Below are 55,769 nucleotides of genomic sequence, written 5' to 3' on the forward strand. Positions count from 1 at the left end.
CCGGGTCCTGTGGTACGTACGACACGTACCCGAGCTCGAGCCGAGAGCCGTGGTGTGCCCCCGCTCGCGCGGCCGCGCGGCCGGGGGCCATCGATGCCGGAGACGGCGGATAGGTCAAGTGTGTTGTGCATGAACGGAGTTGGGGGCATTGGTGACCTCTCCTGACGGTCCCGGGGACACCCCCCGCGAAGGCTATTACCCCGACCCGTCCATTCCCGGCTACATCCGCTACTGGAGCGGCACGGCCTGGGTGCCCGGCACCAGCCGTCCCGCGCCCGCCGAGGGCGAGCCCATGCCCGCGCCGCCCGCCTCGGTCGCCGCCGCGCCGGGGCCCGTGCTCGCCCCGCCCGTACCGCCGACGCCGCGCCCGGCCACCGGCGGCGGCCGGCCCCCGGCGGGCGGGCAGCTGCCGGACGAGACCGGGCCGGTGTTCCTGGACGAGGACCCCGGGCTTGCGGAGGCCCGCGGCGAGGCGGCCCGCGCCTGGCAGGCGGACACCGCGCACCAGGACGGCTTCGGCGGGGAGAAGGATCGCCGCGTCTCCTGGGGCGGCAGTGCGGGCGGCAGCGGAGGCGGCAGTGCAGGCGGCAGCGACGGCGAAGGCGGCGGCTCCGCCGCCCCGGCGCTGCCCAAGGCCCGCGACCCGCGCCTGCCCGCGCCGCCCGCCGAGGAGGCCGTCACGCCCCCGGCGGGGCAGACCGGCGTCCCCGGCCAGGGCACCCTCAACCTCCGCCCCAAGCCCCACGGCGCCGCCCCGGGCGGCCCGCCCGCCCCCCTGCCGCTGTCCGGGCCGCGCCCGGCCCCGGCCGCGCAGCCGGCCCCCAAGGCGTGGCCCGGCCCGCGCGACCGGGAGGCGCCGGCCGAGCCCGAGGCCGCCTCCCTGCCGGCCCGGCGCCCGGAGTCCGCGCCCGTCCCCGCGGACCGGCCCCAGCCCGTGGGCTGGGCCCAGCAGGTACAGCAACTCGCCCAGCAGCAGCCGCCCGGCGGGGGCGAGGGCGTCATGCCCTGGAAGCCGCCCAAGGACGACCCCTTCCTGCTGGCTGCCCAGGCGCAGGGCCGCCCCGCCCCGCTCGGCCGGCGGCTCGCGGCCCGGCTGCTGGACACCGTCGTGCTCGGCGGTGCCGTGGGCGCCGCCGCCGCACCGCTGTGGGGCAAGTCGGTCGAGCACATCGACGCGAAGGTGGAGCAGGCCCGGCAGTCCGGCGAGACCGTGCGCGTCTGGCTGCTCGACGGCACGACGGGCACCTACCTGGCGATCGTGCTCGCGGTGCTCCTGGTCGGCGGTCTGCTCTACGAAGCGCTGCCCACGGCCAAGTGGGGGCGCACGCTGGGCAAGAAGCTGTTCGGGGTGCGCGTGCTGGACATCGAGTCGCACGACACGGTCCCGTTCGGGTCGGCGGTGCGCAGGTGGCTGGTCTACGGCCTGCTGGGGGTGCTCGCCGTGGGAGTGCTCAACGTCCTGTGGTGCCTGTTCGACCGGCCGTGGCGGCAGTGCTGGCACGACAAGGCGGCCCGTACGTTCGTGGCGTCGGCGAAGAGCTGACTCGAACGGCATGCGGCCGGATGCGGGAATCGCGGGCCTGCGTTCCACTGGGGCCATGAGCACCGACCAGCCGCAGGGCGACGACCCCTTCAAGAAGCGGCCCCCGGATCCGGAGCCCTCCCCGCCGCCGCCCTATCCGGGCTCCGGGGCCGGTGGCGGTACGACCGGTGGCCCCTACGGCGGCGGGGGAGGCGGCCCGCAGGGCGGTGGTCCGTACGGAGCCGGTGGCGGGGGTCCGTACGGCGGTGGTGGCCCGGGCAGCCCCTACGGCGACCAGTACGGCGCCGCCGACCCGCTGGCGGGGATGCCGCCGCTGGCGAGCCGCTTCCGGCGGCTGATCGCGCGGATCGTCGACGGGCTGATCATCAGCATCCCGGTGAGCACGGTCTTCTCGCTGGCGAACTCGTACGACCCGTGGAAGGACCAGGGCAAGTCCACCGGCCTGTCCATCATCATCGCGCTCGTCTACTTCCTCTACGAGGGCCTGATGCTGACCACGCGCGGTCAGACGCTCGGCAAGATGCTGCTGAAGATCCGGGTCGCGATGCTCGACAACGGCGCGATCCCGGAGGGCAGGCCGGGCTGGACGCGCGCGGCCGTCTACTCCCTGCCCCAGATCGTGACGTGCTGCGGCTTCGTCTTCTGGCTGGTGAACGTGTTGTGGTGCACCTGGGACGAGCCGTACCACCAGTGCATTCACGACAAGGCGGCCAAGACCGTGGTGGTGTCAACCGTGCAGTGAGCGATCCCCCGCGCCCGCGCCCGCGGTGGCCTGACCCGCGTGCGCGGGCGTGCGCCTTTCGGGCAACGGGGCCGCCCCGGCCGTGCGGTGACGCGGCGTCCGGACGGTCAGGGAGACGGCCAGGCCGAGCGCGAGGGCGGCCAGTGCAATGACCGCGACGCCGATCCCGGAACTCGCCTGCGACAGCAGCAGCAGGGCGAAGGCCGAGAGGGCCGTGGTGGCCGATCCGTAAGCGAGCTGTGCAGGAGTCGGACGCGGCATGGCGGGATCCGTCCTCAGGGCAAGGGCAACGGTATGGGGGAGTGCGGAGCCGACTGGTACGTACCGTTGGTACATACCGCTATCGACTCTACGATGCTCTCTGCCCGAGGGGAACTGGCGGTAAGCGTGACCTAACCCACGGTACTGGGAGCATAAGGGGCGCACGGGGTCGAACAGCACGCCGGGAGTGAGACGGGCGCACTTGTGCCGGTCAGGCGGCCAGCGCCGTCATGACGGTGTCGACCACGTGCCAGAACAGGCGCTCGCCCAGGCGCGCGCTCGCTCCCGAAGTCGAGGAGAGCACCCCCTGGTTGGACATCAGGTCCACATCGACCGGGTGCCGGTACACGCCCGCCTGCGGCGGGGTGTCGTGATCCGGACGCCCGGCGCGCACCGACTCCGGCCGCAGATACAGCATCAGAGAGGTCTCGGTCAGCCCGGCGTGCTCGGCGTGCCAGCCGGGGAAGGCCGGCACGTGCTCGCCCAGCCAGTCCTCCCGCACCATGCTCCACCAGCTGAAGGCGGTGATCTCCGTATCGGGGAAGGTCCTGGCCGGCTCACAGCCGTCGATGGCCTCGAAGAGCAGGGCCTCGTTCTCGTAATGGCCGTTGATGACCACCAGCCTGGCCGGGCGCAGAGCGGAGAGCGCGGTCAGACAGTGGGTCAGATAGCCGATGAACGCGGCGCCGCCGATGTGGACGGTGCCGGGGAAGTGCAGGCCGCCGCCGCTCTGCGGCAGCGACCGGGCGGAGAACGGCTGGCCGGGCAGCAGGAAGCCGTCCGTCTCCCTCACCACCTGCCGCGCCAGTGCGTCGGGAATGTCGAAGTCCACCGACAGCGGCAGATGCGGACCGTGCTGCTCCAGCCCGCCGACCGGCCAGACCAGTGTGGCGCCCCGCATCGCGGCCAGGACCTCGGTGCTGGTCAGGTCCCCGTAGGAGCGCACCGAGGTGTGGCGCCGCCGTTCACCCGTCATCGCCCCACGCTCCGTCCCACCAGAGCCGACGTCGTGGTCCCGTGGCCGCGCAGCCAGCCGTCGAAGCCGTCGCGGATGCGGGCGAAGGTCTCGTGCATGGTGGTGTGCAGGGCGGTGTACACCTGGACGACGTCGGCCCCCACGCTGAGGTACTCCACCACGTCGGCGGCCTCCTGCACGCCGCCGCTGCCCAGCACCGCCACTTCGAGGCCCTGCCGGCGCAGGGCGAAGATCTCGGCGAGGACCAGCGGCTTGATGCCGGGGCCCGAGTAGCCGAAGGAACCCCCCAGGCGGACCTCGCCGGTGACGGCGTCCACGCAGAGCCCGGGGACGGTGTCGCTCAGGGTGACCGCGTCCGCCCCGGCCGCCACGGCGGCCGCGACCCGCTCGCCCACCCCTTCCCCGGCCGCCAGCTTGACGCTGAAGGGCACCGGGACGCTTTCGCGCACGGCACGGGTGTAGGCGGCGACGCGCTCCGGGGTGTCCTGAAGGCCGCCCTCCTCGTTCAGGCAGGAGATGCCCAGTTCGAGGGCGCGGCTGCCGGCGGCCACCACGCGCCCGGCCAGCCCGGCGAGTTCAGCGGGCGTGTCCGCGTGCAGCGAGGCGATCACGGGCAGCCCGTCGCGGGCGAAGCCGCGCAGCATCGCGCACCAGTCGTCGACGCTCCGCCGCGAGTACGTGGTGCTGTTGAGCATGCCCGTGGGCAGCCGCAGCAGCCGCTCGTCGCCGGAGCGGGGCGGGGACGGATGGATGGTCTTGGTGACCACCGCGCCCGCCCCGGCGGAGAGCAGCCTGCGGATGTTGCGCTCCTGGTCGGTCAGCAGCCCGGAGCCGACCAGGACGGGCGAGGACAGCGACAGGCCGAGCACCGTGGCCGCGGCGGGGTTGTACGTACCGGTGGTCACTCCGACATCACAACCCCCCGGGTGACCGAGGTGAGCAGCCGCAGCAACCCGGCGGGGCTCCGGTGCACCGAGGCCAGGTCGAAGACCGACACCCTGGCCACCGAGGGCAGTCCGCGCAGCAGATGGCTGGCGTTGGGCGCCATCGGCGTCGGGGTCACCAGCACGATCGGCTTGTCCAGCGCGGACGCCCACCCCAGCTCGATGTGGGTGCCGTCGGTGCGCATCAGGTCGCCGTGCTCGTACACCGGCAGCACGGGCACGAACACGTCGCAGCGCCGCATCCAGTCGAAGTCCCGCACGCTGACCTGCTCGGGCGAGAACAGGGCGGTGTCCACCCCGAACTTCTCGGCGACGTGCGCGGAGAAGACGGTGCCGTTCACGGCGGAGACCGCCTCGATGACGTCGTGTATGGCGTGCCGCAGCGGCCCGTGGAAGCTGTCCTCCTCGATGGCGTGCTGGATCGGCCCTCCGACGAAGACGTTGACCCCGGACAGGTCGACAGGTTCGAGGCTGTCGAGCGAGATGTCACTCATGGCTTCTTCTGATCTCCTTCGTGACGCGCAATGTGTTCGATCTTCATCTGGGTGTATTCGAGGAGCCCCCAGTAGCCGTACTCGACCCCGAGCCCGGACTGCCCGTGCCCGCCGAACGGCACGTCGTGGCGCAGGTCGCCGTGGGTGTTGATCCACACCGTTCCGCAGTCCACGGACCGGGCCAGCTCCCGGGCCGCGGACTCCTCCCCCCACACCGAGCAGCCCAGGGCGTAGGGGGAGGAGCCGACCCGTTCGACGGCCTCGGCCGGCTCGTCGTAGGCGATGACCGGAATGACCGGGCCGAACTGCTCGTCGAGCTCCAGCCCCGTGCCGGGAGGCAGATCGGTGACCACCGTGGGCCGGTAGAAGTGCCCCGGCCCGTCCGGGGCGCCGCCGCCGGCGACGATCCGCGCGCCGGCCCGCACCGCCCCGTCCACCAGGACGGTGACCCGGTCGAGCTGGGCCCGGCTGATCAGCGGCCCGAGGTCGGTGGCGGGGTCCATGCCGTCGCCCAGGGTGACGGACAGCGCCAGCTCGCCGAGGACCTCCGTCAGCCGGCGGTGCTGCCGGCGCGGTACGTAGACGCGCTTGACGGCGGCGCAGAACTGGCCGCTGTTGACCAGCGCCCTGCGGAACAGCTCCCGCGCCACCGTCTCCGTATCCGCACCGGGCAGGACGATCGCGGCGTCGTTGCCGCCGAGTTCGAGCACCACGCGCTTGAAGTCGCCGGCCGCCGTGCGGGCGATGGTGCGGCCGGTCGCGACGGACCCCGTGAAGGAGATCAGCCGGACGGCGGGGTGGCCGGTCAGCGCCGCACCCAGCGCGGCGTCACCGGCGACCACGGTGAGCACGCCCGGCGGCAGGGCGTCACGGAGTGCTTCGCCCATCAGCAGGCTGGACAGCGGGGTGTCGGGTGACGGCTTGAGGACCACCGTGTTGCCCGCGAGCAGCGCCGGAGCGATCTTGCAGACCGCCAGGACGAGGGGAAAGTTGGACGGCGCGATGGCCGCGACCACACCGTGCGGCACCCGGTTCAAGGTGATGTGCGCGGCGGCGTCGTCCACCAGGCGGTCGGCGCCCGGGCACAGCCGCGCCGTGTGCCCGAACCAGTCGCAGGCGAGCCGCACTTCCGCACGGGCGTCCCGCAGTGGCTTGCCCTGCTCCCTGGTCAGCAGTTCGGCCACCTCCTCCGCCCGGGCTGCCAGCGCGCTGCCGCACTCCCGCAGGTGCGCGGCCCGGCGCCGGACCGGCAGGGCCGACCAGGCGGGACGGGCGAGGGACGCCTCCCGCAGCACCGTGTCGAGCCGCTGAGGGGAACAGGCGGGAGCGTGGGCGAACACCTCGCCGTGCGCGGGGTTCTCCACCGCGATGGCGTGCTGCCGCTCCGTGGCCGGGTGGGTGATCACGTCCTGCCTCCCGTCGTCGCCGTCGCCGGATGTGCGGCCGCCCGGCCGTCCCGGGCCAGCGCGTCGTCGACCGCCCGGTGGGCGGTCTCCGCGATGAGCTCCGCCTCCTCGGCCGTCGTGGCCAGCACGACGATCCCGAAGGAGGGCCGGGGCCGGCCGAGGTTGCGCACGGTGGACGGGTAGGCGCGCACGCCGCGCCGCCACAGCTCCTCGAAGACCGGCCGGACGTGGCGTTCGTAGGAGGGCGCCGTGCCGATCCGCAACGGCAGCATGTCGTGGGAGTACCCGGCCAGGTCCTTGCCGGGCGCGTCGTCCAGCAGGGCGATCGCGTGCATGGCCCCGGTGCGCCGCGCGTTGACCTCGGTGACGTACAGCTCGCCGTCCGTGCCGGCGATGCAGTCGACACCGAGCCAGCCCCTGAAGCCCAGCTCCTGCGCGACGGCTGCGATGTGCCGGCCGGTCGTCAGCAGGCGCCGCTCCGTCCCGGCATCCAGTACGCCGGGGCCCACCCGCAGGCTGCGGTAGCGCAGGCCGTCCACGGCCAGCACGCTGGCCACCGCCCGCTCGACGCCCCGGTCACCGATGAGCATGTCCACCGCAGGGCAGCCGCCCTCGTGCTCGATGTACTCCTGCACGCACACCGGGAACGTGCCGAAGAACGGCTCCCTGCTCACCGCCTGCCAGAACTTCGCCGCACCGCCGTGCTCGGACCGCACCACGGTGGAGCCGTCGCCGCCGACGCCGTACATGCTCTTGACCACCGCACGGCCGTGGGACCTCAGCACGGCCGACAGCGCGCCCTGCAACTGGGGCCAGTTGGTGACGGTCAGGCCGCGCGGCACCCGCAGCCCGGGCACCCGCGCCGCGAGGTCGACGCAGCTGAGCTTGGCCTCCAGGTAGTGGCTGGACCAGTAGTCCTCCTGCTCGGCGACGTCCAGCCGTACGGCGGCGCCCCAGCTGCGTACCGCGGCGGCCAGCGCGTACACCTCCGGTGCCGCGCCCCAGGTCAGCAGGCGCACCTCGCGGCCGGCGAGCGCGCCGCGCAGGGCGGCCAGGGCCCGCTCGTCGTGCAGCAGATCGCTGATCAGCCGGCCGGTGCGGGCGGCCGGGCGGACGACGGGCGGGGTGTCCTGCCCGAGCCCGCGGTGCACATCGTCCAGCCAGGGCTCGCTGTATCCGGCGGGCAGGACCAGCACCCGGTCCGCGGAGCTCCAGAAGACGCACTGGTCGGCCAGCGCCGTGCCGTACTCCACGAACGCCTTCTCCGTGCCCGGATCGAACGTCAGGAGCGGGTACTTCACGTTGAACTCGACATTGTTGGGGACGATGAGGTCAAGGGGTCCGGGCATCTGCTCCCGCCAGCGAGGGTGTCGGGGAAGGGGGACGACCGAGCGGGGGAAGGAGCCGCGCCAGCGCTCCGGCCAGGGCCAAGGTGGTGCGGTCGGCCAGGTAGGGGCCGCAGACGGCGATGCCGACCGGCAGGCCGCGGCTGTCGCGGCACACCGGGACCACGGTCGTCGGCAGATAGCTCACACCGGTCAGCCCGGCCCAGACGATCTGGTCCCAGTAGGGCCGCTCCTCGCCGCCCACGACGATGCGGCGCTCGGGGAACGGGCGGTGGTCGTGCGGTATGGCCGTGGTGGGGGCCACCGGCAGCAGGATCGCGTCGTGGCCGGCGAAGAACGACTGCCACAACAGTCGCATCCGCGCCCGCTGTTCACCGGCCTCCGCCCACGCCCGGTGGCTCTGCGCCACATGCCCGGCCCCCAGCTCCGAGCCCGCCTGCCCGGAGCCGTCCGCGATGTCCTCGATCCGGCGGGCGGAGTAGTCCCCGTAGGCGACGGGAGCCAGCAGCCGGCGGAAGACCCGGTCGCTCGCCTCCAGCCGGATGCCCGGCGGAGCGGCCTCCTCCACGAGGACACCGCTGTCCGACAGCAGCCCGGCCGCGTACCGCAGGGCACGCTGGACCTCCGCGTCCACCGGGCAGTACGGGTCGTCGAACCAGGCCGCGACCCGCCGGACCGGCCGCGCGGGCGGCAGGGTCAGCCGCCAGGCCGCACTGTCCCAGGAGTGCGGCCCCGCCACCGCCTCCAGCAACTGCTCCAGGTCCGCGACGCTCCGCGCGAACGGGCCCACCGCCGTGATGTCGGAGGTGGTGTGCGCGAAGGGCAGGGGCGGCACGTGGCCGTAGGCCGGCACCACGCCGAAGCTCGGCTTGTGGGCGAAGACCCCGCAGTGCGCCGCGGGGATCCGGATGGAACCGGCGACGTCGGACCCCAGCTCCAGTGGCGAGAAACCCGCCGCGACCGCGCCGGCCGCCCCTCCGGACGACCCGCCGGGCGAGAACTCCGGCCGCCACGGGTTCCGGGCCACCCCGAACAGGTCGTTGTAGGCCTGCACGTCGGTGGAGTTGCGCGGCAGGTTGGTCTTGCCGAACACGATGCAGCCGGCCCGGCGCGCCGCGGCCACCACGTCCGCGTCCTGCCGCGGTACGTAGGAGGCCAGCGCTTCGGCGCCCCCGGTGGTCCGCAGCCCGGCCGTGGCGAAACAGTCCTTGACCGTCATGGAGACGCCGTGGAAGGGCCCGAGCGGACCACCGCGCACCGTCGCCTCGTCGGCCTCCGCGGCGCGGGAGAGGGCACGTTCGTCGAGGGTGACGACGAGACCGAGCGCCTTGTCGTGCCGTTCGATGCGGTCGAGCAGCACGGCGAGATATTCCCGTGCGGAAATCTCACGGCCCTTAATCGCCCGGGCCACCGAACGGGCGGGCCACCAGCACAATTCCTCTTCCGGTGACACGGTTTCCGGTGACACGGTGCCGCACCCCCTGAATGTTTTCCGTTTCCGAAACACGTTCGATCCGAGCCCGAAACAGTCTCCATGGGCGCCGGGTGCGGGCGCACCCCCTCTTTGGGCTATGACCGTCCGGCTACACCGATCGCCCGCCTGTTCGCATCTGCTGAATCCGGCGGTCGCCGTGGACCATCAGCCGGGTGTGGACGCACATCGACGCCATCGCCGCCTACTCGCCGCAGCAGAGCGTGCCCGTGGTGCCCTATCTGCGCCGCCTGGGAGTCGGCCCGCAGGAGGCGCTGCGCTACGAACGCTTCTACGGGTTCTCCCGGGTGCGGCTGGACCCGCGGGGCACCCTGACCGGCCTGCTGCTGGCGGCCGCCGGCCGGCTGGGGACGCTGCGCGGCCGCGAGGACCGCGTCCGGTACGTCCTCCACGCGCGCACGGTTCCCGTGGCGTCGCCCTACCCGGCCAACCCCGTGCACGAGGTCCGCGACGCCCTTGGACTGCGGCACGCCACGGCGCTGACCGTGTCCCAGCACGCGTGCGCCTCCGGGCTGCTCGCGGTGCGGCTGGCGGGCCGGCTCCTGGCCGGCCACGGCGACCCGGACGGCCTGGTCCTGCTCCTGACCGGCGAGAAGGCGTTCACCCCCGCCGCCCGGCTGATCGCCGACACCGCCGTCATGGGGGAGTCCGCCGCGGCCGTCCTCATCGGCCGCGGCGGCCCGCACGACCGGCTCCTGGGCTCCGCCACCCGGCTGCGCGGCGACTTCCACCAGAGCCCGCTGCTGCCCCCCACCGCCGACCCGCGCATCCAGCAGGGCTACACCGGCCAACTGGCCGGGGTGATCCTCGACGCGGTCGGCCGGGCCGGGCTCGCCCCCGCGGACATCCGCCTCGTCCTGCCGCACAACGTCAACCGCATGTCGTGGCCGCGCGTCCTCAGAAAGACCGGCATCCACGGTATGGCCCGGCTGTTCCTCGACAATCTCCCGGAGACCGGGCACTGTTTCTGCGCCGATACCTTCCTCAATCACCACGCTGCCTGCGCGCTCGGCCGGCTCCACCCCGGAGACCATTACGTGATGACATCGGTCGGGCTCGGGGCGGCATTCTCCGCAATGGTTTTCCGGCGCTGATCACCGACCGAAAAGCGAGGAGACAAGGTGGCGCACCACCCGCTCCGGATCGACCGGATCGCCTACCGGGCCTTCTCCGGCGGGCAGGCGTACTCCGCCGCCGACAAGGCCTATTTCACCGACCTCGCCGACCACCACGGCCTGGCGCCGCACGATGACGTACTGGCCGCCGGGCACACCTCGTTCACGGCCATGACCGATGCCCTGCTCGGGCAGCTGCCGCCGCCCACCGCCCCCTACGACCTGCTGCTGCTCGCCCACGCCGCACCGGACTCCGAAGCCGGCTGGCCGGTGTGCCGGGCCTGCGCCGTGGTCCCCGTCGACGGCCCGGCCTTCTCCCTGTCCGACCAGGGCGTGGCCGTCCCGTTCACCGCGCTGCGCGTCGTGGCCGACCACGCCGCCCGGCGCGCGCTCCTGCTGGTCATGGACCAGGGGACGCGGCCGGTCGGGCCGCCCGTGCCCGCCGGGGAGCGCGGCGCCACCGGGGTGGCGCTGGTCCTCACGGACGACGGAGCGCTGGGCGGCGTCCGTGTGGACCAGCACGCCGGCGTCGGCCCCGCGCAGGTCCCGGGCCTGATGGAGAGCGCGCTGGCCACGGCCGGGGACTGCTCCGTGATCCTGGGTGCCGCTCTCACCCCGCACTGGCCCGCGGCGGGCCGGTGCGGACCGGCGGGCGGGCGCACCCTGTACCGGGCCCATGCCGGACGGCCGTGCACGGGTCTGTGGACACGGCTCGCCGACGAACTGCCGTCCCTCTCACGGCACGGCGGACGGCTGCTGCTCGCCGACTACGACCCGGCCCTCGGCTACCTCGGCCTGTGCACCGTCGACGTCAGCCCGGAGACCGGCCCGGCCTCCTCGGGCCGCAGCTCCCGGACGGCGAACTCCACGAGCAGCCGCTCGACGCCCAGCAGGAACGCCTGAACCTCCTCCGGCGGCAGCACGGCGGTGTCCGCGCACAGCACCATCCGCAGCCGGCCGGGCACTTCGTCGTCGACGACGAGGAAGAAGTCCTCCGCCTCCTCGAAGGCGTCCGGGACCACGGTGGTGGCGGCCATGGCCGCCCGCACGGCAGCGGCGTCGACGGGCCCGGCAGGCCCCGGGGCGTCCCGCCCCTCACGGACGTCGTTGAAGCAGCACGACAGGGACAGGCGGGTGCCCCGCTCCCGGCCGGCGCGGTGGATCAGCTCCTCGACCCGGTCCGGGTCGTACAGGCCGTTGCCGTAGGCGGTCATGGACGCGGCGAGCGCACCGCGCACGACGTCGGTGACGGTCGGCCCCCTCAGGTCCACGGTGGTCAGGATCTCCTGGTGCAGATTGGCGACCGCGCCGCGCAGCCCGGCGGCGAAACGGTTGGCGACCAGCAGCCGGACCGCACAGGTGGGCAGCCCGGCCCGATGGCCGAGCAGCAGCGAGACCGCACCGAGCAGCACCGCGGAGGTAGTGGCCCGGCAGCGGTCCGCGAGCGACGGCAGGACCATGGCCACGGCCCGTGAGTCCATGGCCGCGCTGGAGAACCGGCGCGGCCCGCAACCGGCGGCGCGGTGGGGGAACATCGTGACCGGCGCGCGCTCGAGCTGCCGCCGCCAGTACCGGTGCGACCTCTCCAGCACCTGCCGCCCCTCCGCCGAGGCCTCGTACAGCGCCTGCTCGACGGGCTGGCGGGAGGCCGGGGGCGGCGGGGACGGCCGCCCGGCGGCCCGTGCGGCCAGCAGCCGGGTCAGCTCACCGGCGAGCACGCGCAGGGACATCAGGTCGGCGGCGATGTGCGAGACGCACAACGCGGCCAGCACCGGCACCCCGCCGGCCAGCACGACCATCGCCCGCAGCAGCGGAGCCGTCCCCGGGTCGAACCCGCTGCCCCGCATCCGCCGCTGCCAGGCGTCGGCCAGGACCTGCGGGTCCTCCCCGGGCGCCGCCGACCACAGCTCGGCCTCGAACGAGCCGTCCCGCACCACCTGTTGGACCAGCGTTCCGCACCCGGCGGTGCGGAAGGCGGTGCGCAGCGACTCGTAGCGGCCCACCAGCTCCGCGAGCACGGCGAGCACGTCGTCCGCCCGCGCCCCCGGCGGCAGCCCGACGCGGTAGACCTGGTTGTAGAACGCCGGGTCCGGCAGGGCGCGCTGGATGAGCCGCCACATGTGCCGCTGCGCGCAGGTCGCCGGCGCGGTGACGGAACGCTGCCCGGACACGGGGACCCGGCGCCGTACGACTTCTGCCACGGATCGCTTCCTCTCGTGCGCGGCGGGAACGGCACCGGCCGCGCACGCGGGCGGCCGGCCCTGCCCGGGGCTGTCAGTAGCTGGAGTGGACGCCCGGGACGAGCAGATGCTTCTCCGGGCCCCGCAGCGCGGGAGTGAAGACGCACATGAGCGTCATGCCGCTGGAGGAGCGCAGCACATGAGGCTCGCCCTTGCCCGGCGAATAGAGCATGCCCGGCCTGATCTCGAACAGCCCGTCCTCGGATTCCACCGAGCCCGCGCCGTGGACGCAGTAGCAGACCTCCACATGGTTGTCGTAGCGCAGATAGGACTCGGTGCCCGGCCGCACATAGGTCTCGGTCAGGCTGAACCCGAGATCGTCGGCATCGACGAGCAGCCGGCGGCTCGTGCCGTTGCCCCATTCCACGTCATGTGTGGTGCCCACAATTTCATTGACGGACCTGATTAACACCCTTCACCGTCCCATTTTTTCGGTGATCGCTTCGGATGCCGTCAACGTACCGAAATTTGTCGACAGGAGTCACCCGCACCTGTGGACATAGCCGATCGGCTACCCCAACAGCGCGGCCACTGTGGCCTTTCCGGACGGCCGGTGGCCGCCGAGTATTGCTGCGACGAGTTTTTTGCGGGCTCCAGCGGGGAGAAGCTCTTGCGTGCGATCATTTTGACGGGGGGCAAGGGAAAACGGCTGCGGCCGTATACGGAACACCGGCCCAAGGCCCTGGTCGAACTCAGCCATTACCCCATCCTCGAGGTCATCATCCGAAGGCTGCGCGGCGCCGGATACGACCGGATCACCCTGTGCGTCTCCCATCTCGCGGGAATGATCAGACGGGAGTTCGGCGACGGCGGCTCGCTCGGGGTGCGCATCGACTACAGCGTGGACGAACGGCCGCTGGGCACCGCGGCCCCGCTCGCCGGCGTGCCGGACTGGGACTCGCCGGCACTGGTCATGAACGGCGACGTGCTGACCACCCTGGACTTCGCGGACCTCCACCGCGCCCACGTGCTCAGCGGCAGCCCGCTGACCGTCGCCTCCTACCGCAGTCCGCTGCCCATCGGCTACGGCGTCCTGGACGTGCTCGACGGGCGGGTGAAGGGAATCTGGGAGAAACCCGTCCTCGGCCTGGAGATCTCCTCCGGAATTTATGTCGCCGACCCTTCCGTGTGCGAGGTCATCACGCCCGGGGAACCGGTGGACATGCCCGACCTGATGCTTTCCCTCCTGCGTCGCGGCAGCCCGGTCAATGCCTATTCATTTTCCGACCGATGGCATGACATCGGCACACCGGAGCGCTATGAGGAGGCCCAGCAGTACTTTGCCGAGAATCCGGAACTCTATCTGCACAACCACACATCCGATGCGGCCGGGGAACAGCAGGAGACGGCCTCGGCAATACCGTTCAAGCGCCTGTACGGCGGCGATCCCACGGGATCCGGAAAGGACCACGGGCCAGCCATGAACCAAGCACCGGACGACCTCGCCTCAGCCATAGCGCAGGAGATGGGAGACATCCTCGTCAGCCGTCCCCTGGAGCCGATGGACGACTTCTTCCTCGCCGGTGGTGACTCCTCGCGCGCCATCGAGCTGATCTCACGGCTGATCGAACGCTGCGCCCCCGCCGACGCCGAGGCCGCCGACCGGCTGCACGCCGCGCTGATGCTCGCCGTCTTCGACGACGCCAGCCCCGCCGCCCTCGCCGAGGTGGTCCAGCAGCACACCACAGAGCAGCAGCACACCACAGAACGGCAGCACACCACAGAGCAGCAGCGCCCCCCGGCGCAGCACACCACAGGGCAGCACGCCACCGGAGAGAACCCCCGCCGATGACGGGCACCGCATCGCCTCCCACCGTGGCGGGCCTGCTGCGGGCGCACGCCATGCGCGCCGGCGACCGGGTCGCCGTGCGCACCCGCTCCACCGCCACCTGGTCCACGACGACCTGGGCCGAACTGCGCCGCGCGGCCCTGTCCGTGGCGGCGCACCTCGGCGGCGCGGCCCGGCCGCGCGGCCCCGCGATCGTCCTGGTCGACAACACTCCCGCGAGCGTGGCGAGCGTGCTCGGGCTCGCCCTGGCCGGCGTCGACATGCTCCTGGTGGAGCGGGAGAACTCCTACCTGTCCGACGAGCGGTCGGTGGTCAACCGCCTCCCCGCGACCGCGATCGTCTGCCCGGCCGACGTGCAACTGCCCGCACTGCCGGGCCTGGTCCAGCACACCTTCGACGAACTGACCGCCGGCCCCCCGGCCGACGACACCTGCCTGCCGGAGAACCCGCGATCGGCGGTCCTCCAGCTCACCTCCGGCTCCACCGGCGAGCCGAAGATCGCCCGGCAGACCCTGGGCAACACCCTCACCGGCGGCGCCCTGTACCGGGACCTGCACAAGGTCACCGAGGCCGACACCCTGTTCGCCATGGTGCCGCTGGCCCACTCCTTCGGCCTGGTGGGGGCGCTGGCCACCGCCCTGGTCACCGGCGCCGGCCTGATGACGATGAGCCGCTTCACCCCGGGGGCCGTCCTGGAGGGCCTCCGCGGCGGCGCCACCGTACTGCTGGGCACCCCGCTGGTCTACGAACTGATCGCACCGGTACTGCCCCGGGACGCCACCGGCACCCGCGTCAGGACCGCCCTGTCGTCCGGCGGGCCGCTCACGCCCCGCCTCGGCGGCGCCGTCACCGAACGCCTCGGCGTGCCCGTTCACCAGATCTACGGCAGCACCGAGACCGGCCTCATCGCCTGCCAGTACGACCGGCCTGAGCCGTGGCCCGGCAACTGCGCCGGCGTGATGGCCCCCGGGGTCCAGTGGCGGCTGCGCACCGGCGAGTCCTCCTGGGCCGTACACGGCCGGGGCCGGCTGTTCGTCCGTACCGCCACCATGTTCCTCGGGCACCAGGGCAGCACCACGTCCCCCCTCCTCGACGACGGGTTCCTCGAATCGGGGGACCTGGTCGAGGTCGACGAGGGCGGCCACGTCACCGTCCTGGCCCGCAAGGACACCTTCGTCAACGTCGGCGGCAGAAAGGTCAACCCCCGGCGCGTGGAGCGCGTGGTCGCCGGACACCCGGCGGTCCGCGAGGCGTTCGTCTACGGCCGGGCCGCCGCACGCGACGGCGAGGAGGAGATCCACGCCGCCCTGGTGCTGCACCCGGGCGCCGACACCGGCGAGATCGCGCGCTTCTGCCGGTCCCGCCTGATGCCCTACGAGGTCCCGCACCACATCCACGTCATTCCCGCCGTGCCCCGTACGGGCATGGGCAAGGTCGACCGCAGCAAGCTACTGGACGCCGTGCGAGCGGCAGAGGAGAGAGTCAATGGGTGAAGTCAACGACCCCCGGGGCGGCTATGTCGCCGTGGTCGGACTCGGCTACGTGGGGCTGCCGCTCGCCGTCTCCCTGGCCGCCGCCGGAGTGGACGTCGTCGGCGTCGACGTGTCCGCGAAGGTCCGAGAGAGCCTGCGCGAGGGGGAAGTCCCCTTCTACGAACCGGGAATGACGCAGGCGCTGCGGGCGCTGCCCGAGGGCCGCCTCACGGTCGTGGAGCAACTGCCCGCCGCACCGCCGCACGCCGTGGTGATCTGCGTGGGCACCGCCGTGTCACCGGAGACCGGCCGGCCCGCCCTCGGCCACCTGGAGGCGGCCGCCGACGCGGTGGCCGCCGTCGCCGGCGAGGACACCCTGGTCGTCGTGCGCAGCACGGTACCGGTGGGCACCTGCCGCGAGACCGTGCTGCCCCGGCTGCGCGAGCGCGTGGCCGAGCCGCTCCTGGCCTTCTGCCCCGAGCGGCTCATCCAGGGCAGGGCGCTCGCCGAGGTCACCACGCTGCCGCAGATCATCGGCGCCCTCGACGACCGCTCCCGCGAACGGGCCCGTGAGCTGCACGCGCACGTCACCCCGGACCATGTGGCGGTCTCCTCGCTGGAGGCTGCCGAAATGATCAAACTGATCTGCAACGCCCACACCGACCTCATCTACGGCTTCGGCAACGAAGTCGCCATGATGGCCGCCCCCTTCGGGCTCGACGCGGACGAGCTGATCAGCAGCGCCAACCTGCGCTACCCCCGGCCCGACCTGTCCCGGCCCGGCTTCGTCGGCGGCAGCTGCCTGACCAAGGACCCCTACCTGCTCACCTACGGCACGAGCCAGGGGGGCTACGACGCCCCGCTGGTGACCGCCGCACGCAAGGTCAACGAGAGCGTGCCCCGCTTCGCGGTGGACCGTCTGCTGAGGGCCCTCGAAGCGGGCGGCGGCCGGCCGGCCGCCGACGCCAAGGTCCTGGTCTGCGGCATCGCCTACAAGGGCCGGCCCGAGACCGACGACGTCCGGGGCGCGGCCTCCGTCGACGTCGCCCGGATCCTCGGGGACACCGTGCGGACCCTGGCCGGGCACGACTTCCTGGTGCCCCAGCACCGGATCAAGGAACTCGGCTACCAGCCGGCCGGCCTGGAGGAGGGCATGCAGGACGCCGACGGCCTGATCCTGCTCACCGACCACCCCGGGTACGCCGGGATCACCGCCGACGCCGTCCGCTCCCGGCTGCGCGGCCCCCGCGTCGTCTTCGACATGTGGGGCGTGGCCGAGGACGAGCTGGGCCACGCGGACGGCATCACCTACCTGAGGCTGGGCCGTGGCTGACCGGGCGCTCATCACCGGCGGAGCCGGCTTCATCGGCCTGCACCTCGCCCGCAGGCTGCTCGCGGACGGCACCGACGTCATCCTGCTCGACGACTTCTCCCGGGGCAGGACCGACGAGGAGTTCGCCCACCTGCGCGCGGACGTCACCGTCGTCGAGCACGACCTGCGGCTGCCCCTGCCCCCCGACAAGATCGCACCGGTCGACGACGTCTACCACCTGGCCGCGGTCGTCGGCGTGCGGCGCAGCAACGAGATGCCGGCCCGGGTGCTGACCACCAACATCCTCGCGACCGTGCACCTGCTGGACTGGTGCACCCGCACCTCGCCCCGGTCGGTCTTCCTCAGCTCCACCAGCGAGATCGCCGACGGCGCGGTCGGGCTCGGCCTGGCCACGCTGCCCGCCGGCGAACAGGTCCCGTACGTGCTGCCGGACACCCGGCTGCCACGGGCGTCCTACTCGCTGAGCAAGGTCGTCTCCGAGACGCTGATGTGGCAGGGCGGCCACGACTTCCGCGTACGCATCGGCCGGTACCACAACGTCTACGGCCCGCGCATGGGCTACTCCCACGTCATTCCGCAGTTCATCGAGCGGCTGCTGGCCGAGGAGAACCCGTTCCGCATCCACGGCGCCCACCAGACCAGGGCGTTCTGCCACGTGGACGACGCGGTGGCCGCCACGGTCGCGCTGACCGGGCTGCCCGGGGCCGGGCCGTTGCTGGCCAACATCGGCAACGACCGCGAGGAGACCGACGCCCGCGACCTCGCCGAGCGGCTCTTCGCGGTGGCCGACCGCAAACCGGACGTCGAGGTCCTCCCGCCCCCGCCGGGCTCCCCCGACCGCCGGCTGCCCGACCTCACCGCCCTGCGCGGCCTGGCCGGCTACGAACCCCGCATCGACCTCGACACCGGCCTGCGCCGCACGTACGAGTGGTACGCGGCCAACCGGCGGGAGCCCCGGTGAGCGAGGTCCTCGTGGAGTTCGGCGGCTACGGGCTGGCCCAGCACGCCGGCGCGGAACGCATGGGCTGGCGCACCACCGAGCGGCTGGCCGCGCGCGGCCACCGCGTGGTGGTCCGCACCGACTCCGCACCACCACCGGGCCTGGACCGGGAGGCGGTACGGGTGGTGGCCCCGGGCCGGCCGGTGACGGACGGCCGGCTCCGGCTGGTCCACGCCTACGACCTGGGCCGGCCCGCGAACGTCGCGGCGGCCATGGAGACGGCACGCGCACACCGGGTGCCGTTCGTGCTCACCCCCGCGACGACCGTGGACCTGTGGCCCGACCGGGAGCTGGGCCGCAGGGCCTGCCGGCAGGCCGCCGTCGTCTACGCACTGCCCGGAGCCGAGCGCGCCCGGCTGCGCTCGGCCGGGGTGAAGGACGAACGGATATGGCCCATCCCACAGGCCCCCGACCTCACCGGCAGGCCCGACCCGCCGGCGTTCCGGGCGCGGCACGCCATCGACGGCCCCGTCGTGCTCTTCGTGGGACGCCGCGTCACCGGGAAGGGCTACGCCGCCCTGCTCGACAGCGCGCCCCTGGTCTGGGCACACGTCCCCGACGCCGCCTTCGTCTTCGCCGGCCCGGCCGCCGAGCCGGGCGTCGAGGAGCGCTTCCGCGCCGCCGCCGACCCCAGGATCCACGACCTCGGGGCGATCGGGGAGCAGGACAAGCACGACGCCCTCGCCGCCTGCGACGTCCTGGCCCTGCCGACCACCGCCGATGTGTTCCCGCTGGTCTTCACCGAGGCCTGGGCCTGCGGCAAACCCGTGGTCAGCGGCCGCTTCCCGGGTGTGGAGGACGTCGTACGGCACGGGCAGGACGGGCTGATCACCGGCTCGGACGTCACCGAACTCGCCGCCGCCCTGGTGCGCCTGCTCCGCGACGGCGGGGCCCGGCGGGCCATGGGCGCGGCCGGACTCGCCAGGGCCCGCCGGGAGTTCGGCTGGGAGGCCGTCGCGGCCTGCGTGGAAGCGGGCTACCGCCTGGCCACCGAGGACACGCTCGCACCGGAGGGGAAGCCGTGAACAACGATCCGCAGTGGAAGGTGACGGTCGCCGACGCCGCCGTCGGCGCCGAGGAGGCGGCGGCGGTCACCGCCGTGCTGGAGTCGCGCTGGCTCTCGGTGGGGGCGGTGACCCGCGCCTTCGAGGAGGAGTTCGCCGAGCGGCTGGGCGCGGCCGACGCGGTGGCGGTCAGCAGCGGCACCGCCGCCCTGCACCTGGCCGCCCTCGCCCTCGGCATCGGCGCCGGCGACGAGGTGATCACCCCGTCGCTCAACTTCGTGGCCTCCGCCGAGGTCTGCGCCCTGCACGGGGCCCGCCCCGTCTTCGCCGACGTCCGCTCCGAACAGGACCCGGTCATCGACCCCGAAGAGGTCCGGCGGCTGCTCACCGGCCGCACCAGGGCCGTCTTCGCCATGCACTACGCCGGCTACCCCGCCGACCTCGCCGCCCTGCGGGCCCTCTGCGACGAACACGGCGTCGCGCTCATCGAGGACGCCGCGCACGCGCCGCTGGTCTCCGTGGGCGGGGCGATGGCCGGAACCGTCGGCGACATCGGCTGCTTCAGCTTCTTCGCCACCAAGAACCTGACCACCGGCGAGGGCGGCATGGTCGTGGCACGCGACCCCGGACTCCTGGGAAGGATCCGCTCGATGCGCTCGCACTTCCTCACCAGCACCACGATGGAGCGCATGCGCACCGGCGGGATCTCCTACGACGTCCCCGCCATCGGGCTGAACTACCGGCCGACGGAGATCTCCTCCGCCATCGGACGGGTCCAGCTCCGCAGGCTCACCGCGGACCGCGAGCGCCGCCGCGCCCTGAGCACCCTCTACCGGCAGCGCCTGCGCGGGGTGGGCATCCCGTTCGCCGGCCGCACCGGGGACAGCGCCCACCACCTGGCCACCGTCATCCTCCCGCCCGGCGCCGACCGCGAAGAGGTCCGGGCGGCGCTGCGCGCGGCAGGCGTGCAGACCTCGGTGCACTACCCGCCGACCCACCAGTTCTCCTACTACCGCGACCACCACCACTCCACCGCACGCCCCCTGCCGGTGACCGAGTCCATCGCGCCGCGCCTGCTGACCCTGCCCCTGCACGCGCGCATGTCCGACGCGGACGCCGGGCTGGTCGCCGACACGCTGGGCGGCGTCCTGCACCGGCCGGCGAAGGCCTGACGGCATGGACTTCGCCGTACGCGAGGGCCGGCTGCTGGCGGACGGCGAACCGTTCACGGCCCTGGGCGTCAACTACCACCCCTCCGCCGCGGGCTGCCGCATCTGGTCCGACTGGGACCCCGGCGCACTCCGCAGGGACATGGGCGACATCGCCGCCGCCGGCCTCAACACCGTCCGCCTCTTCGTGTTCTGGCGGGACTTCGAACCCACCGAGGGGCACGTGGACGCCGACGTGCTGGACCGGCTGTCCGGGGCCGTCGCGGCGGCCCGGGACCACGGGCTGTGCTGCGTGCTGTCACTGTTCACCCTCTTCATGAACGGCCGGCTGCTCGACCTCGGCTGGCGCGCCGGCCGCAGCCTGTGGCGGGACGCCGCCCTGCTGGAGAGGGAGGAGGACTTCGCCCGGCAGGTCGCCCGGGCGGTGCGGGGCCACGGCAACGTCCTCGCCTTCGACCTGGGGGACGAGATCACCGCCGTCGACCCCGGTGACGCGGACGGCCTGACACCCGCCGACGTCACCCGCTGGTACGCGCGCATGGCGGGCGCCCTCCACAAGGAGGCACCGGGAACCCTCGTCCTGCAGGCCAACAACGCCTCCTCCGTGTTCGGCCACTCGCCGTTCGGGCCGGAGACCGCCGGCCGGGCGCTGGACCTGACCGGCATCCACGGCTTTCCGTACTGGAGCCCCGGTGCGATCGAGTCGACCTCGTCGTACAAGGCGACCAGCCTGAACGCCTTCCTCGTCCGGTACGCCGCCGCCCACGGCACACCCCTGGTGGACGAGCTCGGCAGCTACGGCACCGACGAGGCCACCGCGGCCGGCTACCTGCGCGCCTCGGCGGCCTCGGCCCTCGCGAACGGGGCCCGCGGCGTCCTGGCGTGGTGCTGGCAGGACATCGCCTCCACCGAGGAGCCCTACCGCAGCCGCCCCGCCGAACGCTCCGCGGGCCTGCGCCGCCTCGACGGCTCCGCCAAGCCCGCGCTGGGCGAACTGACACGGCTGGCCGGCGCGGCGCACACCCTCGCGCCGCGCCGCCCCGCCGCCCGGACCGCCCTGTACCTGGGCGAGGAGGTGCGCAGCGCGCCCGGCTCGTACCTGGACCACGGCGCGGGCACGCTCGTCGCCTTCTTCTCCCATCTGCTGCTCACCCGCGCCCACTTGGACTTCGACGTCGTCGCGGGTGACGTCGACGGCCACGGCCTGGTGATCTGCCCCTGCCTGCCGCAGCTGACGCTGCGGGACCTGGAGCGCGTGGAGGCGGCGGCCGCCGCGGGCGCCACGGTGTACCTGTCCCTGGGCGACCACCTGCACGGCTTTCCCGGCGAACACCTGGCCGGAGTGCGGCTGGTGGACTACTCGCTGGACACCGCGGGACGCACGTCGCTGCGCTGGCGCGGCCACGAGTGGCCGGTCGGCTGGGGTGCGGCGACGGGCCGGCCCGCGATCGTACGGGCGACCACCGCCAGGGTCCTCGCCTCCTTCGCGGACGGCACCCCGGCGCTGACCGAGAACCGGGTCGGCGCCGGACGTGTGGTCTTCACCCCGGTGCCCGTCGAACAACTGCCGGCCGCCCCCGGCGCCCTGGAGCGCGAGCCCTGGCACCTGTTCTACCGCGAGGTGGCCGCGATCGCGGGGGTGGCACCGGTCGCCGAGGACGCCCACCCCGACGTGGAGATCGTCACCGGCGACGGCACAGCGGTCCTGATCAATCACGGCACCGTCCCCCGCAGCGCCCTCGGCGTCACCGTGGACGCCAAGGACTGGAGCGTCGTCGACCTGGGAGGAGACGAAGGATGAAGGGAGTGGTCTACCGCGGGCCCGGGAAGGTCGAGGTCTGCGCGCACCTGCCGCGGCCGCGGGCCGGCGGCCCCCGCGACGCGCTGGTGCGCGTGACCGCCAGCGCCATCTGCGGCACCGATCTGCACCCCTACCGGGGCGAGATCCCCGCCTTCGCGCCGGGGACCGTGCTGGGGCACGAGTTCACGGGCGTGGTCGTGGAGGCGGGCGCCGAGGTGCCCTTCGCCCCCGGCGAGCGCGTGGTGGCCTCGGACATCGTGGCCTGCGGCCGCTGCGAGCGGTGCGCCCGCGGCTGGCACTACCAGTGCCCGCAGGTCACGCTGTTCGGCTACTCCACGGTGGTGGGCCGCCCGCTCGACGGAGGCCAGGCCGAGTACGTCCTCGTGCCGTTCGCCGACGTGGTCCTCACCCGCTGCCCCGAGGATCTGACCGACGAGCAGGCCCTGTTCGTCGGCGACGTCCTGACCACCGGCTACACCGCGGCGCACGCCGCCGCGATCACCCCGGGCGACGTGGTCGGGGTGGTGGGCGCGGGCCCGGTCGGCCTGCTGTCGGCGCAGTGCGCCGCGGCGTTCGGCGCGGCGCACGTCGTGGTCAGCGACCCCGATCCCCGGCGCAGGAGCAAGGCCGGGGAGATGGGGTTCACGGCGGTGGCCCCGGACGGCTTCACGGGAGCGCTGCGAGGCGCCTCGGCCGGCCCGGGTGCCGCTGCCGTGATCGAGGCCGTCGGGACCGCCGGGGCCCTCGCGTGCGCCATGGACGGCGCCGGCCACCGCGCCACGGTGGTGGCCGTCGGCTCGCCCAGCTCGCAGGCGGCGCCGATCGCCGCCCAGGCGGCGTTCGCCCGCGAACTGACCCTGCGCTTCGCCGTCGGGGACCCCATACGGTGGCGCGAGCAGGTGCTCTCCCTCCTACGGGCCGGGCGCCTGGATCCGACGCCCGTCATCTCGCACCGGCTGCCGTTGTCCGAGGCGGTGCGCGGCTATGAGCTGTTCGACAGCAGGGAGGCGCTGAAGGTGGTGCTCCTCCCGGACGCCGCCTAGCACTTGATCAGGCCCGCCTGGATGGCGTGCACCACCGCCGCCGTCCGGTTGGGCGCGCCCAGCTTCAGCAGGAGGCTGGCCACGATGCGCTTCGCCCCGTGGCTGGAAATCTGCAGGCGCCTGGCGATCTGTTTATTGCTGAGCCCCTCGGAGAGCAGCAGCAGCACCTCGTTTTCACGTTCGGTAAGGGACATGTCGCGCCGCTGCCCGAATTGCCGCGCCCCGTGTGCGCGCTGCAGCAGCTCACGCGCGAGCTGCCCGGGCATGGGGACGTGGCCCTGGGCGGTTTTGTGCAACGCCTCCTCGACCGCGGTGGCGGTGAGCTCGCCCTGCACCAGGAAACCGTCGGCGGACGGCGAGCCGGACAGTATGCGGTCTTCCGCGCCGCTGCCGAGCAGCAGCAGGACTTTAGGGCGGACGCCCCGGGTATCAACCGGAACAATGTGTTCCGGACCGAAGTCGGACTCGTGCAGAAAGAGGACGTCGGTAGGCCCGGCCCGTAAGGACTGCTGTACTTCGTGCCAGCTCCTGCAATGCCTCACATCGCTGACGACGGATGACGTCGACAATACGGCGCTCAGCCCCAGCTGCAGGATGTGGTCACGAACGAATGTCACGACGGCAAGTTGTCCGCTCAGAATGGGTTTTTCGCACTCCAATTTACGTACCTCGCTCCCGTCAGGGCGCCAGGCGCCTGCCCCGCGGCAGCGCGTGGCTACGATCGGCCGGTTGAGCAATCCGGTGGGTCACTACCCTTTTGATTCTTGTTGCAACCAATGCGCAACAGAGAAATCAGGACAAGTGATCCCGGCTAGGCAAGCGGCATATGCGGGCATCGGGGTGATGGGTAACATAAGGCCACATAGTCGGGCAAGTTGCTTGTGGTGCCCGGTCCTATTTTCGCGGAACGGGGCCTTCCTGCCGCCCGCCCGAGCGGCTTTCGTTTTCGGCCGAAAACCAGTAGCGTCCGTTCCTGTGACGCCCTTACAACCTATTTCTTCCGACCGGCCGCTGGTGCATGCGCGCGGCCTGACAAAGAATTTCGGCGACTTCACCGCGGTCAAGGGAATCGATTTCGAAATCCTTCCCGGAGAAACCTTCGGCATGCTGGGCCCCAATGGTGCCGGGAAATCCACGACCCTGCGTATGGTGAGCTGTATCAGTAGCCCCGGCAAGGGCACGCTGAAAGTTCTCGGCATGGATCCCGTCCGCGACGGGACCAAAATCCGCGCGCGGCTGGGAATCTGCCCGCAAGCGGACAACCTCGACCAGGACCTCACGGTCACCGAGAACCTGATGACGTATGCCAGGTATTACGGGATGTCCCGTGCGCAGGCCCGGCGGCGGGCGGCGGAAATGCTGGACTTCGCCCAGCTCACGGACCGGGCCGGGGACCGCGTGCATTCCCTCTCGGGCGGCATGAAACGCAGGCTCACCATCGCCCGGGCCATGGTCAACGAACCGGAGATCGTGCTGCTGGACGAGCCGACCACCGGGCTGGACCCGCAGGCCCGCCACCTGCTGTGGGAGAGGCTGTTCCGGCTCAAGCAGCGCGGGACCACCCTGGTGCTCAGCACGCACTACATGGACGAGGCGGAGCATCTCTGCGACCGCCTGGTGATCATGGACGAGGGAAGGATCGCGGCGCAGGGCCCGCCCCGCTCGCTCATCGAGGAGCACTCCAGTGCCGAGGTCGTCGAGCTGCGGTTCGGCACCGATTCCGTCGGTGACTACCTCGGCAAGCTGGAGGGCGTCGGCGACCGGCTCGACCCGCTCGCCGACCGGCTCCTGGTCTACGCCCCCGACGGCGACGCCGTGGTGGGCGAGGTCCACCGGCGGGGGCTGGAACCCTCCAGCGTGCTGGTGCGGCGCTCCACGCTGGAGGACGTCTTCCTCCGCCTCACCGGCCGGGCCCTGGTGGAGTAGACGATGGCGCATCCGGCAGTGGCCGTCCTCGAACGCCACCTCTACCTGTACCGCAGGCTGTGGAAGGCGTCGGTCTTCTCCTTCTTCATCCTGCCCTTCCTCTTCCTCGTCAGCATCGGGCTGGGCGTGGGGGGTTACGTCGGCGACATCGACGGGGTCTCCTACCTCGGGTGGATCGCGCCCGGCGTACTGGCCTCGACGGCCTTCCAGATCGCGGTGAACGAGTCCACCTACGGCGTGCTCAGCGACTTCGAGTGGGTCGGCGGCCTGCACACCATGCGGACCACCCGCGTATCGGTCAAGGACATGGTCGCGGGCTGGCTGATGTACGTGCTCTTCGTGCTGACCATCGCCGTCCTCGCCTTCCTCGTCGTCACCCTGCTGTTCGGCGCCGTCCACTCGCCCTGGGCGGTCCTCGCCCCCCTGGTGTGCTGCCTGGTCGCGGTCAGCGCGGCGGCACCGACCACGGCGTTCTCCGCGAGCATCCGCAACGACGGCTACTTCGAACTGCTGACCCGCTTCGGCGTCATTCCCGCGACGCTGTTCGCCGGGGTGTTCTTCCCGGTGGGCGACCTCCCGGACGGCTTCCGCCAGCTCGCCTACGCCTCGCCGCTGTGGCACGGCGTGGAGCTGAGCCGGGCGTCCTTCCTGGGCACCGCACCCGCCTGGCCGCCCCTCGCGCACGCCGGATACCTGCTGCTGTGGGCGGCGGCCGGCTGGATCTGGGCAGCCAGGGCGTTCCGCCGCCGGCTCGGAAACTGAAAACGGGGGACACATGGTCACGATGACACTCGCCGCGCGCTTCTCCCCGACCCGGTCGGCCGCGGTGGTCCGGCGCAACGCCCGGGCCATGCAGACCGGCCCCTCGTACTGGCTCCTGCTGCTGTCCGGGCTGATCGAGCCCCTGCTGTACCTGCTGTCCATCGGCGTGGGGGTCGGCGAGCTGATCGAGGGCTCCATCTCCTACCGGGGCCACGCGCTGGAGTACGTCACCTTCGTCGCCCCGGCGATGCTGGCGGTGGCCGCCATGTCGGCGGCGTTCTCGACCACCACCTTCAGCTTCTTCGCCAAGCTGAAGGAGCAGCGCATCTACGAGGCGATCCTCGCCACCCCGGTCCGCCCGTTCGAGATCGCCACCGCCGAGGTGGTGTGGGCCACCGTGCGCGGCGCGGTCTACGGCGGCATGTTCCTGGCCGTCATGGTGGCCCTGGGCACCACCGGTGCGCGGTGGGCCCTGATCGCCTTCCCGGCCACCGTCCTGGTCGTGATCGCCTTCGCCGCCATCGGCATGGCGGCGAGCACCCTGATGCGCGGCTGGCACGACTTCGACACGCTCACCACGGCCCAGATGGCGCTGTTCCTGTTCTCCGGAACGTTCTCCCCGGCTCAGGAGTATCCCGCCGCCGCCCAGGTCGTCGTCGAGTTCACCCCGCTCTACCACGGGGTGGAACTCCTGCGCCGGATCTGCCTGGGCGACGTGTTCATCTGGGTGAATCTCTGGCATATGGGTTATCTGCTGATAGTGACTGCGGGCTGCCTGTGGTTCGCCACCCGCCGCATCACCACGCTGCTCCGCGACTGACGCCCCGTCGGCCCGCTTGAGAGGAGCTTCCGGAGAGGAACTTCCGGAGAGGAGCTTCCGGTTCCGGGACCGGAAGCTCCTTTGCTGGATATCCCAGAGGATCATCTCAGTCAAGGTCTGTCTTTTCTTGCGTCCCTCCGGTCAAATACCTCCACAGTTCTTACTGGGGAGGACATTCACAAGTGAAGATCAGACAACGGAGGGTCGTCCGATCCGCCGCGGTGGCCGTCATGGCCGCGGCCCTCGGCACGGGCACCCTTTCGGCAGGGATCGCGCAGGCGGCGGGCTTGACCGCCCCGTCCGGCGCGGACCAGGGCCCCGCCTCCGTCCAGCGCCAGGACCCGGCGCAGGTCAAGCGAGGTGCGGAGCACGACCTCAAGGGCCCGTTCAGCAAGAAGCAGGAAGAGCAGCGCAAGGCGGCGCTGGAGCAGGTCGTATCGGGGGACGCCAAGGCGGAGCAGCGCGGCGCCTCCAAGGTCGTCCAGCTCGGCAAGGGGAAGTACGTCGAGCTCGGCCGCGAGAAGACCGACAAGATCTTTACGATCCTGGCCGACTTCGGCGACAAGGTCGACGACACCACCATGTACGACCCCGACGGCCCGGACGGCCCGAAGCCGGCCGTCAAGAAGTACGGCGGCGCCCCCGGCCCCGCGAACAACCGGATAGTCCAGCCGGACCGTGCGAAGGACAACAGCACGGCCTGGCAGAAGGACTACAACCGCCAGTACTTCCAGGACCTGTACTTCTCGCACGACGAGAACAAGGAGTCCCTGGCCAAGTACTACGAGAAGCAGTCCTCGGGACGCTACTCGGTCGACGGCAAGGTCACCGACTGGGTGAAGGTCCAGTGGAACGAGGCCCGTTACGGGTCCAACTACTGCGGCTCCACCAACTGCCCCAGCGCCTGGGACCTCGTGCGCGACGGCGTCAACCAGTGGGTCAAGGACCAGCAGGCCGCCGGCCGCAGCGACGCGGACATCAAGGCGGAGCTGGCCACCTACGACCAGTGGGACCGCAACGACTTCGACGGCGACGGCAACTTCAACGAGCCCGACGGCTACATCGACCACTTCCAGATCGTGCACGCCGGCGAGGACGAGTCCGCGGGCGGCGGCGCCCAGGGCAAGGACGCCATCTGGGCTCACCGCTGGTACGCCTACGGCTCCGACGCGGGCAAGACCGGCCCCGCGAACAACAAGGCGGGCGGCACCCAGATCGGCGACACCGGCATCTGGGTCGGCGACTACACCATGCAGCCCGAGAACGGCGGCCTGGGCGTCTTCGCCCACGAGTACGGCCACGACCTGGGCCTGCCCGACGAGTACGACACCACCGGCACCGGTGAGTCCTCCGTCGAGTTCTGGTCCCTGATGTCGTCCGGTTCCTGGCTCGGCCGGGGCAAGGACACCATCGGCGACCTGCCCGGCGACATGAGCGCCTGGGACAAGCTCCAGCTCGGCTGGCTCAGCTACGACAAGGCCAAGGCCGGGACGAAGTCGACCCACAAGCTGGGCGTCGCCGAGTACAACACCAAGGACAAGCAGGCGGTCCTCGTCGACCTCCCCGCCAAGAAGGTCACCACCGAGGTCGTCAAGCCGGCCGAAGGCACCAAGCAGTGGTGGAGCGGCGCCGGCGACGACCTGAAGAACACCCTCTCCCGGTCCGTCGACCTCACCGGCACGTCCAAGGCAGCCCTGGACCTGTCCGGCTGGTGGGACATCGAGGAGAATTACGACTACCTCTACACCGAGGTCTCGACCGACGGCGGCGCCAACTGGATCCCCGTCGACGGCACCGCCGACGGCAAGGCCATCACCCGTGACGGCGGCGACAAGCCCGCCCTGACCGGTGTCTCGGGCGCGTACAAGAAGCTGTCCTTCCCGCTCGACGCCTACGCGGGCAAGAAGATCGACCTGCGCTTCCGCTACGCCACCGACGGCGGCGCCGGCGGCAAGGGCTTCACCGCCGACGCCATCACCCTCACCGCCGACGGCAAGGCGCTGGTCACCGACGGCGCCGAGGGCGACGACAACGGCTGGACGGCCAAGGGCTTCTCGCGCATCGGCGCCTCCTTCACCAAGGAGTACCCGCAGCACTACATCGCCGAGAACCGCCAGTACGTCTCCTACGACAAGACCCTGAAGGTGGGCCCGTACAACTTCGGCTGGCGGACCGCCAAGCCGGGCTGGGTCGAGCACTTCGCGTACCAGAACGGCCTGCTGATCTGGCTGTGGGACACCTCGCAGGCGGACAACAACGTCGGCGTCCACCCCGGCTCGGGCCGGATCCTGCCCGTCGACGCGCACCCGCAGGCCGAGAAGTGGTCGGACGGTTCGCTGATGAAGAACCGCTTCCAGTCCTACGACTCGCCCTTCAGCTGGTACCCGACCGACGGCTACACCGTCCACAAGGACGGCGTCGCCACCCGCGTCAAGGGCAAGATGGGCGTTCCGGTCTTCGACGACCACAAGAACACCTACTACGACGCGGCGAACCCCACCGGCGGTGTGAAGCTCACCGACACCAACACCCGGATCAGGATCGTCACCGAGGCCCTCACCGGCTCCACGATGACGCTCCAGGTGGGACCCTCCACCAAGTGACCCGCCAGTAGGTGAATCACCGCAGGTCAGCCACGCACCGGCCGTCGCCCTCTAGCGGGCGGCGGCCGGTCGTGCCGAGAATGCCCTCCATGATGGTCTTATTGACACCCTTACCCGCAGGGGAGAGGTGAGGCACGTGGCCGGTGGTGGATTCGCCAAGCTCCCCGACGGCAGTGTGGTCGTCGCCCTCTCCCTGGCGGCCCCGCCCGACGGCGGCGTCCGGCAGGGCGTGCGCGTCCGCGTCCTGGTCCGCGCCGCGAACCGCCAGCGGGCCCTGACCCGGCTGCGCAACCTCGGACTGCGCGCCGTCTACCTGCGCGGCAACACCCACCCGCCGACGCCCGACGAGATAACGGCCGTCCTGCACCACCCCGACGGGATCGTCTGGCGGACCGTGCCGGACGACGACACCGAGTCCTGGCACCCCATCGCCAGCCTGCTGCGCCCCGCCCCCGCCACGTGAGGGCCCTCGCGGCGTTGTCAGCCGCCGTGCACGATCGGCTTCCCGCTCAGCTCCACGCCGGCCTCCCGCAGCTCCTCCAGCGTCCGCTGGGTGCTCTCCTGGGCCACGCCCGCGGTCAGGTCGAGCAGGACGTGCGTGGAGAAGCCCTCCCGGCGGGCGTCCAGTGCCGTGGCCCGTACGCAGTGGTCGGTGGCGATGCCGACCACGTCGACGTCGGTCACCTCCCGCGCCCGCAGCCAGTCCGCCAGGTGGGTGCCGTTCTCGTCGGTGCCCTGGAAGGCGCTGTACCCGGCCGCGTAGGTGCCCTTGTCGAACACGGCGTGCACGGCCCCCGAGGTGATGGCGGGGGCGAGGTTGGGATGGAAGCCGCTGCCCTCGGTGCCGGCCACGCAGTGCCGCGGCCAGGAGCGCTCGTAGTCCGGGTGGTCCGAGAAGTGGTCCCCGGGGTCGACGTGCATGTCGCGCGAGGCGACGACGTGCGCGTACCCGGCGGGCGCCTCGCCCACCAGGTCGGTTATGGCCGCCGCCACGTCGGCGCCGCCGGCCACCGCGAGGCTGCCGCCTTCGCAGAAGTCGTTCTGCACGTCGACGATGATCAGTGCACGGTTCATGGTGCAGATCCTTAGGTGAGGGGCTCTCGGCCGACTGTGCGGATCAACCCTGTGTGACCGAGGGTAGTGACTCGGATTGCGTTACGGGAGGGGCACTCAGGGGGCCCTCAGAGGTATTCCGTGGGCAGCACGGGCTCTCCGCGCGAGAGCTGGGTCGCCGACATCGGCAGCGCGGCGCGCGCCGCCGTGTGCCTCTCGCGCGCCGCGTCCAGCGGTTCACGGGCGACGACCTCGCCCGCTCGGACCAGCTCCACCAGCAGCTGCCGGTCCGCCAGCTCCGCCGGGACCTCGCCGGTGCCCACGACCTCGGCCTCGGCCACCCCGGCCGTGTCCTGCCGGCGCGCGGCCCACTTGCGGCCGCCGACGGACGACTTGCCGCCCATCGACTTCTTGGCGACCGGCCGCAGCGGCGCGTCCGGCCCGGCGCCGTCCGCGCGCGCCACCAGCTTGTAGACCATCGAGCAGGTCGGATGCCCGCTGCCGGTCACCAGCTGGGTGCCCACGCCGTAGGCGTCCACCGGCGCCGCCGCCAGCGAGGCGATGGCGTACTCGTCGAGGTCACTGGTGACCACGATCCTGGTGTCCTTGGCGCCCAGGTCGTCCAGCTGCTGCCGCACCCGGTGCGCGAGCAGCAGCAGGTCGCCGGAGTCGATCCGTACGGCCCCCAGGCCCGTCCCCGCGACCTCCACGGCCATCGCGACCGCCTCGGCGACGTCGAAGGTGTCCACGAGCAGCGTCGTGCCCCCGCCGAGGGAGTCGACCTGCGCCGTGAAGGCATCGCGCTCGCTGTCGTGCAGCAGGGTGAAGGCGTGCGCACTGGTGCCGACCGTCGGGATGTTGTAGCGGAACCCGGCCGCCAGGTCGGAGGTGGAGGTGAAGCCGCCCACGTAGGCGGCGCGCGCGGCGGCGACGGCCGCCAGCTCGTGGGTGCGGCGCGCGCCCATCTCGATCAGCGGCCGCTCACCGGCGGCCACCGCCATCCGCGAGGCCGCGGCCGCGACGGCCGAGTCGTGGTTGAGGATCGAAAGGATCACGGTCTCCAGCAGCACCGCCTCGGCGAAGGTGCCCTCGACGCGCAGGATCGGCGAGCCGGGGAAGTACACCTCGCCCTCGGGGTAGCCCAGGATGTCACCGCGGAACCGGTAGTCGGCGAGGTAGGCGAGCGTGGGCTCGTCCACGATCCGCTGCTCGGCCAGGAAGTCCAGGACGCCGCCGTCGAAGCGGAAGTTCTCCACGGCGTCCAGGACCCGGCCGGTGCCCGCGACGACGCCGTAGCGGCGGCCCTCGGGCAGTCTGCGGGTGAAGACCTCGAAGACCGAGCGGCGCCCGGCGGTGCCGGACCGCAGCGCACCCTGCAGCATCGTGAGTTCGTACCGGTCGGTGAAGAGGGCCGTCGACGGCACGGCGACGGGCAGCCCCAGGTCCGCAGTGTTCATGAACGGGATGCTACCCCGAATACTCGTCAGAGTGACGATTTCTGTTCGGGTCCGTTGCGGGCTCGCCGCGGCCTCCCGCGGGCCCTTGGCGGCCACCCCGTTTGTGCACCGCGAGTCGGTGAGTGGCAGCATGGATACGTGAGCGACGCACGCGAGGCCGCCGGGCCGCAGAAGACCTCAACCCGCACGTGCGCCTCGCGGGCGGAGAAGCGATCAATGGAGCACGCGTGAGTGTGGCACCGGTCGAGATCGAACGGCCTGAAACGGGCGAGTCGCCCTTCGCTGTGACCGAACCCGACGTGCCGTGGGTCACTCTGGTCCATAACGACCCCGTCAACCTCATGAGTTACGTGACGTATGTCTTCCAGGCCTACTTCGGCTACCCCAAGGACAAGGCGCACCGGCTGATGCTCGACGTCCACCACAAGGGCCGTGCCACGGTCTCCAGCGGCAGCCGCGAGGAGATGGAGCGCGACGTGCAGGCGATGCACGGCTACGGGCTCTGGGCGACGCTGTCGCAGGACCGTTGATGGCCGGGCACTTCGAGCCGCTTCCCGGCGGCGGGGCGGCCGTCGCCCTGGACGAGGTCGAGATCTCCATCCTGCGCAGCCTCGCCGTGCAGCTCCTGGAGCTGATCGGCCCGGGCCAGACGCAGGGCCCGGAAGCCGCCGACCCGCTCGCCCGGCTGTTCGCGGAGGGTCCCAGCGAGCCCCCGGCCGACCCGGCGCTGGCCCGGCTCTTCCCGGACGCCTACGGCACGCCCGGCGCCGAGCAGGACCGGCAGGAGCGCGCGTACGCCTCCGAATTCCGCCGCTACACCGAGAACGACCTGCGCGACCGCAAGCGCGAGGACGCGCTCGGCGTGGTCCGCTCGCTCGACGCGCTCGACACCGGCGAGGACGGCTCCGGCCGGAGCGCCGCGGTCCTGCGCCTGGCTCCCGACGGCTGCCGGCAGTGGCTCGGCGCGCTGAACGACCTCCGGCTGACCATCGGCGCCCGGCTGGAGATCACCGACGAGGACGACGGCGAGGCGCTCTTCCGGCTGCCGGACGAGGACCCGCGCAAGCCGATGGTGATGGCCTACCTCTGGCTGGGCGGGCTGCAGGAGACGCTCGTCGAGGCCCTGATGGCCTGACCACCCGGAACGAGCTATTCCGGGGCAGTTCCGGCCGTGTCCTGACAGTGTTCGCTCAACGGACGCGCAAATCCGCATAACGATCAAGTCACCGTAGTAGTCCTTCTTGGTGGCCCAGGTCACTTGTGTCCGGATTTTTTTGTGCCGTGCGCCACAACCGCGCCGATGATCTCCTCTTTGCACGTGATACTTCTTGCCGACCTGCCTCTGCGACGCCACCCCTGTCGCAGCGGAAGCGCTAGCCGACCGACCGTCGGCGCTGAGCAGGACTCCATCCGGGGGGATCGGAACCCGATCCGGAGCAACCGGATCGGTATGGAGAAAGGCGCACCACCATGACCTCTGAGCAGGTCGCGGACCGCACCGCAGTGCGGGACGGCAGCGGAAGCGACAAGGAAGCTTCCGAGGGTTACCAGCGGGGATTGGGTAACCGGCAGATTCAGATGATCGCCATTGGTGGCGCCATCGGTACAGGACTGTTTCTCGGCGCGGGCAAGGCCATCTCGAAGGCCGGCCCGAGTCTCATCCTGGCCTACGCGATAGCCGGCCTGGTCATCTTCTTCATCATGCGAGCGCTCGGTGAGCTGCTCATGTACCGCCCGGTGTCGGGCTCCTTCTCGGACTACGCCCGAGAGTTCCTCGGCCCCTTCTGGGGCTATGTGACCGGATGGACGTACTGGCTCTTCTGGGTCGTCACCGGCATCACCGAGGTGACAGCGGCAGCCACCTACGTGCAGTACTGGAACAAGTCGATCCCGCAATGGGTCGCCGCACTGGTCTTCACCGTCATCCTCTACTTCGCCAACCTGATCTCCGTGAAGCTCTTCGGTGAGCTGGAGTTCTGGTTCTCCATGGTCAAGGTCACCGCCATCATCGGCATGATCCTGATCGGCATCGGCGTCATCACGCTCGGCTTCTCCAACGCCGGCGACACCGCCTCCTTCACTCTCCTGTGGGACCACGGCGGGTTCTTCCCCAAGGGCATCGGCGGCACGCTGATGACCCTGCAGATCGTGATGTTCGCCTTCCTCGCCGTCGAGCTCGTCGGCGTCACCGCGGGCGAGGCGGCCGACCCCAAGAAGACCCTGCCCAAGGCCATCAACACCGTGCCGTGGCGCATCGCCGTCTTCTACGTCGGCGCGCTGATCATCATCCTGTCCGTCGTCCCGTGGACCGAGTTCATGCCCGGCGTCAGCCCCTTCGTGGCGGCCTTCGCCAAGATCGGCCTGCCGGCCGGTGCCGGAATCGTCAACTTCGTGGTCCTCACCGCGGCGCTGTCCTCCTGCAACTCCGGCATGTACTCCACCGGCCGCATGCTGCGCGACCTCGCCCTCAACGGCCAGGGCCCGAAGTTCTTCGGCGTCCTGACCAAGCGGGGCCTGCCGCTGCGCGGCACCACCGTCTCCGCTGCGCTCATGCTCGTCGGCGTGTGGATCAACTACCAGTGGCCGGGCGAGGCGTTCAACTACGTCGTCTCCTTCGCGACCATCTCCGGCATGTGGGCCTGGATCATGATCCTCGTCGCCCAGCTCCGCTACCGCCGCAAGGCCGACCGAGGTGAGCTCCCGCAGTCCGAGCTCAAGGCCCCGGGCGCGCCCTGGACCAGCCTCTTCGCCCTGGCCTTCATCATCATGGTGATCGTGCTGATGGGCATCGACAAGGACGCGCGCATCTCGCTGTACTGCGCCCCCGTCTGGGCCCTGATCATGTGGGTCTCGTACCTCGTGCTCAAGTCCCGCAACCCCCAGGCCTTCGAGCGCAAGGACTACTCGCTCAGCAAGTAGTCCGGCCGCAGGCCGCACGGCAACACAACTGCACAGCAACAGAGCCCGCCCGTACCGGCACCCGGTACGGGCGGGCTCTCTGCATATCCTGAGCCGCATGCTGACCATCACACAGGACCTGTACGACCGGATCGTCGCGCACGCCCGCGCCGACCACCCCGACGAGGCGTGCGGCGTCGTCGCCGGACCGGCCGGCAGCGACCGCCCCGAGCGGTTCGTCCCGATGCTCAACGCCGCCCGCTCACCCACGTTCTACGAGTTCGACTCCACGGACCTGCTGAAGCTCTACCGCGAGATGGACGACCGCGACGAGGACCCCGTCGTCATCTACCACTCGCACACCGCCACCGAGGCCTACCCCTCCCGCACCGACCTCACCTACGCCAACGAACCCGGCGCCCACTACGTCCTCGTCTCCACCGCGGACACCGACGGAGCCGGCCCCTTCCAGTTCCGCTCGTACCGCATCGTCGACGGCGTGGTCACCGAGGAGGACGTCCGGGTCGTCCAGGCCTACTGAGCCACGCCCACCACGGGAACCACCGGGATTCACCCACTGAGACCACCTGGTCCGGATACCGGGACGAACTTCCGGGGAGCGCACAGGGAATCGATACGATGCGCCCCATGGTTCCCACGATGTGAGCCTCCGCGTTCCACCCGAACCGACCCCGCACTCCGACAGGAGCACACCCATGGCCATCGAGGTCCGCATCCCGACCATCCTGCGCACCTACACCGACGGCAAGAAAGCCGTCGAGGGCAGCGGCTCCACCATCGACGAGCTCTTCAAGGACCTCGAATCCCGCCACCCGGGCATCCGCGAGCGCCTCGTCGACGAGGCCGCCGGCGGGGAACTGCGCCGCTTCGTCAACGTCTACCTCAACGACGAGGACGTCCGCTTCCTCGCCGGCATCACCACCGAGCTCAGCGACGGCGACAGCGTCACCATCCTCCCGGCCGTGGCCGGCGGAATGGTCTGAGCGGGACGCGCATGCGCTACGACAGCCCCCTGGCCGCGGTGGGCAACACCCCGCTCGTCCGCCTGCCGCGCCTGTCCCCGTCCGGGTCCGTCCGGATCTGGGCCAAGCTGGAGGACCGCAACCCCACCGGTTCGGTCAAGGACCGCCCCGCCCTGCACATGATCGAGCAGGCGGAGAAGGCCGGCCGCCTCACCCCCGGCTGCACCATCCTGGAGCCCACCTCCGGCAACACCGGCATCTCCCTCGCCATGGCCGCCAAGCTCAAGGGCTACCGCATGGTGTGCGTGATGCCGGAGAACACCAGCGAGGAACGCCGGCAGCTGCTCGCCATGTGGGGCGCCGAGATCATCCCCTCGCCCGCCGCCGGCGGCTCCAACACCGCCGTGCGGGTCGCCAAGGAGCTGTCCGCGCAGCACCCCGACTGGGTGATGCTCTACCAGTACGGCAACCCCGACAACGCCGGCGCCCACTACGCCACCACCGGCCCCGAGATCCTCACCGACCTCCCTGAGATCACCCACTTCGTGGCCGGCCTCGGCACCACCGGCACCCTCATGGGCGTCGGCCGCTACCTGCACGAGCACAAGCCCGGCACACAGATCGTCGCCGCCGAGCCCCGCTACGACGACGTCGTCTACGGCCTGCGCAACCTCGACGAGGGCTTCGTCCCCGAGCTCTACGACGCCTCCGTCCTCACCACCCGCTACTCCGTCGGCTCCGAGGACGCCGTCCGCCGCACCCGCGAACTCCTCGCCGAGGAAGGCATCTTCGCGGGCGTGTCCACCGGCGCCGTACTGCACGCCGCCCTCGGCGTCGCCCGTAGGGCCGTACGGGCCGGGGAGAGCGCCGACATCGTCTTCATCGTCGCCGACGGCGGCTGGAAGTACCTCTCGACCGGCGTCTACACCGCCGCTACCACGGAAGAGGCCGTCGAGACACTGCACGGCCAGCTCTGGGCGTAGCCCGGTGCGCCGCCTGTCCGCGCCGGTCCGTAAAAAACAGAACTGTGCACGGATGAACTGCTACTACCGATGTTGGCAAGCGGCTGACATCATCCCGTAGGAGACGCACATGAACTGTCCCGCATGTGGATCATCGGACATGAGGCAACTCAACAATGGAAACTGGCAGTGCGGAAACTGCGGCGCAGTCACGGCTGGATAAGGCCGCCTGGGATGCGCTCGCGCCCGAGACACGTGAGCGGCTCGCGGCGTTCATGTCGCCCGAGGTGTTCACGGTGACGGCCGGCAGCAGCGAGTCGGCCGAGCGCTTCCAGCGCTTCATGGACACCCTGGACCGTGCCGAGCGGCACCGTCCCCTGTAGGGCGCCGGGCCGCCGCACCGGCCCGGTACCGCCTTCCGCCTCCGCACCCCCGGCCTCGCAGGGCCCCGGCCGCGCTCGTTCCCCGGGCGCGGGCCGGGGCCTTCGCGCTGCGACCAGGTCCGTCCTGGTGATTCCGCCCACACGCCACCCCCTCGGAGGAGCCACCGCCCGGTTCTCGCCTTACCCTCGACTGCACCGCATGGCCCCCCGTAACCAGCCCACGGAGGTTCAGGCCCGCATGAAGCTCACCGTCGTCGGATGCTCGGGCTCGTTCCCGTCCACGGAATCGGCCTGCTCGAGCTATCTGGTGGAGGCCGACGGCTACCGGATCCTCCTCGACATGGGCAATGGCGCCCTCGGCGAGCTGCAGCGCCACATCGGGCTCTACGACCTCGACGCCGTGCTCCTGTCACACCTGCACCCGGACCACTGCATCGACATGTGCGGCTACTTCGTCGCCCGCTACTACCGTCACGACGGCGGCCGCACCGGCGCCCTCCCCGTCCACGGACCCGAGGGCACCGAGAAGCGGCTCCTCACCGCCTATGGCGACGTCCCCGACGAGGCCTGCATGAGCGAGGTCTTCGACTTCCGCACCCTCACGCCCGGCACCTTCACCCTCGGCCCCCTCACGATCCGCACGGCCCGGATGAGCCACCCCGTCGAGGCGTTCGCCTTCCGGGTCGAGCACGCGGGCCGGTCACTGGTGTACTCGGGCGACACGGGCCCCTGCGCGGCCCTGTACGAGCTGGCCCAGGGCACGGACCTGCTGCTGTGCGAGGCCTCCTTCACCCACGGCAAGGAGGACATCCCCGGCCTCCACCTCAACGGCCTGCAGGCCGGCGAGTGCGCCGCCCGGGCCGGCGCCGGCCGCCTCGTCCTCACCCACATCCCCCCGTGGACGGACCCCCTCACCAACCTCCGCGACGCGCGCTCGGTCTACGACGGACCGGCGGAGCTCGCCCACGCGGGCGCGGTGTACGAGCTGTAGGCGGCCCCCGCGCCCACGCGAAGGCCCCCGGAACCGCACGGTTCCGGGGGCCTTCGCGTCGTTCTGGGGGATCAGGCCTTGCCCGCGTCCTCCAGCTCGCCCTCGGGCTCGCGGCCCGGGGTGGGAAGGTTGAACTTGATGATCGCGAAGCGGAAGACCACGTAGTAGAGCGCGCCGAAGCACAGACCCACCGCGGCCAGCATCCACGGCTTGGTGGCGATGCCCAGGTTGAGCAGGAAGTCGATCGCGCCGGCGGAGAAGCCGAAGCCGTCCTTCATGCCCAGCGCCCAGGTCAGGGCCAGCGAGACACCGGTGAGCAGCGCGTGGATGGCGTAGAGCACCGGGGCGATGAACATGAAGGTGAACTCGATCGGCTCGGTCACACCGGTGACGAACGCGGTGAGTGCGAGCGAGCCCATCATGCCGCCGACGACCTTGCGGTTCTCCGGGCGGGCGCAGTGGACGATCGCCAGGCAGGCCGCCGGGAGGGCGAACATCATGATCGGGAAGAAGCCGGTCATGAACTGGCCGGCGTCCGGGTCGCCGGCGAGGAAGCGGGCGATGTCGCCGTGCTTGCCGTTGAAGTCGCCGGCCTGCAGCCACGGGAAGGAGTTGAGCAGGTGGTGCATGCCGACCGGGATCAGCGCACGGTTGGCGACACCGAAGATGCCCGCGCCCACGGCGCCCGAGCCGACCAGCCACTCGCCGAAGTTGTGCAGACCCGCGCCGAGGACCGGCCAGATCAGGCCGAAGACGATGCCGATGACCAGACCGGCGAAGGCCGAGAGGATCGGGACGAGGCGGCGGCCGCCGAAGAAGCCCAGCCAGTCGGGGAGCTTCTTGCGGCTGTAGCGCTGGTAGAGCAGGGCCACGACCAGGCCCATGACGACACCGCCGAGCACGCCGGCGTTGACGGGCGCCTCGTTCATGACGATCTTGCCGTCGACGACCGCGGCGACCTTGGGCAGGTTCTTGTCGGTGAAGGTGGCGAGCACCTCCTTGAAGACCAGGTAGCCGGACACGGCGGCCAGGGCGGTGGAGCCGTCCGACTTCTTCGCGAAGCCGATCGCGACACCGACCGCGAAGAGCAGCGCCATGTTGCCGAGCAGCGCGTTGCCGCCCGCCGCCATGTAGCCGGCGATCTTGGTTATGAACTCGGGGAACGAGTCACGGCCGAGCATGTCGTTGTTGCCGAGCCGCACCAGGAGGGCGGCGGCGGGCAGTACCGCGACCGGCAGCATGAGGCTGCGGCCGATGCGCTGCGCGACCGCCATGGCCCCGGCGCCACGCTTCTTCTTTTGCGGAGCCGCCTCTTCAGGCGCCGCCTTTGCCGCCTTGGCTGCCGTACTCATCGGATTCCTCCAAGTGAGGCGGGCGCTCAGGAAGAAAGGGGGACGGCCCGCGATTTGGTCTACACCACTAGTGGTTTAGACCTGTTGTAGCACGTGAGTCGGGCATAAAGGAATCCATCGCTCCAAGTGCTGTGGACCACACGCGTAAGGGCGGCGTGAGCGCTCTGCGCTGCGTCACGCCACCCTTACGTCACGTTGATTCCGGCCCCGGGGGCCGAGACCCCGGCCCCGGCTTCGGGTGGGGCCCGGCCAACGACCTCCGGCCCCGGGTGGGGCCGGGCAGGGGTCCGGCCAACGGCCTCCGGCTCCGGGTGGGGCCGGCCAGGGGTCCGTCCCGCCGCCCGGGGATGATCTTCCCCCGGTCCGGCCGTTCTACTCGACGTTCTCCTTCTCGATTTCCTCCGCCAGCGCCTCCGGCTCCCGCCCGGGCGTCGGAAGGTCGAAGAACGTGATCACGAAGCGGAAGACCGCGTAATAGAGGACCGCGAAACCCAGCCCGATCGGAATGATCAACCACGGCTTCGTCGCCAGCCCCCAGTTGATGACGTAGTCGATCAGCCCCGCCGAGAAGCTGAAGCCGTCGTGCACCCCCAGCTCCCACGTCACCGCCATCGACACGCCCGTCAACACCGCGTGCGCCACATAAAGCAGCGGCGCGATGAAGAGGAACGAGTACTCGATCGGCTCGGTGATGCCCGTGACCAGCGACGTCAGCCCGACCGACAGCATCATGCCGCTCACCGCCCTGCGGTGCTGCGGCTTCGCGCAATGGGCCATGGCCAGCGCGGCCGCGGGCAGGGCGAACATCATGATCGGGAAGAAACCCGAGGTGAACTGCCCGGCCGCCGGGTCCCCCGCCAGGAAACGGTTGATGTCACCGTGCACGACCTGCCCGTCCGGCTTGGCGAAGTCCCCGAACTGGAACCACACGAAGACGTTCAGGAACTGATGCAGCCCGACCACCAGCAACGCACGGTTCGCCACACCGAAGATCCCCGAACCGAGCGAGCTCAGATCGACCAGCCACTCGCTGAAGCTCGTCAGCCTGTCACCCACCCACGGCCAGATCCACAGACACAGCGCCGCGAAGGCGATCGCGACGAACGCCATGATGATCGGCACGAGCCTGCGGCCGTTGAAGAAACCCAGCCAGTCCACGAGCTTCACACGGTGGTACCGCTGCCAGAACCAGGCCGCCAGCAAACCGATGACGATGCCCCCGAAGACCCCCGGATTCTGGTACCCCACCGCGGACGGCTCCCCGCCCGCCGTCACACACACCCCCGCCAGCAGGCCGATCGCGGTGTGCCTGGAACCGGCAGGACAGTCCCGCGGGAACTGGTGCAGCACCGCGTAATAGACCAGGAAGCCCACCACCGCAGCCAGCGCCGTCGAACCGTCCGACTTCTTCGCCATACCGATCGCCACACCCACCGCGAACAGCAACGGCAGCCCCAGGGAGGAGTCCAGCAGCGCACCGCCCGCACCGGCCATCACCTTGGCCACGTCCGTCCAGCCCAGACCGTCCTTGCCGAAGACGTCCGGCTGGCCGAGCCGGTTGAGGATGCCCGCCGCCGGGAGGACCGCGATCGGCAGCTGGAGACTGCGCCCCATTTTCTGCAGCCCCTGGAAGAGGCCGTGCAGGCGCTTCTTCTTCCGCGGAGCCGCCGCGGCGATCGAACTCATCTGCGTCCTCCGGCTGCTGGCATACTGGTGTAGACCACTTGCGGTGCGTGTGGGCCTCCCGGAATGGCAGTTGCCGGGTGCTCGCCATCCTTCGACAGGTGGCGGACATACGCCCGCATAGTTGGGCTATACGTGGGATACCGTGTGAAAGCCGGTCGGCGGAACCGCCGAAGGGCTGAGACAACCAGGAGTGCACATGGCCAGCAAGGCTGAGAAGATCGTCGCCGGCCTCGGCGGGATCGACAACATCGAAGAGGTCGAGGGCTGCATCACCCGCCTCCGCTGCGAGGTCGTCAACCCCGACCTCGTCGACGACGCCGCCCTCAAGGCCGCCGGCGCCCACGGCGTCGTGAAGATGGGCACCGCCATCCAGGTCGTCATCGGCACCGACGCCGACCCGATCGCCGGCGAGATCGAGGACATGCTGTGAGCTGAGCCACGAGGCTCCTCGCGGAGGGCTCCGTTCCGTTTGACGCGTCCACGACGCCAACCGGAACGGGGCCCTCTGTTGTCCCGATAGGCTCATCACCATGTCTCGCATCGACGGCCGTACCCCCGACCAGCTCCGCCCCGTGACCATCCAGCGCGGATGGAGCAAGCACGCCGAAGGCTCCGTCCTCATCTCCTTCGGCGACACCAAGGTCTTCTGCACCGCCAGCGTCACCGAAGGCGTACCCCGCTGGCGCAAGGGCACCGGCGAGGGCTGGGTCACCGCCGAATACTCGATGCTCCCCCGCTCCACCAACACCCGCGGCGACCGCGAATCCGTACGCGGCAAGATCGGCGGCCGCACCCACGAGATCTCCCGCCTCATCGGCCGCTCCCTGCGCGCCGTCATCGACTACAAGGCCCTCGGCGAGAACACCATCGTTCTCGACTGCGACGTCCTCCAGGCCGACGGCGGCACCCGCACCGCAGCCATCACCGGCGCCTACGTCGCCCTCGCCGACGCCATCACCTGGGCCCAGCACAAGAAGCTCATCAAGCACGGCCGCAAACCGCTGACCGGCACCGTCTCAGCCGTCAGCGTCGGCATCGTCGACGGCGTCCCCCTCCTCGACCTCTGCTACGAAGAAGACGTGCGCGCCGAGACCGACATGAACGTCGTCTGCACCGGCGACGGCCGCTTCGTCGAGGTCCAGGGCACGGCGGAAGCAGAACCATTCGCCCGCGCGGAACTCAACAGCATCCTCGACCTCGCCGTCGCCGGCTGCGCCTCCCTGGACGCCGCCCAGCGCGAGGCCCTGGCCCGCACGCTGTAACGCACGGCTCCGGCCCCGGTCCCGGGGGGCACGGCGGACCCCCGGGATAATCGCCCCATGAAGCGCCTGATCCTCGCCACCCGCAACGCCAACAAGGTCACCGAGCTCCGCGCGATCCTCGCCGCCGCCGGCCTCGACGTCGAACTCGTCGGCGCCGACGCCTACCCCGAGATCCCCGACGTCAAGGAAACCGGCGTCACCTTCGCCGAGAACGCCCTCCTCAAGGCCCACGCCCTCGCCTCGGCCACCGGCCTGCCCGCCGTCGCCGACGACTCCGGCCTCTGCGTCGACGTCCTGGGCGGCGCCCCCGGCATCTTCTCCGCCCGCTGGGCCGGCACCCACGGCGACGACAAGGCCAACCTGCAGCTGCTGCTGGCCCAGCTCTCCGACATCACCGACGAACACCGCGGCGCCCACTTCGCCTGCGCCGCCGCCCTCGCCCTGCCCGACGGCACGCAGCGCGTGGTCGAGGGCCGACTGAAGGGCACGCTGCGCCACGCCCCGGCAGGCTCGGGCGGCTTCGGCTACGACCCGATCCTCCAGCCGCTGGGCGAAACCCGCACCTGCGCCGAGATGACGCCGCAGGAGAAGAACGCGATCAGCCACCGCGGCAAGGCGTTCCGGGGGCTGGCGCCGGTGGTGCGGGAGCTTTTGGGATAAAAATGGCCTGCGATTCGAACTTTCGATTCGCAGGCCATTTGCCGTGCGGCGGAAGGGATTCGAACCCTCAAGCCCCGATCAAGGGCCACAGATCCTAAGTCTGCTGCGTCGCCACTGCGCCACCGCCGCTAGCCGCCAGCCATGGTATCGGGCTGGCGGCTGCTCGCGGAACCTGGCTCAGTGCTGTTCGTACGTGGCACCTTGGCGCCTTCCTCTACGATTCCGGCACCACGTCTCCGTGAGAGCGTGACAGTTGGGGCAGAGGTAACGAAGATTGTCCCGGCGGTTGTCGAGCCAGTCACCGCTGATGTGGTCGATCTGCAGTGTTATCGGTTTGCCCAGCCACTCGCCCTCGTTGCCGCATGAGGCGCAGCGATAGGGGACGCCCGTCTCAGTGAGCGCTCGATGCAGTCGCTGGCGGCTCTCGCGAGGTGAACCTTCGGGTCGTACCTGGAGGACTTCGTCCGCGATGGCCCTGGGCTTGGCGACCCGAATCGTCCCCCAGGTCCGCCGCTTGAAGTGAGATGTGTCCAGGCCGAGTCGGGCTACGCCCCGTCGAACGCGGCGATGGTTGGTGTCGTTCACCGGCAGCCCGAGAGCCCGCATCACGTCAGCGAAGCTCGTGGAGTTGCCTACTGCTTCCCTTATGCGGTCCTCCGGCATGCCACACGATTCCGGCCGAAATGTGTGGTGTCAATGCCCAGCTCGTCGAGCATGCGTCGGAGCGTTGCACGAGACCTGCTGTCGTTGGAAACGCGAGGTCCCGTGCCACCGCGCGGATGCTGGTCGCGGATGCGGCTGACGTACGGAGCTCTTCGCTGGTGAACGGCAGATCAAGCTCTGGTCGATTCAGACCGGGGAAGTGACTGACGTCGATGCCGATCGCGGCGATCCGACGACGGATATGGGAGAGCGTCCCCGTCGCGGGGGCCGCACCGAGTTTCTGGGCGACCTCGCGCAGAGTGGTGGATGAGGCGACAGCCTTGGCTATGGCCTCATCGGGGTACTTGCGCCAGGGGCTGCGCTGCTTGAAGTGGCTGGTGTCGATGCCGTAGGCGGCGACCTTCTCCTGGAGAACCCGGCGCCTGCCGCCGCTGGCCTTCACGCCGAGCCTGCGCATGAGATCAGCCCACCCCCTCGACTCCGCGACGTTGGCTGCAAGCGCTTCGCGGTCGTAGATCTCAGACATGGTTCCCCTCCCACCCCGTGGCCCCCTCCCCAAGAGGGTCTCGTATGGAGCAACGACCGCATCCTTGATCGGTTACGCCACACATGTACGTATCTCCGCAAGGGAACGCGCCGGTCGTTTTCACCGTCCCTCAGAGCGGGATGGGACCGACAGACAGGCCCGTACGGGCAGCGTCCGTACGTGATCGAGGAAGAGAGCCGATGACCGACCGTGCCGTGGCCCGTGGGGCCGGTCTGCGCACCGTGGTGGCGGTCTTTCTGGGTGTGGCCGTGCTGGTGATCGGCGGGGTGTGGCTGGGGGATGCCACGAACCGGGCGAGTGTGGTGAACAAGGCGCCGAAGACGGCGGCGGCGCAGCGGACGGGGGCCGGGCAGGAGTCGCAGGTGGAGCTGGAGGGCTCGGAGGCGCGGGAGCTTCCGGGGGTGCGGGACTGCGGGGTGGGGGAGCCGGTGCTGGAGCCGACGATCATCACGCTGGACTGCAACAACTCCGGGCGGGTGGCCAGCGGTATCCACTGGGAGGCCTACGCGGCGGACGGCGCGGCCGGCAGTGGTGTGGTACAGGTGTCGACGAATGCCGCCGGTGCGGCGGCGGGTAAGTCGTTCCCGGTGCGGCTGCGGCTGTACGGGCCGAAGGAAGTGGACGGTTCGGTGGCGTTCACGGCGCTCGAGGTCAGGTACGTGGGGGCGACCCCGGCGGGGGAGTCCCGAGAGGTCCTTCCGATCGCGTGATGGGTATCCGTGGCCGGATCGCCTTCGCGATCTCCTTCGTCACCGCCCTGGCCGTGGTGGTCCTGGGCGTGGCTGTGCATCACATTTCGGGCCTGGAGCGCGACCGGCAGGCCATGGCGTACCAGGACGGGCTGCTGAGCTCCGCGCTGCAGATCTATCAGCGTGACGGCACGCTGGCGCTGGGTGCGCAGCTGGACGATTCGACGTTGCCGTTCGCGCTGTCGCAGGCGGTGGGCAAGGGGGAGTCGGGTACGTACATCAGCGGTGGGGAGGATCCGCGGGTGTGGGCGGCGACGGGGGTCGGGGACGACAAGGTGTTGTCGATCTCGGCGTCGTACCCGGACCGTGATCCGTTGCAGACGGCGTTGGACAAGGCGCTGGTGGTGGCCGGTGCGGCGACGGTGGCGCTGATGGCGGTGGTGGCGTGGTTCGTGGCGCAGAGTCTGTCGCGGCGGTTGCGGCTGAGTGCGGCGGCGGCGCGGCGGATCGCGGCGGGTGAGGCGCCGGACGCGGAGGCGCTGGACATCGGTGGCCGGGACGAGGTCGCGGAGCTGGGCCGGTCGGTGCATCACATGGCGACGTCGCTGGCGGGGCGGGTGTCGGCGGAGCGGCAGTTCACGGCGGATGTGGCGCATGAGCTGCGGACGCCGGTGGCGGGTCTGGTGGCGTCGGCGGAGTTGTTGCCGCACCCGCGGGCAGTGGAGATGGTGCAGGAGCGGGCGCAGACGATGCGTGCGCTGGTGGAGGATCTGCTGGAGGTTTCCCGGCTGGATGCCGGGGTGGAGAGTGCGCAGCTGGACGAGGTGGAGTTGCCGTCGTTGGTGCGGGGCATCGTCAAGCGGGCCCGGGGTCAGCGGGGTGTGGCCGATGTGGCCGTGGAGGTGGTCGGTGAGGGGAGGATCGTGGCCACCGATGCCCGGCGCGTGGAGCGCGTCCTGGTCAACATCCTGGCCAACGCCGCCAAGCACGGCAGGCCGCCGATCGAGGTGACGGTGGCGGGCACCCGCATCGTCATCCGGGATCACGGGGACGGTTTTCCGCCGGGTCTGGTGGATCAGGGGCCGCGGCGGTTCCGTACGGCGGCGCCGGAGCGGGGTACGGGCCATGGTCTGGGGCTGACGATCGCGGTGGGGCAGGCGGCGGTGCTGGGTGCGCGGCTGTCGTTCGGGAGGGCTGAGGGCGGGGGTGCCAGGGCCGTCCTCGACCTGCCGGAGGCCGAGGACGTGCCGGAGGGCGGCCGGCCGGTGCGCCGGGGTGCGGCGGTGCCGGGGGTTACAGCGCCAGGTCCTTGATGATCTTCGCGACGTGGCCGGTGGCCTTGACGTTGTAGAGGGCGCGTTCGACCTTTCCCTCTTCGTCGATGATGACGGTGGAGCGGATGACGCCGGTGACGGTCTTGCCGTAGAGCTTCTTCTCGCCGAAGGCGCCGTAGGCCTCCAGGACCTTCTTGTCGGGGTCGCCGACGAGGGTGACCTTCAGGGATTCCTGGTCGCGGAACTTGGCGAGCTTCTCGGGCTTGTCGGGGGAGATGCCGATGACGTCGTAGCCGTGGCCGGCGAGGAAGTCGAGGTTGTCGGTGAAGTCGCAGGCCTGCTTGGTGCAGCCGGGGGTGAGGGCGGCGGGGTAGAAGTAGACGATGACCTTGCGGCCCTTGTGGCCGGCGAGCGAGATCTCCTTGCCGTCGGCGTCGGGCAGGGTGAAGGCGGGGGCGGTGTCGCCGGGCTGCAGTCGTTCGCTCATGGCGGCTCTCCTCGGGTCGTCGGTGGGTGTCTCCCGGCGGGGCCGGGGGACGTCCCGAGGGTAGCCAGGTCGCGGATCGGGGGTGCCGCGGGGCGCTGCGGCGGGGGAGCTGACAGACTGTAGTCATCACTCTTCATCATTCTTATCGACGAGACGGAGGCAGCGCGGTGGCGGAAGCCAGGACCCCTGCGCAGATCGAGGCGGACATTGCCCGCCGGCGGCAGGAGCTTGCCGTGACGCTCGACGAGATCGGGGTGCGGATGCATCCGTCGACGATCATCGGGGATGCCCGGGCGAAGGTGGCGTCGAAGGTGGATCAGACGGCGGGGCGCGCGTACGTGGCGGCGAACCGGGTCGTGTCGGAGGTGCGCTCGCGGTTTGTGGCGCCGGACGGTACGCCGCGGCTGGAGCGGATTGTTCCGGTGGCGATGGTGGCGGTGGGTGTCGTGGGGCTGCTGGCGGCTTCCGCGCGCCGGCGCAAGTCGTAGCGGCGGCTGGGGGCCGCGGGGCGCGGTGCCGGCGTGGCGGCGGCTTCGGGCGGGGATGACGGCCCTGTGGCCTCGGTCGCCCGCGCGGACAGGTACGGTCGTGGCGTGAGTACGAATACCACGCACGACAAGCTGCCCATCCGGATGCTCCACGACCGTGTTCTGGTGCGGACGGACATCCCCGAGGGCGAGCGCCGGTCCACCGGCGGCATCGTCATTCCGGCGACGGCGGCGGTGGGCCGCCGGCTGGCCTGGGCCGAGGTCGTCGCGGTCGGTCAGAGTGTGCGTACGGTCGAGCCGGGTGACCGGGTGCTGTATGACCCGGAGGACCGTGCCGAGGTGGAGGTGCGCGGGGTCGCGTACGTCCTGATGCGTGAGCGGGATCTGCACGCGGTGGCGGCCGAGCGGCTGGAGGGGTCGGAGGACTCCACGGGGCTCTATCTCTGAGCCCTCTGAGCCCTAGCCCTCTGCGCCCTCGGAGCGCTCTGAGCCGTCCGAGTCGTCCGAGCCGTCCGTTCCCGCCCGGGTTTGCTACGGTCGTAGGTACCCGACGAGACGCGCCGTACCGGGTCAGGACAAGACGACGCACCCCTGGAGAGTCGTTTCCACCGGAGGTGCCGTCATGGCATGGGTTCTGCTCGCTGTCGCCGGTCTGCTCGAGGTCGGCTGGTCGGTCGGCATGAAGTTCACCGAGGGTTTCACCCGGCTGTGGCCGAGCGTGTTCACGGTCGCGGGCATCGTGGCCAGCATGGTCCTGCTGGCGCAGGCCGCGCGGACGCTTCCCATCGGTACGGCGTACGGGGTGTGGGTGGGTATCGGCGCGGCCGGTGCGGCGGTGCTCGGCATGACGGTGCTGGGCGAGCCGGTGACCGCCGCGCGGGTCTTCTTCATTTCGTTGTTGCTGGTGGCGGTGGTCGGTTTGAAGGCGACCTCGGGCCACTGATCCGGCCCACGGCCTTCTGCTCCCGGCCGTCCCCGTCAGTAGTCGTACTCCAGGAAGTCGCCGCCCCGGTGGTCGGCCGGGTGCCGTTCCCTGGCCTCGTTCGGTGGGAACCCGAAGGTGGGCAGTGGCGGTGTCGGGAAGCCCGGCGGGGTGACCGGTGGTGGCACCGGGATCGTCGGCGGCTCCGGCGGGCCGAAGGTCGGCGGGGTGCGCGGCGGTGCGGTGGTGGGTGAGGGAGTGCCGGTGGGTGTCGGGGGTGCGGTGGTCGGGGTGGGTTCCAGCATGGGGACGCCCGCGCCGCTCTGCAGTTCCAGGTCGAACTCCGTGGGCTCGGTGCCTTCGAGGGCGTCGGCGGTGTAGGCCGCCCAGATCTGTGCGGGGTAGCCGCCGCCGTTGATGCGGGGTTCTCCGGCGGCGCCGTACAGCGGCTTCTCGCTGCCGGTGTCGGGGTCCTGGCCCATGACGGCGACGACGGTGGCCAGGTCGGGGGTGTAGCCGGCGAACCAGGCGGCCTTGTCCTCCTCGGCCGTGCCCGTCTTGCCGGCCGCGGGCCGTCCCGCGGCCTGGGCCCTGCGGCCGGTGCCGCTGTCGACGACGCTCTGCAGGATGGAGGTGGTCGTGTCAGCGGCCTCGCGTGATACGACCTGCTTCGTTTCGCGGCCGTCCGGCAGCTGGACGTCCTCGGCGGCCTTGGAGACCTTCTCGACGAGTGTGTAGGAGCCGTGCCGGCCGTGGTTGGCGAGGGTCGCGTAGGCCTGGGTCATGTCCAGGACGCTGGCGGTGGCCGGGCCGAGTGCGATGGAGGGGGTGGCGGTGAGGTCGGGGGTGCCGGAGGGGATGCCGAGGGCGACGGCGGTGTCCTTGACGTTGGCGGGGCCGACGTCCTGGGCCATCTGCGCGTAGACGGCGTTGACGGACAGGTCGGTGGCCTTGGTGACGGTGATGCGGGGGTTGGAGTAGCCGTCCTCGTTCTCGGGGCTGTAGCCGACGGGGCCGTCCTTGCCCTGCACGGGGCGTCTGTTGGTGCCGTCGTAGACCGTGTTCGGGGTGATCGTGCGGCCGTCCTGTGTCGAGGAGCCGTTGTCGACGGCCGAGGTGAAGACGAACGGCTTGAAGGTGGAGCCGACTTGGTAGTCGCGGCGGGTGGCGTTGTTGACGTACTGCTTGGTGTAGTCGATGCCGCCGTAGAGGGCGACGACCTTGCCGGTCTTCGGGTCGATGGAGGCTCCTCCGGCGCGTACGTACCGGTCGACCTGGCGGTCGTCGCTGAGGTTGTCCATCAGCTGGCGGCGTACGGCGCTGACGAAGGCGTCCTGTTTCCGGCGGTCGATGGTGGTGACGATGCGGTAGCCGCCGGTGGCCAGCGTCGTCTCGTCGACGATCTTGTTGCTGGTGAGGTAGTCCTTGACGGCCTCGACGAGGTAGCCGCGCTGTCCTGCCATGCTCAGGCGCGGCTTGGCCTTGCCCGGCGTGGGGAACTGCATCGCGGCGCGTTCGGTGCGGCCGAGCCACTTCTTCTTCGTCATGCCGTCGAGCACGTAGTTCCAGCGGGCCAGGGCGCGTTGCCGGTTCTGGGGGTGGGCGCCGACGTCGTAGGCGGTGGGGGCGTTGAGGAGGGTGGCGAGGTAGGCGCCCTCGGCCGCGGTGAGCCTGTCGGAGTCCTTGTTGTAGTAGGCCTGGGCGGCGGCCTGGATTCCGTAGGCGTTGCGGCCGAAGTAGCTGGTGTTGAGGTAGCCCTCGAGGATGTCGTTCTTGCTCTCCTCGCGGTCCAGCTTGATGGCGATGAAGAATTCCTTCAGCTTGCGGCTGATGGTCTGTTCCTGGCCGAGGTAATAGTTCTTGACGTACTGCTGGGTGATGGTGGAACCGGACTGCTTGCCCTTGCCGGTGGCGGTGTTCCAGGCGGCGCGCAGCATCGCCTCGGGGTTGACGGCGGACTCGGAGTAGAAGTCGCGGTCCTCGGCGGCCAGGACGGCGTGCTGGACGTCCTTGGGGACCTTGCTCAGGGGCACGCTCTCGCGGTTGATCTCGCCGTCGCGGGCGAGCTGGCTGCCGTCGGCGTAGAGGAAGACGTTGCTCTCGGCGACGGCGGCCTTGTTGGCCGCGGGGATGTCCACGAGGGTGTAGCCGGCGACGAGGATGCCGACGACGATCAGGACGATCAGCAGGAAGCCGCCGAGGACCATGCGCCAGGTGGGTACGAGCCGGCGCCAGCCCGTGCGGCGGGGGCGGCGCGGCCGGCCGTGGCCGGTGCCATGGGTGGGGGCGCCGCGAGCTCCGGGCGCGCCGCCTGCCGGGGGCGCGCCGGTGCCCCGGGGCGCCCAGCCCGGCGGCGCGTGGCCGCCACCAGCGGGACGCCGCTGCTGTGACTGCTCGTCGCTCATGTCTCCTGGGACTCCTCGGCCGCCGCCGGGGTTGTGCGGCCGCGGCGGAGCGGTGTCGTGTCGGGCGGTTCCGACCTGCGTCGTAGGCCCCGGAAGACACTGTCGCATCATGCGTTCCGGGTGAAGGGCGTAGCGCACCTTTGAACAGCGCGGTAAGGACCGTTCGGGCCAGACGGACCACCCCATGGGGTGAAAATCCGTGGTTCCGTGCCGAGGTGTGCGGCTAGGCTCCTGCGCTTCGGGGTGCGGCGGTATCGGTGCGGTGGGCGTCGGGTGGGCGTCCGGTGGGCGAGTGGCTGGTCAAAGTGGTTCCACGGGGCGGGGGGTGACGGAGTGCGGCTGTATCCGGCCGTCGCGGTCAGCAGCTTCCGGCGGTACGCGACCTACCGGGTCGCGACCGTGGCGGGGGTCTTCACCAATACGGTGTTCGGCTTCATCGTCGCGTACACCTTCATTGCCCTGTGGAACGAACGTCCCCATCTGGGTGGGTACGACCAGTCGCAGGCCCTGACGTTCGTGTGGGTGACGCAGGCGCTGGTGGGAGCCTCTTGTCTGATCGGCGGGGGTTTCCAGGAGGAGCTGCAGGAGCGGATCCGCTCCGGTGACATCGCCGTCGACCTCTACCGGCCTGCGGACCTGCAGTTGTGGTGGCTGGCGAGCGATCTGGGGCGGGCGGCGTTCCAGCTGCTGGGCCGTGGTGCGGTGCCGCTGGCGGTCGGCGTGCTGTGCTTCGAACTGGCCCTGCCGGGATCGCCGTTGACGTGGCTGGTGTTCCTGCTGTCGGTGTGTCTGGGCATCGTGGTGGGTTTCGGCCTGCGCTATCTGGTGGCGCTGTGTGCCTTCTGGCTGCTCGACGGCTCGGGTGTGAACATGCTGAGCGGCCTGTTGTGCATCTTCTTCTCGGGGATGCTGCTGCCGTTGAACGTTTTCCCGGGTGTCTTCGGGGAGACGGTGCGGGTGCTGCCGTGGGCGGCGATGCTGCAGGTTCCGGCGGACGTTCTGCTGGGCCGCTACGGGGGCGCGGGGGGTACGGCGGGGGCGCTGGGGTTCCAGGCGGTGTGGGCGGTGGTGCTGCTGGTGGTGGGGCGCTGTGTGCAGGCGCTGGCCACCCGGAAGGTGGTGGTGCAGGGTGGCTGAATTCCCCGCCGGCCCGGGGGCGCGCGTGTACGAGGGCGTGCGTGCCTATGGCCTGATCGTCGGAATGTGGGTGCGGTCGGCGATGGCCTACCGCACGTCGTTCGTGATGATGGCGCTCGGCAACTTCGCGGTGACCGCACTGGATTTCGTCGCCATCGCCATCATGTTCTCGCACATCGACGCGCTCGGCGGTTTCACGCTGCCCGAGGTGGCTCTCCTGTACGGCACCACGAGCACCGCCTTCGGCCTGGCGGACCTCGCGCTCGGCAACATGGACCGCGTCGGCCGCCGGGTGCGCGACGGCACGATGGACACCCTGCTCGTGCGGCCGGCGTCGGTCCTGGCGCAGGTCGCCGCCGACCGTTTCGCGCTGCGCCGGCTGGGCCGGGTGACCCAGGGCGGGGTGCTGCTGGTCTGGGCGCTGGCCCGGCTGGATGTGCGGTGGACGCCGGTCTCGCTGCTCCTCGTGCCGGTGATGCTGGCCGCCGGTGCGGCGATCTTCGGTGCGGTCTTCGTCGCGGGTGCGGCGTTCCAGTTCCGGGCCAACGACGCGTCGGAGGTGCAGAACGCCTTCACCTACGGCGGTACGACGATGCTGCAGTACCCGCCGACGGTGTTCGCCACGGACCTGGTGCGGGGCGTCACGTTCGTCGTTCCGCTGGCGTTCGTCAACTGGCTGCCGGCGCTGCGGGTCCTGGGGCGCGACGATCCGCTGGGGCTGCCGGGCTGGGTGGACTTCGCCTCGCCGCTGGTGGCGCTGGTGTGCTGCGCGCTGGCCGGTCTGGCGTGGCGGGCGGGGCTGCGGAGCTATCGGAGTACGGGCAGTTGACGGCCGGGTGTCCGGCCTGGAGGAGGGTGGCTTCGGGGTGGACGGGTTCATCGAGCTCGACGGCGTCGAGAAGGTCTTCGAGGTGCGCCGCAGGGCGGGCCTGTGGCGCCGGGAGCGGCGCGAGGTGCGTGCGGTGGACGGCATCAGCTTCCGTGTGCCGCGGGGGGAGATGGTCGGCTACATCGGGCCCAACGGCGCGGGCAAGTCCACCACCATCAAGATGCTGACCGGCATCCTGACGCCCAGCGGCGGCAGGCTGCGGGTCGCGGGCATCGACCCCTCGCGTGAGCGTACGCGCCTGGCCCGTCGTATCGGTGTCGTCTTCGGGCAGCGCACCACGCTGTGGTGGGACCTTCCGTTGCGCGACTCCTACGGGCTGGTGCGCCGCATGTACCGGATCCCGGAGGGCCGTTACCGCGCCAATCTGGAGCGCTGTGTCGAACTCCTCGACCTGGCCGAGCTCCTGGAGGTGCCGGTGCGGCAGCTGTCGCTGGGGCAGCGGATGCGCGGGGACATCGCGGCGGCGCTGCTGCACGACCCCGAGGTGCTCTACCTCGACGAGCCGACGATCGGCCTGGACGTGGTCAGCAAGGCGAAGGTGCGGGAGTTCCTGCGGGACGTCAACGCGGAGCAGGGCACGACCGTGCTGCTCACCACGCACGACCTGACCGACATCGAGCAGCTGTGCAAGCGGGTGATGGTCATCGACCACGGGCGGCTGGTCCACGACGGCGGGCTGGACGGCCTGCACGCGGCGGGGAAGAGCGAGCGGACCCTCGTCATCGATCTGGAACGAGAGCTTCCGCCCATTGGGGACGTTCCCGGCGCCCGTACGGTGAAGGTCGAAGGGCCGCGCCAGTGGCTGGCGTTCGCCGCCACGCAGAGTGCGGCGCCGATCGTGGCCGCGGTCGCCGCGCGCTATCCGCTGGTCGACCTCTCGGTCCGCGAACCGGACATCGAAGACGTCATCGCGAAGATGTACGCGGACAGACAGGCGCTGTGAGAACCTGCGCCCGCCGTGGCCCGGCCGGCGGCCCTAGGCTGTCGGACATGACGAGCGAACTTCCTGAGATGCGGGCCTCCGACGCGGAGCGCGAGCGGGTCGCCGAGGCGCTGCGCGAGGCGGTCGCCGAGGGCCGGCTGGACCTGGAGGAGTTCGGGGAGCGTCTGGAGGCCGCGTACAAGGCCCGTACGCACGCCGAGCTGGAGCCGCTCGTACGGGACCTGCCGGTGCCCTCCGGGGCGGTGGCGCCCGTGCCGGCGGCCCCGGCGGCGGGGGACGCCGGCTGGGCGGGGCGCATCGGCGGGCGGGCGACGTCCAGGGGAGCCATCGGCGTCATGGGCGGCTTCCAGCGCCGTGGCGGCTGGACCGTGCCCCGCCTCTTCACGGCCTTCGTCTTCTGGGGCGGCGGTGAGATCGACCTGCGCGAGGCGCGCTTCGAGGACCGCGAGGTGGTCGTCCGCTGCATCGCGATCATGGGCGGTATGCAGGTCATCGTCCCGCCCGGGCTGGACGTGTACGTCGGCGGCGTCGGCATCATGGGCGGCTTCGACGACAACGCCACCGGCCCGGGCACGCCGGGATCGCCGACGGTGCGCGTCACCGGCCTCGCGTTCTGGGGCGGCGTCGGCGTCGACCGCAAGCCGACGAAGGCCGAGCGCAAGCGGCTGCGGGACGAGCGGCGCGCGGAGCGGCAGCTGGACCGGGAGGAGCGCCGGGACGGCGGCAAAACGCTTGAGTGATCGTTCCTGCTGTCGGTGGCAGGGCGCTCGGGGCGGGCTTCGCTCCGGGTGGCGGCGGGGTCCCGCGTGGAACGGTCCTGCGGGCAGCGGCGGGGCGCAGTGCGGCACGGGCCCGGGTGGTGGAACGGTTCTTGGGGCCGGCCGCGGGGTCCGTGCCCGGGGGAACGGCCGGGCTCAGAGCTCCGCCGCCGCCCGGCCCTTGAGCGTGTCGAGGTCCAGGGCGTCGGCCATCGCCCGGTAGCCGGCGTCGCTCGGGTGGAGGTGGTCGCCGCAGTCGTACGCCGGCAGGAGCCGCTGCGGATTCGCCGGGTCGCGCAGCGCACGGTCGAGGTCGACGACGTCGTCGAAGACGTCCCCGGCCCGGATCTCGGTGTTGACGCCCTGCCGCACCAGCTCCTGGTCCGGCCCGAGGCCCACCCGCCCGCCGAAGGGCGTCAGGGTCGCGCCGATCACCCGCAGCCCGCGCGCGTGCGCCCGCGCAACCAGCTGCCGCAGGCCCTCCGTGATCCGCCCCGGCTCGGTCTGCCGGGGCCGGCGCATGATGTCGTTGACGCCGAGCTCGACGACGACGGCCCGTACGCCCGCACGGGAGAGCACGTCGCGGTCGAAGCGCTCCAGGGCGCTGGGGTTGTTCCTGGGCGAGGAGCCCACGCCGCCCAGCAGGACGCGGTTGCCGCTGATGCCCTGGTTCAGGACGCCGTAGCGGGGTGCGCCGGGCTCGGAGCGCAGGCGGCGGGCGAGAAAGTCGGTCCAGCGGCGGTTGGCGCCCACCGTGGCGGAGACGCCGTCAGTGAGGGAGTCGCCGACGACCACGACCGCGCCCTGCGCCTCGGTGCTCCACACGTCGACGGCGGTGACGTAACGCCAGTACGGGGTCCTGCCCGTGTACGCGTTGCCGCCGCGCTCCGCGACCCGGTCGCCCTGCGCGAGGAAGGAGACCTGGCGGGCGTGCGGGTGGTAGGTGACCGGGCCGGAGGGGACCGGGGAGTACGTGGTCACCAGCAGGTCCGCCGCGTACTCCACGGTGAGCCGCACCGGGTCGCTGACCGTCGCCTGCCCCGCGGGAATCGTCACCGCCGGCCGTCCGCCGAACGTCAGCGACCGCATGCTGCCGGGCGCGGCCGCCGGGCTGCCGGGGGCGGCGGCGACGGCGAGCGAGGCGTGACCGACGGTCAGGGGCCGGTCGCCGAAGAGGTTGGAGAGGTGGATGCGGGCCATGCTGCCGGCGAGAGTGGTGTGCACCACGTTACGGATGGACCGTCCGGCGTAGCCGTGACCGGTGTTCGGTTCGGCGGCGGCCGGCGAGGTGGACCAGGCACCCACCCAGCCTCCGGCGGCCGCCGGAGCGGCGGAGCGCGGCGTCTCGGGCGCCCCGGCCCCGGGCCGGCCGCCGGAGCCGCCGGCCCCGGCGAATATCAGCGCCGGTACGGCGGCCACCACGGCTGCCAGTGCGGCGAGCACGGCGTAGGCCGCACCGCGCGACAGAGGTGGCCTGTTCATGGGCGGGTGACTCCTGGGGACGGCGGAGCATACCGCTCCGGGTGGCCTGGCGGCCGGGAGGACGACAGCCTCGCAGCGCGTGCTCGTGACATGTCATGGGCGACTTGTCAGACGCGG

The 55,769-nt window shown here is 71.3% G+C and carries 55 protein-coding genes, 1 tRNA gene and 1 riboswitch; of the genes, 37 read left to right on the forward strand and 19 right to left on the reverse strand.

Features of this window, described 5'->3' with window-relative positions:
- Nucleotides 1–151: 151 nt before the first annotated feature.
- A complete protein-coding gene (locus AB0F13_RS10545; protein WP_362078355.1) occupies nt 152–1,543 on the forward strand; it encodes an RDD family protein in 1,392 nt (463 codons plus the stop codon).
- 55 nt (nt 1,544–1,598) lie between these two features.
- Nucleotides 1,599–2,285, forward strand: coding sequence for an RDD family protein (locus tag AB0F13_RS10550; RefSeq protein WP_362078358.1), 687 nt, complete (start codon nt 1,599–1,601; stop codon nt 2,283–2,285).
- Here the strand turns inward: AB0F13_RS10550 and AB0F13_RS10555 are convergent.
- From AB0F13_RS10555 to AB0F13_RS10585, 7 genes are all read right to left on the reverse strand, one after another.
- Entirely contained in the window at nt 2,271–2,546 is a 276-nt protein-coding gene (locus AB0F13_RS10555; RefSeq protein WP_362078361.1) for a hypothetical protein, read from the reverse strand. The genes AB0F13_RS10550 and AB0F13_RS10555 overlap by 15 nt on opposite strands.
- A gap of 211 nt (nt 2,547–2,757) precedes the next feature.
- Nucleotides 2,758–3,522, reverse strand: a complete 765-nt coding sequence (locus AB0F13_RS10560) for a creatininase family protein (protein ID WP_362078364.1) — start codon at nt 3,520–3,522, stop codon at nt 2,758–2,760.
- Nucleotides 3,519–4,427 carry a dihydroorotate dehydrogenase gene (locus AB0F13_RS10565; RefSeq protein WP_362078367.1) on the reverse strand — a complete coding sequence of 303 codons (909 nt, stop codon included), beginning with the start codon at nt 4,425–4,427 and terminating at the stop codon, nt 3,519–3,521. The genes AB0F13_RS10560 and AB0F13_RS10565 overlap by 4 nt, the downstream gene beginning before the upstream one ends.
- On the reverse strand, nt 4,424–4,960 hold the full coding sequence (locus AB0F13_RS10570) for a hypothetical protein (protein WP_362078370.1): 537 nt from the start codon (nt 4,958–4,960) through the stop codon (nt 4,424–4,426). The genes AB0F13_RS10565 and AB0F13_RS10570 overlap by 4 nt, the downstream gene beginning before the upstream one ends.
- Nucleotides 4,957–6,366: an aldehyde dehydrogenase family protein gene (locus AB0F13_RS10575; protein WP_362078373.1), complete on the reverse strand. Its 1,410-nt coding sequence runs from the start codon at nt 6,364–6,366 to the stop codon at nt 4,957–4,959. Before AB0F13_RS10575 ends, AB0F13_RS10570 begins: the two co-directional genes overlap by 4 nt.
- Nucleotides 6,363–7,715 carry an ATP-grasp domain-containing protein gene (locus AB0F13_RS10580; RefSeq protein ID WP_362078376.1) on the reverse strand — a complete coding sequence of 451 codons (1,353 nt, stop codon included), beginning with the start codon at nt 7,713–7,715 and terminating at the stop codon, nt 6,363–6,365. Before AB0F13_RS10580 ends, AB0F13_RS10575 begins: the two co-directional genes overlap by 4 nt.
- Nucleotides 7,699–9,072 (reverse strand): amidase family protein, encoded by a 1,374-nt coding sequence (locus AB0F13_RS10585; RefSeq protein WP_362078379.1) that lies wholly within the window; start codon nt 9,070–9,072, stop codon nt 7,699–7,701. The genes AB0F13_RS10580 and AB0F13_RS10585 overlap by 17 nt, the downstream gene beginning before the upstream one ends.
- A gap of 287 nt (nt 9,073–9,359) precedes the next feature.
- Here AB0F13_RS10585 and AB0F13_RS10590 point away from each other — a divergent pair, with 287 nt between their 5' ends.
- Both AB0F13_RS10590 and AB0F13_RS10595 read left to right on the forward strand, forming a co-directional pair.
- Nucleotides 9,360–10,298, forward strand: a complete 939-nt coding sequence (locus AB0F13_RS10590) for a 3-oxoacyl-[acyl-carrier-protein] synthase III C-terminal domain-containing protein (RefSeq protein ID WP_362078382.1) — start codon at nt 9,360–9,362, stop codon at nt 10,296–10,298.
- Between the two features lie 27 nt (nt 10,299–10,325).
- Nucleotides 10,326–11,222, forward strand: coding sequence for a hypothetical protein (locus tag AB0F13_RS10595; protein WP_362078385.1), 897 nt, complete (start codon nt 10,326–10,328; stop codon nt 11,220–11,222).
- On the opposite strand, the gene AB0F13_RS10600 is transcribed toward AB0F13_RS10595, so the two are convergent.
- On the reverse strand, nt 11,105–12,520 hold the full coding sequence (locus AB0F13_RS10600; RefSeq protein WP_362078388.1) for a condensation domain-containing protein: 1,416 nt from the start codon (nt 12,518–12,520) through the stop codon (nt 11,105–11,107). The genes AB0F13_RS10595 and AB0F13_RS10600 overlap by 118 nt on opposite strands.
- 73 nt (nt 12,521–12,593) lie before the next feature.
- On the reverse strand, nt 12,594–12,971 hold the full coding sequence (locus AB0F13_RS10605) for an ectoine synthase (RefSeq protein ID WP_362078391.1): 378 nt from the start codon (nt 12,969–12,971) through the stop codon (nt 12,594–12,596).
- A gap of 198 nt (nt 12,972–13,169) precedes the next feature.
- Here AB0F13_RS10605 and AB0F13_RS10610 point away from each other — a divergent pair, with 198 nt between their 5' ends.
- From AB0F13_RS10610 to AB0F13_RS10645, 8 genes are read left to right on the forward strand one after another with little or no spacing between them, the layout of a single operon-like run.
- On the forward strand, nt 13,170–14,351 hold the full coding sequence (locus AB0F13_RS10610) for a sugar phosphate nucleotidyltransferase (RefSeq protein WP_362078394.1): 1,182 nt from the start codon (nt 13,170–13,172) through the stop codon (nt 14,349–14,351).
- Nucleotides 14,348–15,841, forward strand: a complete 1,494-nt coding sequence (locus AB0F13_RS10615; RefSeq protein ID WP_362078397.1) for a class I adenylate-forming enzyme family protein — start codon at nt 14,348–14,350, stop codon at nt 15,839–15,841. Before AB0F13_RS10610 ends, AB0F13_RS10615 begins: the two co-directional genes overlap by 4 nt.
- Complete coding sequence (locus AB0F13_RS10620) at nt 15,834–17,153, forward strand: nucleotide sugar dehydrogenase (RefSeq protein ID WP_362078400.1); 1,320 nt, start codon at nt 15,834–15,836, stop codon at nt 17,151–17,153. The genes AB0F13_RS10615 and AB0F13_RS10620 overlap by 8 nt, the downstream gene beginning before the upstream one ends.
- Nucleotides 17,146–18,114 (forward strand): NAD-dependent epimerase/dehydratase family protein, encoded by a 969-nt coding sequence (locus tag AB0F13_RS10625; RefSeq protein ID WP_362078403.1) that lies wholly within the window; start codon nt 17,146–17,148, stop codon nt 18,112–18,114. Before AB0F13_RS10620 ends, AB0F13_RS10625 begins: the two co-directional genes overlap by 8 nt.
- Nucleotides 18,111–19,178, forward strand: a complete 1,068-nt coding sequence (locus AB0F13_RS10630) for a glycosyltransferase family 4 protein (protein ID WP_362078406.1) — start codon at nt 18,111–18,113, stop codon at nt 19,176–19,178. Before AB0F13_RS10625 ends, AB0F13_RS10630 begins: the two co-directional genes overlap by 4 nt.
- Nucleotides 19,175–20,329 carry a DegT/DnrJ/EryC1/StrS family aminotransferase gene (locus AB0F13_RS10635; protein ID WP_362078409.1) on the forward strand — a complete coding sequence of 385 codons (1,155 nt, stop codon included), beginning with the start codon at nt 19,175–19,177 and terminating at the stop codon, nt 20,327–20,329. The genes AB0F13_RS10630 and AB0F13_RS10635 overlap by 4 nt, the downstream gene beginning before the upstream one ends.
- Before the next feature lie 4 nt (nt 20,330–20,333).
- Nucleotides 20,334–22,127 (forward strand): hypothetical protein, encoded by a 1,794-nt coding sequence (locus AB0F13_RS10640; RefSeq protein WP_362078412.1) that lies wholly within the window; start codon nt 20,334–20,336, stop codon nt 22,125–22,127.
- On the forward strand, nt 22,124–23,170 hold the full coding sequence (locus AB0F13_RS10645) for an alcohol dehydrogenase catalytic domain-containing protein (RefSeq protein WP_362078415.1): 1,047 nt from the start codon (nt 22,124–22,126) through the stop codon (nt 23,168–23,170). Before AB0F13_RS10640 ends, AB0F13_RS10645 begins: the two co-directional genes overlap by 4 nt.
- Here the strand turns inward: AB0F13_RS10645 and AB0F13_RS10650 are convergent.
- Complete coding sequence (locus AB0F13_RS10650; protein WP_362078418.1) at nt 23,167–23,787, reverse strand: response regulator transcription factor; 621 nt, start codon at nt 23,785–23,787, stop codon at nt 23,167–23,169. The two genes, AB0F13_RS10645 and AB0F13_RS10650, sit on opposite strands and share 4 nt — an antisense overlap.
- A 226-nt stretch (nt 23,788–24,013) precedes the next feature.
- Here AB0F13_RS10650 and AB0F13_RS10655 point away from each other — a divergent pair, with 226 nt between their 5' ends.
- From AB0F13_RS10655 to AB0F13_RS10675, 5 genes are all read left to right on the forward strand, one after another.
- Nucleotides 24,014–25,096, forward strand: a complete 1,083-nt coding sequence (locus tag AB0F13_RS10655; protein WP_362078421.1) for an ABC transporter ATP-binding protein — start codon at nt 24,014–24,016, stop codon at nt 25,094–25,096.
- A 3-nt stretch (nt 25,097–25,099) separates the two neighbouring features.
- A complete protein-coding gene (locus tag AB0F13_RS10660) occupies nt 25,100–25,858 on the forward strand; it encodes an ABC transporter permease (protein WP_362078424.1) in 759 nt (252 codons plus the stop codon).
- Nucleotides 25,859–25,871: 13 nt separating this feature from the next.
- A complete protein-coding gene (locus tag AB0F13_RS10665) occupies nt 25,872–26,678 on the forward strand; it encodes an ABC transporter permease (RefSeq protein ID WP_362078427.1) in 807 nt (268 codons plus the stop codon).
- 230 nt (nt 26,679–26,908) lie between these two features.
- Complete coding sequence (locus tag AB0F13_RS10670; protein ID WP_362078825.1) at nt 26,909–29,281, forward strand: immune inhibitor A domain-containing protein; 2,373 nt, start codon at nt 26,909–26,911, stop codon at nt 29,279–29,281.
- Nucleotides 29,282–29,417: 136 nt separating this feature from the next.
- Nucleotides 29,418–29,744 carry a hypothetical protein gene (locus AB0F13_RS10675; protein ID WP_362078429.1) on the forward strand — a complete coding sequence of 109 codons (327 nt, stop codon included), beginning with the start codon at nt 29,418–29,420 and terminating at the stop codon, nt 29,742–29,744.
- A gap of 17 nt (nt 29,745–29,761) precedes the next feature.
- Here the strand turns inward: AB0F13_RS10675 and AB0F13_RS10680 are convergent, their stop codons facing one another.
- Nucleotides 29,762–30,355 carry an isochorismatase family protein gene (locus AB0F13_RS10680; RefSeq protein ID WP_362078432.1) on the reverse strand — a complete coding sequence of 198 codons (594 nt, stop codon included), beginning with the start codon at nt 30,353–30,355 and terminating at the stop codon, nt 29,762–29,764.
- A 107-nt stretch (nt 30,356–30,462) separates the two neighbouring features.
- The gene (locus AB0F13_RS10685) at nt 30,463–31,791 is read right to left on the reverse strand and encodes a nicotinate phosphoribosyltransferase (RefSeq protein ID WP_362078435.1); all 1,329 of its coding nucleotides are present in this window, start codon (nt 31,789–31,791) and stop codon (nt 30,463–30,465) included.
- A 227-nt stretch (nt 31,792–32,018) separates the two neighbouring features.
- Between AB0F13_RS10685 and clpS the strand changes: the two genes are divergently transcribed.
- The 8 genes from clpS to AB0F13_RS10725 all read left to right on the forward strand — a co-directional run bounded on the left by clpS (nt 32,019) and on the right by AB0F13_RS10725 (nt 38,008).
- Nucleotides 32,019–32,321 (forward strand): ATP-dependent Clp protease adapter ClpS, encoded by a 303-nt coding sequence (gene clpS / locus AB0F13_RS10690; RefSeq protein ID WP_362078438.1) that lies wholly within the window; start codon nt 32,019–32,021, stop codon nt 32,319–32,321.
- The gene (locus AB0F13_RS10695) at nt 32,321–32,926 is read left to right on the forward strand and encodes a DUF2017 domain-containing protein (RefSeq protein WP_362078441.1); all 606 of its coding nucleotides are present in this window, start codon (nt 32,321–32,323) and stop codon (nt 32,924–32,926) included. Before clpS ends, AB0F13_RS10695 begins: the two co-directional genes overlap by 1 nt.
- Before the next feature lie 335 nt (nt 32,927–33,261).
- The gene (locus tag AB0F13_RS10700) at nt 33,262–34,710 is read left to right on the forward strand and encodes an amino acid permease (protein WP_362078444.1); all 1,449 of its coding nucleotides are present in this window, start codon (nt 33,262–33,264) and stop codon (nt 34,708–34,710) included.
- A 97-nt stretch (nt 34,711–34,807) separates the two neighbouring features.
- On the forward strand, nt 34,808–35,230 hold the full coding sequence (locus tag AB0F13_RS10705) for a M67 family metallopeptidase (RefSeq protein ID WP_362078447.1): 423 nt from the start codon (nt 34,808–34,810) through the stop codon (nt 35,228–35,230).
- A 175-nt stretch (nt 35,231–35,405) separates the two neighbouring features.
- On the forward strand, nt 35,406–35,693 hold the full coding sequence (locus AB0F13_RS10710; RefSeq protein WP_362078449.1) for a MoaD/ThiS family protein: 288 nt from the start codon (nt 35,406–35,408) through the stop codon (nt 35,691–35,693).
- 11 nt (nt 35,694–35,704) lie between these two features.
- Complete coding sequence (locus tag AB0F13_RS10715) at nt 35,705–36,655, forward strand: cysteine synthase (RefSeq protein WP_362078452.1); 951 nt, start codon at nt 35,705–35,707, stop codon at nt 36,653–36,655.
- 139 nt (nt 36,656–36,794) lie between these two features.
- On the forward strand, nt 36,795–36,857 hold the full coding sequence (locus tag AB0F13_RS10720) for a hypothetical protein (protein ID WP_362078828.1): 63 nt from the start codon (nt 36,795–36,797) through the stop codon (nt 36,855–36,857).
- A gap of 398 nt (nt 36,858–37,255) precedes the next feature.
- Nucleotides 37,256–38,008, forward strand: coding sequence for an MBL fold metallo-hydrolase (locus tag AB0F13_RS10725; protein ID WP_362078831.1), 753 nt, complete (start codon nt 37,256–37,258; stop codon nt 38,006–38,008).
- 71 nt (nt 38,009–38,079) lie between these two features.
- On the opposite strand, the gene AB0F13_RS10730 is transcribed toward AB0F13_RS10725, so the two are convergent.
- Together AB0F13_RS10730 and AB0F13_RS10735 are read right to left on the reverse strand one after the other, a co-directional pair.
- Complete coding sequence (locus tag AB0F13_RS10730; protein WP_362078455.1) at nt 38,080–39,360, reverse strand: PTS transporter subunit EIIC; 1,281 nt, start codon at nt 39,358–39,360, stop codon at nt 38,080–38,082.
- A 372-nt stretch (nt 39,361–39,732) separates the two neighbouring features.
- Nucleotides 39,733–41,046 carry a PTS transporter subunit EIIC gene (locus tag AB0F13_RS10735; protein WP_362078458.1) on the reverse strand — a complete coding sequence of 438 codons (1,314 nt, stop codon included), beginning with the start codon at nt 41,044–41,046 and terminating at the stop codon, nt 39,733–39,735.
- A 196-nt stretch (nt 41,047–41,242) separates the two neighbouring features.
- On the opposite strand from AB0F13_RS10735, the gene AB0F13_RS10740 reads away from it, so the two are divergent.
- The 3 genes from AB0F13_RS10740 to rdgB all read left to right on the forward strand — a co-directional run bounded on the left by AB0F13_RS10740 (nt 41,243) and on the right by rdgB (nt 42,968).
- Entirely contained in the window at nt 41,243–41,476 is a 234-nt protein-coding gene (locus tag AB0F13_RS10740; protein WP_362078461.1) for a PTS glucose/sucrose transporter subunit IIB, read from the forward strand.
- Between the two features lie 100 nt (nt 41,477–41,576).
- Nucleotides 41,577–42,308, forward strand: coding sequence for a ribonuclease PH (gene rph / locus AB0F13_RS10745; protein ID WP_362078462.1), 732 nt, complete (start codon nt 41,577–41,579; stop codon nt 42,306–42,308).
- 57 nt (nt 42,309–42,365) lie between these two features.
- Entirely contained in the window at nt 42,366–42,968 is a 603-nt protein-coding gene (rdgB, locus tag AB0F13_RS10750) for an RdgB/HAM1 family non-canonical purine NTP pyrophosphatase (protein ID WP_362078465.1), read from the forward strand.
- A gap of 44 nt (nt 42,969–43,012) precedes the next feature.
- Here the strand turns inward: rdgB and AB0F13_RS10755 are convergent.
- A tRNA-Leu gene (locus AB0F13_RS10755) sits at nt 43,013–43,097 on the reverse strand.
- 481 nt (nt 43,098–43,578) lie between these two features.
- The gene (locus AB0F13_RS10760) at nt 43,579–44,157 is read right to left on the reverse strand and encodes a hypothetical protein (RefSeq protein WP_362078468.1); all 579 of its coding nucleotides are present in this window, start codon (nt 44,155–44,157) and stop codon (nt 43,579–43,581) included.
- Between the two features lie 200 nt (nt 44,158–44,357).
- On the opposite strand from AB0F13_RS10760, the gene AB0F13_RS10765 reads away from it, so the two are divergent.
- Nucleotides 44,358–44,888 (forward strand): hypothetical protein, encoded by a 531-nt coding sequence (locus AB0F13_RS10765; protein WP_362078471.1) that lies wholly within the window; start codon nt 44,358–44,360, stop codon nt 44,886–44,888.
- Entirely contained in the window at nt 44,888–46,180 is a 1,293-nt protein-coding gene (locus tag AB0F13_RS10770; protein ID WP_362078474.1) for a HAMP domain-containing sensor histidine kinase, read from the forward strand. Before AB0F13_RS10765 ends, AB0F13_RS10770 begins: the two co-directional genes overlap by 1 nt.
- Here AB0F13_RS10770 and bcp read toward each other — a convergent pair.
- A complete protein-coding gene (gene bcp / locus AB0F13_RS10775) occupies nt 46,161–46,628 on the reverse strand; it encodes a thioredoxin-dependent thiol peroxidase (protein WP_362078477.1) in 468 nt (155 codons plus the stop codon). The two genes, AB0F13_RS10770 and bcp, sit on opposite strands and share 20 nt — an antisense overlap.
- A gap of 167 nt (nt 46,629–46,795) precedes the next feature.
- Here bcp and AB0F13_RS10780 point away from each other — a divergent pair, with 167 nt between their 5' ends.
- The 3 genes from AB0F13_RS10780 (at nt 46,796) to AB0F13_RS10790 (ending at nt 48,059) form a co-directional block, all read left to right on the forward strand.
- Nucleotides 46,796–47,116: a DUF3618 domain-containing protein gene (locus AB0F13_RS10780; RefSeq protein ID WP_362078480.1), complete on the forward strand. Its 321-nt coding sequence runs from the start codon at nt 46,796–46,798 to the stop codon at nt 47,114–47,116.
- A 144-nt stretch (nt 47,117–47,260) separates the two neighbouring features.
- Nucleotides 47,261–47,563: a co-chaperone GroES gene (locus AB0F13_RS10785; RefSeq protein ID WP_048831771.1), complete on the forward strand. Its 303-nt coding sequence runs from the start codon at nt 47,261–47,263 to the stop codon at nt 47,561–47,563.
- Nucleotides 47,564–47,642: 79 nt separating this feature from the next.
- A riboswitch (guanidine-III (ykkC-III) riboswitch) is annotated at nt 47,643–47,706 on the forward strand.
- Between the two features lie 32 nt (nt 47,707–47,738).
- Entirely contained in the window at nt 47,739–48,059 is a 321-nt protein-coding gene (locus AB0F13_RS10790; RefSeq protein WP_362078483.1) for a multidrug efflux SMR transporter, read from the forward strand.
- Between the two features lie 35 nt (nt 48,060–48,094).
- On the opposite strand, the gene AB0F13_RS10795 is transcribed toward AB0F13_RS10790, so the two are convergent.
- Complete coding sequence (locus AB0F13_RS10795; protein WP_362078486.1) at nt 48,095–50,443, reverse strand: transglycosylase domain-containing protein; 2,349 nt, start codon at nt 50,441–50,443, stop codon at nt 48,095–48,097.
- Between the two features lie 333 nt (nt 50,444–50,776).
- Here AB0F13_RS10795 and AB0F13_RS10800 point away from each other — a divergent pair, with 333 nt between their 5' ends.
- The 4 genes from AB0F13_RS10800 (at nt 50,777) to AB0F13_RS10815 (ending at nt 54,152) form a co-directional block, all read left to right on the forward strand.
- A complete protein-coding gene (locus AB0F13_RS10800) occupies nt 50,777–51,580 on the forward strand; it encodes an ABC-2 family transporter protein (RefSeq protein WP_362078489.1) in 804 nt (267 codons plus the stop codon).
- Between the two features lie 64 nt (nt 51,581–51,644).
- Nucleotides 51,645–52,409, forward strand: a complete 765-nt coding sequence (locus tag AB0F13_RS10805) for an ABC transporter permease (RefSeq protein WP_362078834.1) — start codon at nt 51,645–51,647, stop codon at nt 52,407–52,409.
- A 37-nt stretch (nt 52,410–52,446) separates the two neighbouring features.
- Nucleotides 52,447–53,412 carry an ATP-binding cassette domain-containing protein gene (locus AB0F13_RS10810; RefSeq protein ID WP_362078492.1) on the forward strand — a complete coding sequence of 322 codons (966 nt, stop codon included), beginning with the start codon at nt 52,447–52,449 and terminating at the stop codon, nt 53,410–53,412.
- 68 nt (nt 53,413–53,480) lie between these two features.
- Nucleotides 53,481–54,152, forward strand: coding sequence for a DUF1707 domain-containing protein (locus AB0F13_RS10815; protein ID WP_362078837.1), 672 nt, complete (start codon nt 53,481–53,483; stop codon nt 54,150–54,152).
- A 174-nt stretch (nt 54,153–54,326) separates the two neighbouring features.
- Here the strand turns inward: AB0F13_RS10815 and AB0F13_RS10820 are convergent, their stop codons facing one another.
- A complete protein-coding gene (locus AB0F13_RS10820; RefSeq protein WP_362078495.1) occupies nt 54,327–55,652 on the reverse strand; it encodes an SGNH/GDSL hydrolase family protein in 1,326 nt (441 codons plus the stop codon).
- Between the last annotated feature and the right edge of the window lie 117 nt (nt 55,653–55,769).

Source organism: Streptomyces sp. NPDC026206, from assembly GCF_040638465.1.
Taxonomy (GTDB): Bacteria; Actinomycetota; Actinomycetes; order Streptomycetales; family Streptomycetaceae; genus Streptomyces.

Excerpts from the sequence above, each read along its gene's own strand:
- AB0F13_RS10550 (WP_362078358.1), top strand. The coding sequence starts at position 1,599 with ATGAGCACCGACCAGCCGCAGGGCGACGACCCCTTCAAGAAGCGGCCC.
- AB0F13_RS10555 (WP_362078361.1), bottom strand. The coding sequence starts at position 2,546 with ATGCCGCGTCCGACTCCTGCACAGCTCGCTTACGGATCGGCCACCACG.
- AB0F13_RS10560 (WP_362078364.1), bottom strand. The coding sequence starts at position 3,522 with ATGACGGGTGAACGGCGGCGCCACACCTCGGTGCGCTCCTACGGGGAC.
- AB0F13_RS10570 (WP_362078370.1), bottom strand. The coding sequence starts at position 4,960 with ATGAGTGACATCTCGCTCGACAGCCTCGAACCTGTCGACCTGTCCGGG.
- AB0F13_RS10580 (WP_362078376.1), bottom strand. The coding sequence starts at position 7,715 with ATGCCCGGACCCCTTGACCTCATCGTCCCCAACAATGTCGAGTTCAAC.
- AB0F13_RS10615 (WP_362078397.1), top strand. The coding sequence starts at position 14,348 with ATGACGGGCACCGCATCGCCTCCCACCGTGGCGGGCCTGCTGCGGGCG.
- AB0F13_RS10620 (WP_362078400.1), top strand. The coding sequence starts at position 15,834 with ATGGGTGAAGTCAACGACCCCCGGGGCGGCTATGTCGCCGTGGTCGGA.
- AB0F13_RS10640 (WP_362078412.1), top strand. The coding sequence starts at position 20,334 with ATGGACTTCGCCGTACGCGAGGGCCGGCTGCTGGCGGACGGCGAACCG.
- AB0F13_RS10645 (WP_362078415.1), top strand. The coding sequence starts at position 22,124 with ATGAAGGGAGTGGTCTACCGCGGGCCCGGGAAGGTCGAGGTCTGCGCG.
- AB0F13_RS10655 (WP_362078421.1), top strand. The coding sequence starts at position 24,014 with ATGGGTAACATAAGGCCACATAGTCGGGCAAGTTGCTTGTGGTGCCCG.
- AB0F13_RS10660 (WP_362078424.1), top strand. The coding sequence starts at position 25,100 with ATGGCGCATCCGGCAGTGGCCGTCCTCGAACGCCACCTCTACCTGTAC.
- AB0F13_RS10665 (WP_362078427.1), top strand. The coding sequence starts at position 25,872 with ATGGTCACGATGACACTCGCCGCGCGCTTCTCCCCGACCCGGTCGGCC.
- AB0F13_RS10670 (WP_362078825.1), top strand. The coding sequence starts at position 26,909 with ATGGCCGCGGCCCTCGGCACGGGCACCCTTTCGGCAGGGATCGCGCAG.
- AB0F13_RS10680 (WP_362078432.1), bottom strand. The coding sequence starts at position 30,355 with ATGAACCGTGCACTGATCATCGTCGACGTGCAGAACGACTTCTGCGAA.
- AB0F13_RS10685 (WP_362078435.1), bottom strand. The coding sequence starts at position 31,791 with ATGAACACTGCGGACCTGGGGCTGCCCGTCGCCGTGCCGTCGACGGCC.
- AB0F13_RS10695 (WP_362078441.1), top strand. The coding sequence starts at position 32,321 with ATGGCCGGGCACTTCGAGCCGCTTCCCGGCGGCGGGGCGGCCGTCGCC.
- AB0F13_RS10700 (WP_362078444.1), top strand. The coding sequence starts at position 33,262 with ATGACCTCTGAGCAGGTCGCGGACCGCACCGCAGTGCGGGACGGCAGC.
- AB0F13_RS10705 (WP_362078447.1), top strand. The coding sequence starts at position 34,808 with ATGCTGACCATCACACAGGACCTGTACGACCGGATCGTCGCGCACGCC.
- AB0F13_RS10710 (WP_362078449.1), top strand. The coding sequence starts at position 35,406 with ATGGCCATCGAGGTCCGCATCCCGACCATCCTGCGCACCTACACCGAC.
- AB0F13_RS10715 (WP_362078452.1), top strand. The coding sequence starts at position 35,705 with ATGCGCTACGACAGCCCCCTGGCCGCGGTGGGCAACACCCCGCTCGTC.
- AB0F13_RS10725 (WP_362078831.1), top strand. The coding sequence starts at position 37,256 with ATGAAGCTCACCGTCGTCGGATGCTCGGGCTCGTTCCCGTCCACGGAA.
- AB0F13_RS10730 (WP_362078455.1), bottom strand. The coding sequence starts at position 39,360 with ATGAGTACGGCAGCCAAGGCGGCAAAGGCGGCGCCTGAAGAGGCGGCT.
- AB0F13_RS10735 (WP_362078458.1), bottom strand. The coding sequence starts at position 41,046 with ATGAGTTCGATCGCCGCGGCGGCTCCGCGGAAGAAGAAGCGCCTGCAC.
- AB0F13_RS10740 (WP_362078461.1), top strand. The coding sequence starts at position 41,243 with ATGGCCAGCAAGGCTGAGAAGATCGTCGCCGGCCTCGGCGGGATCGAC.
- rph (WP_362078462.1), top strand. The coding sequence starts at position 41,577 with ATGTCTCGCATCGACGGCCGTACCCCCGACCAGCTCCGCCCCGTGACC.
- rdgB (WP_362078465.1), top strand. The coding sequence starts at position 42,366 with ATGAAGCGCCTGATCCTCGCCACCCGCAACGCCAACAAGGTCACCGAG.
- AB0F13_RS10760 (WP_362078468.1), bottom strand. The coding sequence starts at position 44,157 with ATGTCTGAGATCTACGACCGCGAAGCGCTTGCAGCCAACGTCGCGGAG.
- AB0F13_RS10765 (WP_362078471.1), top strand. The coding sequence starts at position 44,358 with ATGACCGACCGTGCCGTGGCCCGTGGGGCCGGTCTGCGCACCGTGGTG.
- AB0F13_RS10770 (WP_362078474.1), top strand. The coding sequence starts at position 44,888 with ATGGGTATCCGTGGCCGGATCGCCTTCGCGATCTCCTTCGTCACCGCC.
- bcp (WP_362078477.1), bottom strand. The coding sequence starts at position 46,628 with ATGAGCGAACGACTGCAGCCCGGCGACACCGCCCCCGCCTTCACCCTG.
- AB0F13_RS10785 (WP_048831771.1), top strand. The coding sequence starts at position 47,261 with ATGCTCCACGACCGTGTTCTGGTGCGGACGGACATCCCCGAGGGCGAG.
- AB0F13_RS10790 (WP_362078483.1), top strand. The coding sequence starts at position 47,739 with ATGGCATGGGTTCTGCTCGCTGTCGCCGGTCTGCTCGAGGTCGGCTGG.
- AB0F13_RS10795 (WP_362078486.1), bottom strand. The coding sequence starts at position 50,443 with ATGAGCGACGAGCAGTCACAGCAGCGGCGTCCCGCTGGTGGCGGCCAC.
- AB0F13_RS10805 (WP_362078834.1), top strand. The coding sequence starts at position 51,645 with ATGTGGGTGCGGTCGGCGATGGCCTACCGCACGTCGTTCGTGATGATG.
- AB0F13_RS10815 (WP_362078837.1), top strand. The coding sequence starts at position 53,481 with ATGCGGGCCTCCGACGCGGAGCGCGAGCGGGTCGCCGAGGCGCTGCGC.
- AB0F13_RS10820 (WP_362078495.1), bottom strand. The coding sequence starts at position 55,652 with ATGAACAGGCCACCTCTGTCGCGCGGTGCGGCCTACGCCGTGCTCGCC.